This is a genomic window from Pseudomonas sp. ACN8, from assembly GCF_002303925.1.
Lineage (GTDB): Bacteria > Pseudomonadota > Gammaproteobacteria > Pseudomonadales > Pseudomonadaceae > Aquipseudomonas.
The window spans coordinates 1-56,031 of record NZ_MRCS01000044.1; the positions used below are offsets into that span (position 1 = coordinate 1).

The 56,031-nt window shown below is 57.2% G+C and carries 52 protein-coding genes and 1 rRNA gene; 17 read left to right on the forward strand and 36 right to left on the reverse strand.

What is annotated here, in order from left to right:
* Window positions 1-308 precede the first annotated feature (308 nt).
* The 15 genes from BSF44_RS22305 to cysK form a co-directional block, all read right to left on the reverse strand.
* On the reverse strand, window positions 309-1,643 hold the full coding sequence (locus BSF44_RS22305) for a sulfotransferase (protein ID WP_095945338.1): 1,335 nt from the start codon (window positions 1,641-1,643) through the stop codon (window positions 309-311).
* 326 nt (window positions 1,644-1,969) lie between these two features.
* Window positions 1,970-2,374, reverse strand: coding sequence for a hypothetical protein (locus BSF44_RS22310; RefSeq protein WP_095945339.1), 405 nt, complete (start codon window positions 2,372-2,374; stop codon window positions 1,970-1,972).
* A 163-nt stretch (window positions 2,375-2,537) separates the two neighbouring features.
* Window positions 2,538-3,977: a mannose-1-phosphate guanylyltransferase/mannose-6-phosphate isomerase gene (locus BSF44_RS22315; RefSeq protein ID WP_095945340.1), complete on the reverse strand. Its 1,440-nt coding sequence runs from the start codon at window positions 3,975-3,977 to the stop codon at window positions 2,538-2,540.
* A gap of 5 nt (window positions 3,978-3,982) precedes the next feature.
* On the reverse strand, window positions 3,983-4,954 hold the full coding sequence (gene gmd / locus BSF44_RS22320) for a GDP-mannose 4,6-dehydratase (RefSeq protein WP_095945341.1): 972 nt from the start codon (window positions 4,952-4,954) through the stop codon (window positions 3,983-3,985).
* Window positions 4,947-5,864 carry a GDP-mannose 4,6-dehydratase gene (locus BSF44_RS22325; protein WP_095945342.1) on the reverse strand — a complete coding sequence of 306 codons (918 nt, stop codon included), beginning with the start codon at window positions 5,862-5,864 and terminating at the stop codon, window positions 4,947-4,949. The genes gmd and BSF44_RS22325 overlap by 8 nt, the downstream gene beginning before the upstream one ends.
* 313 nt (window positions 5,865-6,177) lie before the next feature.
* Window positions 6,178-10,332, reverse strand: coding sequence for a glycosyltransferase (locus BSF44_RS22330; protein WP_095945343.1), 4,155 nt, complete (start codon window positions 10,330-10,332; stop codon window positions 6,178-6,180).
* Window positions 10,325-11,653: an ABC transporter ATP-binding protein gene (locus BSF44_RS22335; protein WP_172435385.1), complete on the reverse strand. Its 1,329-nt coding sequence runs from the start codon at window positions 11,651-11,653 to the stop codon at window positions 10,325-10,327. Before BSF44_RS22335 ends, BSF44_RS22330 begins: the two co-directional genes overlap by 8 nt.
* A gap of 52 nt (window positions 11,654-11,705) precedes the next feature.
* Window positions 11,706-12,527, reverse strand: coding sequence for an ABC transporter permease (locus BSF44_RS22340; protein ID WP_095945345.1), 822 nt, complete (start codon window positions 12,525-12,527; stop codon window positions 11,706-11,708).
* Window positions 12,527-13,072 carry a dTDP-4-dehydrorhamnose 3,5-epimerase gene (rfbC, locus tag BSF44_RS22345; RefSeq protein ID WP_095945346.1) on the reverse strand — a complete coding sequence of 182 codons (546 nt, stop codon included), beginning with the start codon at window positions 13,070-13,072 and terminating at the stop codon, window positions 12,527-12,529. The genes BSF44_RS22340 and rfbC overlap by 1 nt, the downstream gene beginning before the upstream one ends.
* Window positions 13,069-13,956, reverse strand: a complete 888-nt coding sequence (rfbA, locus tag BSF44_RS22350; RefSeq protein ID WP_095945347.1) for a glucose-1-phosphate thymidylyltransferase RfbA — start codon at window positions 13,954-13,956, stop codon at window positions 13,069-13,071. The genes rfbC and rfbA overlap by 4 nt, the downstream gene beginning before the upstream one ends.
* Window positions 13,957-13,958: 2 nt before the next feature.
* On the reverse strand, window positions 13,959-14,855 hold the full coding sequence (gene rfbD, locus BSF44_RS22355; RefSeq protein WP_095945348.1) for a dTDP-4-dehydrorhamnose reductase: 897 nt from the start codon (window positions 14,853-14,855) through the stop codon (window positions 13,959-13,961).
* The gene (rfbB, locus tag BSF44_RS22360) at window positions 14,852-15,922 is read right to left on the reverse strand and encodes a dTDP-glucose 4,6-dehydratase (protein ID WP_095945349.1); all 1,071 of its coding nucleotides are present in this window, start codon (window positions 15,920-15,922) and stop codon (window positions 14,852-14,854) included. Before rfbB ends, rfbD begins: the two co-directional genes overlap by 4 nt.
* A 4-nt stretch (window positions 15,923-15,926) precedes the next feature.
* The gene (locus tag BSF44_RS22365; RefSeq protein ID WP_172435384.1) at window positions 15,927-16,910 is read right to left on the reverse strand and encodes a glycosyltransferase family 2 protein; all 984 of its coding nucleotides are present in this window, start codon (window positions 16,908-16,910) and stop codon (window positions 15,927-15,929) included.
* A 485-nt stretch (window positions 16,911-17,395) separates the two neighbouring features.
* Window positions 17,396-18,334, reverse strand: coding sequence for an aspartyl/asparaginyl beta-hydroxylase domain-containing protein (locus BSF44_RS22370; RefSeq protein WP_095945350.1), 939 nt, complete (start codon window positions 18,332-18,334; stop codon window positions 17,396-17,398).
* A gap of 264 nt (window positions 18,335-18,598) precedes the next feature.
* Window positions 18,599-19,573, reverse strand: coding sequence for a cysteine synthase A (gene cysK / locus BSF44_RS22375; protein ID WP_095945351.1), 975 nt, complete (start codon window positions 19,571-19,573; stop codon window positions 18,599-18,601).
* A 130-nt stretch (window positions 19,574-19,703) separates the two neighbouring features.
* On the opposite strand from cysK, the gene BSF44_RS22380 reads away from it, so the two are divergent.
* On the forward strand, window positions 19,704-20,780 hold the full coding sequence (locus BSF44_RS22380) for a DUF748 domain-containing protein (RefSeq protein ID WP_095945352.1): 1,077 nt from the start codon (window positions 19,704-19,706) through the stop codon (window positions 20,778-20,780).
* Here BSF44_RS22380 and BSF44_RS22385 read toward each other — a convergent pair.
* Both BSF44_RS22385 and BSF44_RS22390 read right to left on the reverse strand, forming a co-directional pair.
* On the reverse strand, window positions 20,777-21,277 hold the full coding sequence (locus tag BSF44_RS22385) for a DUF2442 domain-containing protein (protein WP_095945353.1): 501 nt from the start codon (window positions 21,275-21,277) through the stop codon (window positions 20,777-20,779). The genes BSF44_RS22380 and BSF44_RS22385 overlap by 4 nt on opposite strands.
* Window positions 21,265-21,495, reverse strand: coding sequence for a DUF4160 domain-containing protein (locus tag BSF44_RS22390; RefSeq protein ID WP_095945383.1), 231 nt, complete (start codon window positions 21,493-21,495; stop codon window positions 21,265-21,267). The genes BSF44_RS22385 and BSF44_RS22390 overlap by 13 nt, the downstream gene beginning before the upstream one ends.
* 205 nt (window positions 21,496-21,700) lie before the next feature.
* Between BSF44_RS22390 and BSF44_RS22395 the strand changes: the two genes are divergently transcribed.
* The gene (locus BSF44_RS22395) at window positions 21,701-22,546 is read left to right on the forward strand and encodes a MoxR family ATPase (RefSeq protein WP_007984829.1); all 846 of its coding nucleotides are present in this window, start codon (window positions 21,701-21,703) and stop codon (window positions 22,544-22,546) included.
* Window positions 22,547-22,558: 12 nt separating this feature from the next.
* Entirely contained in the window at window positions 22,559-23,737 is a 1,179-nt protein-coding gene (locus BSF44_RS22400; RefSeq protein WP_046043874.1) for a VWA domain-containing protein, read from the forward strand.
* Window positions 23,738-23,838: 101 nt separating this feature from the next.
* Here BSF44_RS22400 and BSF44_RS22405 read toward each other — a convergent pair whose 3' ends face one another.
* The 4 genes from BSF44_RS22405 to BSF44_RS22420 all read right to left on the reverse strand — a co-directional run bounded on the left by BSF44_RS22405 (window position 23,839) and on the right by BSF44_RS22420 (window position 27,575).
* Window positions 23,839-24,765 (reverse strand): biotin-dependent carboxyltransferase family protein, encoded by a 927-nt coding sequence (locus BSF44_RS22405; protein WP_095945354.1) that lies wholly within the window; start codon window positions 24,763-24,765, stop codon window positions 23,839-23,841.
* The gene (locus tag BSF44_RS22410; protein ID WP_095945355.1) at window positions 24,762-25,466 is read right to left on the reverse strand and encodes an allophanate hydrolase subunit 1; all 705 of its coding nucleotides are present in this window, start codon (window positions 25,464-25,466) and stop codon (window positions 24,762-24,764) included. Before BSF44_RS22410 ends, BSF44_RS22405 begins: the two co-directional genes overlap by 4 nt.
* Window positions 25,463-26,215 (reverse strand): 5-oxoprolinase subunit PxpA, encoded by a 753-nt coding sequence (locus tag BSF44_RS22415; RefSeq protein WP_095945356.1) that lies wholly within the window; start codon window positions 26,213-26,215, stop codon window positions 25,463-25,465. Before BSF44_RS22415 ends, BSF44_RS22410 begins: the two co-directional genes overlap by 4 nt.
* A gap of 73 nt (window positions 26,216-26,288) precedes the next feature.
* The gene (locus BSF44_RS22420) at window positions 26,289-27,575 is read right to left on the reverse strand and encodes an MFS transporter (RefSeq protein WP_095945357.1); all 1,287 of its coding nucleotides are present in this window, start codon (window positions 27,573-27,575) and stop codon (window positions 26,289-26,291) included.
* A gap of 146 nt (window positions 27,576-27,721) precedes the next feature.
* Here BSF44_RS22420 and BSF44_RS22425 point away from each other — a divergent pair, with 146 nt between their 5' ends.
* The 4 genes from BSF44_RS22425 to BSF44_RS22440 all read left to right on the forward strand — a co-directional run bounded on the left by BSF44_RS22425 (window position 27,722) and on the right by BSF44_RS22440 (window position 34,014).
* Complete coding sequence (locus BSF44_RS22425; protein ID WP_095945358.1) at window positions 27,722-28,651, forward strand: LysR family transcriptional regulator; 930 nt, start codon at window positions 27,722-27,724, stop codon at window positions 28,649-28,651.
* 112 nt (window positions 28,652-28,763) lie between these two features.
* Window positions 28,764-30,686, forward strand: coding sequence for an IucA/IucC family siderophore biosynthesis protein (locus BSF44_RS22430; RefSeq protein WP_095945359.1), 1,923 nt, complete (start codon window positions 28,764-28,766; stop codon window positions 30,684-30,686).
* Window positions 30,676-31,887, forward strand: coding sequence for an MFS transporter (locus tag BSF44_RS22435; protein WP_095945360.1), 1,212 nt, complete (start codon window positions 30,676-30,678; stop codon window positions 31,885-31,887). The genes BSF44_RS22430 and BSF44_RS22435 overlap by 11 nt, the downstream gene beginning before the upstream one ends.
* 15 nt (window positions 31,888-31,902) lie before the next feature.
* Window positions 31,903-34,014: a TonB-dependent receptor gene (locus BSF44_RS22440; protein WP_095945361.1), complete on the forward strand. Its 2,112-nt coding sequence runs from the start codon at window positions 31,903-31,905 to the stop codon at window positions 34,012-34,014.
* A gap of 44 nt (window positions 34,015-34,058) precedes the next feature.
* On the opposite strand, the gene BSF44_RS22445 is transcribed toward BSF44_RS22440, so the two are convergent.
* The 3 genes from BSF44_RS22445 to BSF44_RS22455 are packed head-to-tail and all read right to left on the reverse strand — an operon-like array spanning window position 34,059 to window position 35,921.
* Window positions 34,059-34,601 (reverse strand): DUF2937 family protein, encoded by a 543-nt coding sequence (locus BSF44_RS22445; RefSeq protein WP_095945362.1) that lies wholly within the window; start codon window positions 34,599-34,601, stop codon window positions 34,059-34,061.
* A 13-nt stretch (window positions 34,602-34,614) separates the two neighbouring features.
* Complete coding sequence (locus tag BSF44_RS22450) at window positions 34,615-35,391, reverse strand: class II glutamine amidotransferase (RefSeq protein ID WP_095945363.1); 777 nt, start codon at window positions 35,389-35,391, stop codon at window positions 34,615-34,617.
* 32 nt (window positions 35,392-35,423) lie between these two features.
* On the reverse strand, window positions 35,424-35,921 hold the full coding sequence (locus BSF44_RS22455) for an MFS transporter (RefSeq protein WP_095945364.1): 498 nt from the start codon (window positions 35,919-35,921) through the stop codon (window positions 35,424-35,426).
* A 213-nt stretch (window positions 35,922-36,134) separates the two neighbouring features.
* Here BSF44_RS22455 and BSF44_RS22460 point away from each other — a divergent pair, with 213 nt between their 5' ends.
* The gene (locus tag BSF44_RS22460; protein WP_095945365.1) at window positions 36,135-38,189 is read left to right on the forward strand and encodes a S9 family peptidase; all 2,055 of its coding nucleotides are present in this window, start codon (window positions 36,135-36,137) and stop codon (window positions 38,187-38,189) included.
* Between the two features lie 205 nt (window positions 38,190-38,394).
* Window positions 38,395-38,868 (forward strand): cyclic nucleotide-binding domain-containing protein, encoded by a 474-nt coding sequence (locus BSF44_RS22465; RefSeq protein ID WP_095945366.1) that lies wholly within the window; start codon window positions 38,395-38,397, stop codon window positions 38,866-38,868.
* Here BSF44_RS22465 and BSF44_RS22470 read toward each other — a convergent pair.
* Window positions 38,865-39,155: a hypothetical protein gene (locus BSF44_RS22470; protein WP_008049201.1), complete on the reverse strand. Its 291-nt coding sequence runs from the start codon at window positions 39,153-39,155 to the stop codon at window positions 38,865-38,867. The two genes, BSF44_RS22465 and BSF44_RS22470, sit on opposite strands and share 4 nt — an antisense overlap.
* A 95-nt stretch (window positions 39,156-39,250) precedes the next feature.
* Between BSF44_RS22470 and BSF44_RS22475 the strand changes: the two genes are divergently transcribed.
* The 4 genes from BSF44_RS22475 to BSF44_RS22490 all read left to right on the forward strand — a co-directional run bounded on the left by BSF44_RS22475 (window position 39,251) and on the right by BSF44_RS22490 (window position 41,499).
* Entirely contained in the window at window positions 39,251-39,937 is a 687-nt protein-coding gene (locus tag BSF44_RS22475; protein WP_046043858.1) for a spermidine synthase, read from the forward strand.
* Window positions 39,938-39,987: 50 nt separating this feature from the next.
* Window positions 39,988-40,359 carry a YajD family HNH nuclease gene (locus BSF44_RS22480; protein ID WP_007944009.1) on the forward strand — a complete coding sequence of 124 codons (372 nt, stop codon included), beginning with the start codon at window positions 39,988-39,990 and terminating at the stop codon, window positions 40,357-40,359.
* A 212-nt stretch (window positions 40,360-40,571) separates the two neighbouring features.
* Window positions 40,572-41,042 (forward strand): RNA methyltransferase, encoded by a 471-nt coding sequence (locus tag BSF44_RS22485; RefSeq protein ID WP_046043857.1) that lies wholly within the window; start codon window positions 40,572-40,574, stop codon window positions 41,040-41,042.
* A 79-nt stretch (window positions 41,043-41,121) separates the two neighbouring features.
* Window positions 41,122-41,499 (forward strand): DUF2892 domain-containing protein, encoded by a 378-nt coding sequence (locus BSF44_RS22490; protein ID WP_095945367.1) that lies wholly within the window; start codon window positions 41,122-41,124, stop codon window positions 41,497-41,499.
* A 112-nt stretch (window positions 41,500-41,611) separates the two neighbouring features.
* Here BSF44_RS22490 and BSF44_RS22495 read toward each other — a convergent pair whose 3' ends face one another.
* Both BSF44_RS22495 and BSF44_RS22500 read right to left on the reverse strand, forming a co-directional pair.
* Window positions 41,612-42,841, reverse strand: coding sequence for a hypothetical protein (locus tag BSF44_RS22495; RefSeq protein ID WP_095945368.1), 1,230 nt, complete (start codon window positions 42,839-42,841; stop codon window positions 41,612-41,614).
* 28 nt (window positions 42,842-42,869) lie between these two features.
* Window positions 42,870-43,319: a YcgN family cysteine cluster protein gene (locus tag BSF44_RS22500; RefSeq protein ID WP_095945369.1), complete on the reverse strand. Its 450-nt coding sequence runs from the start codon at window positions 43,317-43,319 to the stop codon at window positions 42,870-42,872.
* Between the two features lie 164 nt (window positions 43,320-43,483).
* Here BSF44_RS22500 and BSF44_RS22505 point away from each other — a divergent pair, with 164 nt between their 5' ends.
* Window positions 43,484-44,077 (forward strand): nitroreductase family protein, encoded by a 594-nt coding sequence (locus BSF44_RS22505; protein WP_095945370.1) that lies wholly within the window; start codon window positions 43,484-43,486, stop codon window positions 44,075-44,077.
* 122 nt (window positions 44,078-44,199) lie between these two features.
* On the opposite strand, the gene BSF44_RS22510 is transcribed toward BSF44_RS22505, so the two are convergent.
* The 6 genes from BSF44_RS22510 to BSF44_RS22535 form a co-directional block, all read right to left on the reverse strand.
* The gene (locus tag BSF44_RS22510) at window positions 44,200-45,132 is read right to left on the reverse strand and encodes a D-2-hydroxyacid dehydrogenase (protein WP_095945371.1); all 933 of its coding nucleotides are present in this window, start codon (window positions 45,130-45,132) and stop codon (window positions 44,200-44,202) included.
* A gap of 120 nt (window positions 45,133-45,252) precedes the next feature.
* The gene (locus tag BSF44_RS22515; protein ID WP_033048390.1) at window positions 45,253-45,546 is read right to left on the reverse strand and encodes a YcgL domain-containing protein; all 294 of its coding nucleotides are present in this window, start codon (window positions 45,544-45,546) and stop codon (window positions 45,253-45,255) included.
* On the reverse strand, window positions 45,543-46,676 hold the full coding sequence (rnd, locus tag BSF44_RS22520; RefSeq protein ID WP_095945372.1) for a ribonuclease D: 1,134 nt from the start codon (window positions 46,674-46,676) through the stop codon (window positions 45,543-45,545). Before rnd ends, BSF44_RS22515 begins: the two co-directional genes overlap by 4 nt.
* A gap of 123 nt (window positions 46,677-46,799) precedes the next feature.
* Window positions 46,800-47,462: a class I SAM-dependent methyltransferase gene (locus BSF44_RS22525; RefSeq protein WP_095945373.1), complete on the reverse strand. Its 663-nt coding sequence runs from the start codon at window positions 47,460-47,462 to the stop codon at window positions 46,800-46,802.
* A 72-nt stretch (window positions 47,463-47,534) separates the two neighbouring features.
* Entirely contained in the window at window positions 47,535-49,184 is a 1,650-nt protein-coding gene (locus tag BSF44_RS22530) for a phosphoethanolamine transferase (protein WP_095945374.1), read from the reverse strand.
* A 190-nt stretch (window positions 49,185-49,374) separates the two neighbouring features.
* Window positions 49,375-50,757 carry a glutamine synthetase family protein gene (locus BSF44_RS22535; RefSeq protein WP_095945375.1) on the reverse strand — a complete coding sequence of 461 codons (1,383 nt, stop codon included), beginning with the start codon at window positions 50,755-50,757 and terminating at the stop codon, window positions 49,375-49,377.
* A 472-nt stretch (window positions 50,758-51,229) separates the two neighbouring features.
* On the opposite strand from BSF44_RS22535, the gene BSF44_RS22545 reads away from it, so the two are divergent.
* The 3 genes from BSF44_RS22545 (at window position 51,230) to BSF44_RS22555 (ending at window position 54,398) form a co-directional block, all read left to right on the forward strand.
* Entirely contained in the window at window positions 51,230-52,414 is a 1,185-nt protein-coding gene (locus tag BSF44_RS22545; protein ID WP_095945377.1) for a cyanate transporter, read from the forward strand.
* A 13-nt stretch (window positions 52,415-52,427) separates the two neighbouring features.
* Window positions 52,428-53,345, forward strand: a complete 918-nt coding sequence (locus BSF44_RS22550; protein ID WP_095945378.1) for a DMT family transporter — start codon at window positions 52,428-52,430, stop codon at window positions 53,343-53,345.
* 114 nt (window positions 53,346-53,459) lie between these two features.
* Window positions 53,460-54,398, forward strand: coding sequence for a LysR family transcriptional regulator (locus BSF44_RS22555; RefSeq protein WP_095945379.1), 939 nt, complete (start codon window positions 53,460-53,462; stop codon window positions 54,396-54,398).
* Between the two features lie 3 nt (window positions 54,399-54,401).
* Here the strand turns inward: BSF44_RS22555 and BSF44_RS22560 are convergent, their stop codons facing one another.
* From BSF44_RS22560 to rrf, 3 genes are all read right to left on the reverse strand, one after another.
* On the reverse strand, window positions 54,402-54,767 hold the full coding sequence (locus tag BSF44_RS22560) for a 5-carboxymethyl-2-hydroxymuconate Delta-isomerase (protein ID WP_095945380.1): 366 nt from the start codon (window positions 54,765-54,767) through the stop codon (window positions 54,402-54,404).
* 57 nt (window positions 54,768-54,824) lie between these two features.
* Window positions 54,825-55,751, reverse strand: coding sequence for a LysR substrate-binding domain-containing protein (locus tag BSF44_RS22565; RefSeq protein ID WP_095945381.1), 927 nt, complete (start codon window positions 55,749-55,751; stop codon window positions 54,825-54,827).
* Between the two features lie 158 nt (window positions 55,752-55,909).
* A 5S ribosomal RNA gene (rrf, locus tag BSF44_RS22570) occupies window positions 55,910-56,025 on the reverse strand.
* Window positions 56,026-56,031 lie beyond the last annotated feature (6 nt).

Here is a 56,031-nt window from a genome sequence, read left to right on the forward strand (position 1 = left end):
TTTGTCGGGGGTGGGGAGTCCTTATGAGGCGCCGCTTGCGGCAGAGGTTGAGGTGGGCTCAGACGGAATGACGATTAGAGAAACGATTGCAAAAGTCGTAGAAACTATAAAATCATAACCGTGCAGCCCATTGCTCAATAGTGATTATCGAGTCAGGGACGGCAGGCAGCCCCCCTGACTCGATCAGTAGTTTCCTTCCATGGCACCTACTCCATCCGGTTTAAAAACGCCTTTGGAAACTTGGCGCAACTGTCGACGAAAAACGCGCAGTAATTTCTATGGGAGGAATCCCATGAAACACCCTTTTGTCACGTCGCCACTTCCAGGCTTTCGAACGCATGGCCCTCATCTTCGGCAACCGGCAAAATTGATAACTCAATACCGCCGACAATGTCGCCACTTGCTTTACTTTTTAATACCAACGGCATACTGCAAGGCGTACAGGTCAAGCTGGGGAGCACTTCGAGAGTGATTACACTGAAGTCCTTGGACAATACCGCAGGCAATACATTTCCACCCAGCTCAACCTGGACATCATCTACAACGCCACGAACCTTAAGCCAAAGGGCTGAAGCCCCATTCGCTTGAGCATTGAAAGGTTGCCCTGCATAGATCTCTTTTGGCCCCCAATCAATAACCTCCAGGCTCGCCCGCATCAAATCAGATTTAAGTTGTACACTTTCAGCTTTCAGCCGCTGATTTTCGGCATATAGGCGGGTTACATTAGCATTGTAATCTGCGATACCCTTTTGACTCCGTGAAAAAATATAATCTGCATCTTGAGACTTGCATAGACGCAGCGCTTCCAGATCCCCTCTGGGCGCGATTTCCTTATCTTGCAGTAACTGCTGATAGAGTAGGAAAGCTTTTCTTACATAAAGCCTGGAGTCGTTAATATTGCCTTCGATGGAAATATCCATTGGCTGCTTATGTTTGGACGAGTTCACCTTCAGCGAAAATGGCCCCAAGCAATCAGCCTGATAGGCTTCACCAACAAATTCGAGACACTCCCTGACGACCTGTTCCGGATTTGCAACAATATCATCATAATAAATTCGCTTTACTACGTCGGTGCCAAAGGCTTTCTCTGCAAGTTGGCATGCAGTCACCAGGCGCGTCCAGGTATTGTAGGCATTTTCCTCTTCATAGTCATTGGCACCAACACCACTGAAGTTCATCAGAGAGCTCGCCACCAACTTCGGATTGCGCAAAATATGTATAAATTTTGCATTGGGAAACATACGTAACAACGAGTACACAAAATGCGCATTTTCTGGTGTCGCATCCAACCAGCGCTTCTTGTCGGGGCTGGTGGAAAACTTGACAAACTCGGAGGCGTCCGCCGCATGTTGCGGCTGTGCAGCATTCTCAACAATATTGCTACGCGACTTGAGGATCAAATCATTGCAGGAGACCCCGGCCGCAATACAATAAGACCTGCGCGAGATGTTAGCCGACAAAAGAAACGAACGAGCCAGGCCTTTTGTCCCGAGATCATGCTGCGCTGCCGCATCAGTACTCATTTTATAAATATAATGAGTTTCTTCCAAAGGAAAGATATTAGAGTGCTGCCCCAACACCCATCCCATCAGACTTGTTGCGGAGCGATAACTACCGATAACAAATATTGGTTGAACACTCATTCACTACTCCCGAGCCCCTGAAAACAGGGAAAATTTTAAACTTACAAACAGCAATCGAGACATCACTCTGTACAACCTGCAAACATCCAGAAGCCACTAAACCTGTTAAAAACCAATGCACCTTACAGCGTCTTATGGAATTTCCCTGGCGACTTCTTTATGGTATCGCAACAGCTAAAATTTAATTTTTCTTATCTATTTTCTTGCACCACCCATCAAAAAATCGCTCACACAAAACATCAAATTCAGTAGCTGCGCCGATTATTTCCTAAAGGCGCAGCCTTTAAACTAAAGCATAAAACATACTAAACGATCAAACCGCAAAACTAGCACTTCTTACCAGCAACAACAAACTCATCCACAATTGAATTATCTTTCTTCAATTTAGCAACAATCTTAAACCCAGGGTTCACCCATTTGCCAGTTTTGGCTTCACCTACCATCCCACCTTCAACCCAGAGTTTCGACTCTCCGGCTATTGGCTCAAGCCAAATCTGTATAAGTCCGTTTTTTTGCTCGGCACCCAGCTTATTGGCATCCCACGCGACATCGACAACAGAGCCAGAACAGCTCAGTTCGACAGAAGAGTCACGAGTCACTTTGATGATACCAAAATTCTGGCCCGCTTTTATTTCGGCCCTGGCGACCTCTGTCTTTTTCGGGACATTATCCCCACCGCATGCAACCAAAGCCAATGTCAGGACTGAGAGTACTAGAACTTTTACGCGCACAAATCACCTCTTTAATTGATTAAAATAACTTCAATAAAACTTACTATTGCGAGCACTTCCAGAATTGCTTACCCGGCTTTGCACTTCCCATGAGAGCGAGAAATCATCCGGGTTGGCGTTGACGGATTCGTTGCCATAGGAACAGTCAAGAATCCATCCACCATTACTGAACCCGTCCGTATTGGTCTTCGAAACGCACAATATCGTCTTCACCCAGATACTCACCGCTTTGCACTTCGATCATCATCAGATCAATAACGCCAGGATTTTCCAGGCGATGTTGGTGCCCCGCAGGAATAAAAGTCGACTCATTGGTATTGATCAATCGAGTTTCGCCGCCATTGACTACCTTGGCCATGCCCTGCACTACGATCCAGTGCTCACTGCGGTGGTGATGCATCTGCAGTGACAGTGCCGCGCCGGGTTTAACCACAATGCGCTTGATCTTGAAGCGTGGACCTTCCTCTAGCACGGTATAAGTGCCCCAGGGACGAGACACTGTACGATGCAGGCGATAAGCCTGATGGTTCTGCAACTTCAGACGCTTGGCAACCTGTCTTACCTCTTGCGCCCGATCGGCATGCGCAACGAGCACGGCGTCGGCAGTCTCCACCACGATCAGATTATCTACACCGACAGTTGCAACCAGACGCCCTTGGCTCTGTACAAAAGTGTTGCGACTATCGATAAAGATTGCATCGCATTGAGCACGGTTTTGCTCTGCGTCAGACTCCACCAGATCGCGAAGTGCGGTCCACGAGCCAATGTCGTTCCAGTCGAATATCCCTGGAACCACCGCCACCTTGGCTGAACGTTCCATCAACGCATAGTCGATGGAAATATCAGGCATGGCCGCAAAACTTTGCGCGTGCAACTCGTGCATTTGCGAATTGGCTCCCGTCGAACGCGGGCTTTGCGCGACACAAGCACGGGCCAGCTCGAGCAGCTCAGGCGCATGCTCTTGCAATTGGCTGATCAGCCCCCCGGTGGTGAAGCAGAACATCCCCGAGTTCCAGAGAAAACAGCCGCTATCAAGGTACTCTTGCGCAGTGACCTGATCAGGCTTCTCGACGAAACGCACTACTCGACAACCACCACTTTCATCCAGTCCCTCTCCAGCCTCGATATAACCAAAGCCGGTTTCTGGCGCGGTAGGGCGAATTCCGTAGGTGACCAGATAGCCTTGTCGAGCCAGCGCTACGGCTTGCTCGGTAGCAACCTTGAACCCGGGCAAATCATGGATCAGGTGATCGGCGGCCATTACCACCATTACCGCATCGTCACCCTGCTCTTCGGCCAGTACCAAAGCAGCCACGGCAAGTGCCGATGCGGTATTGCGACCTTGAGGCTCCAGCAGAAAGCGCGCCTGGTGATGGCCAAGCTTGGTACTGGTGAAATGATCACGGCTCTCGAAGTAGTGTTCACGGTTGGTCACCGTAACAATTTCACCACCCTCGGCAATCAAACTGGCGGCGCGCAGGTAGGTTTTCTCGAGCAGCGTCTGACCACCCGGTAAACGCATAAAGGGTTTCGGATGATCCTCGCGCGACACGGGCCACAAACGGGTGCCGGCGCCACCGGAAAGAATGACGGGGATAATCATGGGACTTACTCCCTACCAACGCGGCGCAGGTCAGCTTCAACCATCATCTGAATCAAAGTGTTCAAACTGGTTTTTGGCGCCCAGCCAAGTTTCTGCTCGGCCTTGCCTGGATTACCCAACAACACTTCAACCTCGGCAGGGCGGAAAAATTGTGGATCAATGACAACATAATCCTGATAGTTCAAACCAACATGCTCGAAGGCCAGTTTGCACATATCACGTACTGTGGTGGTTACACCGGTAGCTACCACGTAATCGTCGGCTTGTTCTTGTTGCAGCATCAACCACATGGCTTCGACGTAATCACCGGCAAAGCCCCAGTCACGCTTAGCGTCGATATTGCCCAAGCGCAGTTCTTTCTGCTTGCCCAGCGAGATCCGCGCGACAGCATCAGTAACCTTTCGGGTGACAAATTCAATGCCGCGCAGTGGCGACTCATGGTTGAACAGGATCCCGCTGGAAGCGTGCAGGCCAAAGCTCTCACGATAGTTAACGGTAATCCAGTGGCCATAAAGCTTGGCCACGCCATAGGGGCTACGCGGATAGAACGGAGTGTTCTCGTCCTGGCGCTCGGCCTGAATCAAACCAAACATCTCGCTGGTCGATGCCTGGTAAAAACGCGTCTCCGGTGAAAACTGGCGGATGGCTTCAAGCAAATGCGTGACGCCCAGACCATCTACAACAGCCGTTGTTACCGGCTGGTCCCAAGAGCTACCGACAAAGCTCTGAGCACCAAGGTTATAGATTTCATCAGGCTTGGATTTGATTACGGCGCGCTGAATCGAACAGGCGTCGGCCAGATCGCCTTCATGATAGCGAATCTGATCCTCAACGCCCAGTTCACGCAGCCGCCAGCGCGTATCGCTACTACGTCTTGCCACGAGACCGTGAACCTCGTAACCCTTTTCGAGCAACATCTTGGCCAGGTAAGCGCCGTCCTGCCCGGTAACACCAGTAATCAATGCAGATTTAGACATTTTTTAGTTCTCTTGCTTCCCATTCAGAGAGCACACTCTGAAGAGTTTTCGTGATTGACACTCCAGGCTTCCACCCAGTTTCTTTTTGTAATTTGTTTGAACAGCCAACGACTCTGCGCTGTTCAGACAAACGCAATCGACTTGCGTCCTGTACCAGTTCAACCTCAACTCCGGTCAAACCAGCCATTTGCATGATCAGATCGCGCACTCGCCACTCCACTCCCGAGCAGACGTTGTAAATTTCACCGTTACGTCCATGTTCCAACAACCCCAGATAGGCCTGTAGCACATCACGAACATCGAGAAAGTCACGGGTTACATCAACATCACCGACCTCCAATTGGGCCGGCTGCAAGCCTTGGCGCACGCGAATCAGTTGGCGCGCCATACTCGGAATAACGAAAGATTCACCCTGCCCCGGACCGATATGATTAAACGGACGGGCAATAACAATTCGCCAAGGTTCGCTATAACTCCACTGCTGGCAAAGCAGTTCGGCAGCAACCTTGCTCACGGCATAGGGATTACGCGGGCGTGGTGCCAGACACTCACTGATCGGCAGGTTCTTTTCCTCGACCTGACCATAAACGTCACCCGAGCTGACATATAGAAAAGTGCCGCAAAAGCCGCGGCGCTTGAGCGCTTGCAGCAAGTTCAACGTACCCAGCAAATTAATCTGCAGTGTCCGCTGCGGATCACGAAATGCCTCAGGAACGAAGGTCTGTCCGGCCAGGTGAACGACAGCATCGGGACACTCTTCCTGCAGCCAGGCATCCAGCGAAGCACTATCCAGCAGATTATAAGGCTTAGGTGCAAGTACCTGCCACGATCCAACTTCAGTTGTCGCTAACAGCGCTTGGAGATGCCCGCCGACAAAGCCGGTCAAACCTGTAACAAAAAGTTTTTTCATGTTGGAGTTTTCAATTTCAGTGACCTCATGCGCTTTGAACGGGGCACAATGCAAGCCCCGCATGATAGAGCACTACGGACAAGACAGCGATTGCTTGCAAGCCATCAATATCTGGCCGATAGGCAACACTTATAGAATTTAAACTACGCATCATTCCCTACCCTGCACCAATAAGCCAAACAACAGTTCGCCCATCCAATAGACCCGCACTTCACTGCAGGCCACGCCTACAGAATTCGCCCTAGGCTTAAATGTTTGAGCTGTCAAGCTCCAACAACTCAAACATCGACCAAGAGGTGTACCAAGATCTGCTTTATGCCAGGTTTTTTTCGGCGAACGAGTACGAACTTAGCGGCAACTGGGAGCGGGTTGTGCTGAAGCCGATATCATCAAGAATATTGCTTAGTGATACCCACGCGGCTTCTACTCCCCATTCCTGCAGTGCGAAGCGTTGCCCCGACTCGCTCAACTCATTCCAAAGCGATTCACTTTCATAAACCCGCACAATCGCTTCGGCGAAAGCTTCAGCATCGTCGGCCACAAGAATATTTTTATCGGCCGTCAGCAACATTCCCTCTGCCGCCAACGATGTAGCTACAACTGGCAAACCGTGAGCCATTGATGTACCGATTTTGCCCTTGATACCGGCACCGTAGCGCAGAGGCGCGACGGACACCCGCATCTTGTCCAGCAGTGGTGGCAAGTCTTCGACAAAACCGGTGATGACTACGTCTTCACTTTCGAGCGCCAAAATTTCTGCCGGCGGCTTACTGCCAACCGCGTAGAAGCGCACACCTGGCAATCGCTCTCGCAAAAACGGCATGACTTCGGCAACAAAATACTGAACGGCATCGACGTTTGGAGTGTGCTGGTAACCGCCAACAAACAGGATGTCTCGTCTAGCCTTGTAGCCTACTTCAGTACCTGTGACGTCCATGATCAAAGGGAACAAATGGATTTTTTCATTCGGCAGTTGAGGGCGCAATAATTCTAGTTCATTTGTGCTGACCACAATTGCAGCATCCGCGCCCTTGATTGCCGAGAACTCCACTTCCTTCATGTCTTTAGCTGCACTGGCCTTTGCCGGATCATCCAGCAACTTGGCCTCGCGCTCCATTCTCAGGAAATGCAGGTCTACCGTATGATACAAGACCTTGGCGCGGGGGCAGTGCTTGCGAACCAGTTCCAGATTTCGCTCAACTACTTTAGGGCGCAACAGGTAAACAAGATCATAACGATCCTTGGCTTCCAGCAAATGCTCTTCAACCGTCTTGACATAAGGCCTGTAAAGCACTTCGATGCCTACTCGTTGCAGAGCTTCAGTGTAGCCCGGCATATACAGAAAATTATCTTCCGGAATAAACGTTACTTGGAAGCCCATTTCACGCAGCAGCAAGAACGTATTGAAAGCCAATACTGAACCAGCATCTTCATTGGGCGTTGGGGTGCAGTGATCCAGAATCAAAACCCGTCGAGTGGCCATACGATCCTTTGCAAGATCAAGGTTTTGCCCGTTCTTTTGATATGTCTGCAGACGTTCCTTCCAGCGAGCGAACATTTTTTGCATGTTCACAACCTGATAGGACTTGGCTCCCTGGGTTTCATCCCGCCCCGAAGTCACACCCTCATAATGCACTACGACTGAAAGCGGTTGATAGATAACACGATAGCCCCGATCCCTGATCTTCAGAGCCAGATCGGCATCCTCACAATAGGCTGGCAAATAATGTTCATCAAAACCGCCCAACTCTTCGAATAGATCTTTCGGGACTAGAATCGAAGCCCCTGAGCAGTAATCAACTTCGCGCGCATAGTTATAGACAGGCAAGTCCGGATTCTGATTTCTACCAAAATTCCACGCACTGCCATCTTGCCAGATTATCCCACCGGCTTCTTGCAGAGTACCATCTGGGTAAATAAGCTTCGAACCTGCCAGTCCGGTACCAGGGAACTCCTGGAAAGTCCTGAGCAGCTCATCGAGCCAGCGAGGCAACACTTTTGTATCGTTGTTCAAGAAACACAAATACTTTCCTTTCGCTGCAAGTGCACCATTATTGCAAGAGCGAATGAAGCCCTGATTGACTTCGTTGCAAACCAGGCGAATTCCGTTTACTGCCTTAAGCAGCTCAACGGAGTTATCCGGCGAGCAATCGTCGACAACGATGACTTCAAAAGGAATTCCAGTGGTGTTTTCAGCCACAGAAGCCAGGCAGCGCAGCGTGTAATCACACTTACCGTAGATAGGTACAATGATAGAGACGAGCGGTTGCAACGAGGTCTCGATGCTTATTTCGCCGAACGTATCCTCTGCACATTCGGCGAATTCTTCATTCAATGTCGAAGGATCGACCGAGGGCTGCTTGTATCCAACCTGAACATCTGCCGCCGCAACTACGGACGGAAATTTATTAATCAATAAATTTCTATGTGACGCCTTGGCTTTTGGGCTAAACGGCAATTTCTGATATACACACTTAGCGTTCCTGAGCAAAAGTTTGATGTAGCGTTTGGTCTGTTTGATCGGTGAAAACACCCAACGGCTAATTTCGCGAAGAGGCATAGTCAAACGCCAAGAACTACTACCTTCCAGTTCTGCAATTCGTTCCCGAGCTTCTTTTAGCTCTTCGGTCAACCTGAGTGCCCACTGTCCGCGACGAACGACCTCTTCCTTTTGAGCTTCGTGGTCGACCACTTTCATATTCAGATCAAGCAGTCTCTTATCGTAATCGGCTACGCTGCGTTCGAGGTACGCAATTTTTTCAGCACTCGCAGAAACCTGGTTATTCAGGTTGGCGACTTGGGCATCATGCACCGAGCGAGCCTCATTTGAAGTAGAAAGATGCTCAGTTTGTTCAGCCAACGCTTGAATAAGGCTCACAGTGTGCTCTTCATGCTCAAGTAATAGTTTTTCGAGCGTCTTGAGCTTCAATTGCTCTTCAATCAGAGCTTCACACGACTCAGACAGATTATTGTCTCTTGCGCTATCCAGACTAGCAATTTGCCGATCTTGCTGGAGCAGTAACTCATCAAGTTCCGCCAGTTTTTCCTGCGCATCGCTCAATGCCTGATTGAGCGCCGTCAGCTTGATATCACGCTCGACCAGATTCTGATCAAGACTCGCAATCTGGTTTTCCTTCTCGAGCAACAGGTGCTCAAGGCCCCTTAGTCGTTCCTGCTCTTCACCTCTGACTGCACTCAGGTCAAATAGACTTTTATCAAGGCTCGCAATTTGCAGATCACGCTTGAGTAGCGCCTCATTGAACTCCGCAATCTTGCTATCGCGTTGCTTCAACATCTCGCCCTGATCCGACAGTTCGGCTTCCCGGCTTTCGACGAGCTGATTCAGTTGAATAACTTTCGCATCGCGCTCCAGTACCAAAGCCTCGATCGTCCGAATCTGCGCCTCTCGCTCATTCAAGAGTTGGTCGCGCTCGCCAACGGAGTGGCCAAGGTGGTGTATTTGATTTTCGGAAGCCAGTACCGATTCTTTCAGTATTTCAATATGTTTTTCGCGCTCAGCGACTATTCTACCTAGTCCCTCGACGTTCCGTTCCTTTTCGCCGAGGATCTGGCTGAGGTCACCAATCTGGTTTGCCTGCTGAGTTATCGTGGCTGAGTACCTTGATGCAGTACTACTCGAAATTTTAGCAACGAGGTTCAATAACTCGGCCTGATCGGAGATCAGTTCAACTGAGTAAATCTCGGCGCTAGGAACCTGTATACGATCCAACTCCTCCCACGAGTGAACATCCAGGCAGAGGAGCGTTGCCGTTTCGACACCGTTCGTACTGATATTTCTCGACTTGCTTAGACCGACATAAATATACTTTTCGCTGACGCATATACCTCGTGCATATCCTCCCAGCGCCCTGGAACGGAGCAATTCACCTGCCGGAGAATATTCGCAAAGCCCTTGCTCTTCAGAGTTAGCGATCAGAAGGTTCTCACCAAACGCAGTGAGACTGTGGGGCTGTGAAAGCCCTGCGATCAAATGCTTCCCTGTATTCAAATCTCGTACGTAGCCCGAGTTCCGGGTATGGCCTTTGTAGCCGCGATGTTCGGCGAATTTTCCGAACGCAGAAAATACAACTGCGCCGCCCCATACAGCGAGACAGTTTATATGCAGCGAGTCATCCTCACCTGGGAAGACCCAACGCTGCTCTTCTTCGCCTTCAAGGTTCAACTTGACAATTTCGTTCCCGGTCGTGGCAACGATATAGATATGATCATCGACAATAAGCGCATCGTGAATATCATGAAACTTTACAGTCGACTCGGTTACCTCAAGTGTCTGCTCGCCGTGAATCAACAAAGTGGCAGGTTGCAGTCCTCTTACAAAGTGCCTGGAAGCACGTCCCAAGCCTGTCGCACTAGTGCCATCCAGCTTATGAACTTTATTTTCATTGACTAAAAACAAACCGCCTTCGTTAGGGCTGGAAACCAGAAGCCCCGAGAAAAAGTTAATCATTTATCAAAACCCTAGGAGAAAAGCCAAAATCAATGATTTCCGTCACTATGTCCTGCTTTATCGGCAGCACGCGAAATGCCACGGCATCGATCAACCGATGCAATACGGTTTCATCCTGCCCGAGCGCACCAAATGTTCCGGCATTAAAAAAGTACACTCCCGAACTCAAGATACAATTAAACTCAAACTCCACGTCAATTACTGTACCGGCGCTGACATAGGGAATGGTTAGATCTTGCGAAGGCACCGACAAAACACCGCCTAGTGGAAAACCTGACTTTGTCTTTATTACCGTACCAAATCTGACCAACGTCGCTGACTGGGAAAAATGCACTTGATAGCTATATTTGTACTTTCGACCACGCACCAGCGTATTGACCGGACGACCGTCCAGCGTCTTTATCCCTGGATTCTGAATGTGGGCACCTTGTGAGTCCGTTTCGATCATGCAATCGGACTTCAATCCAGCATCGAAATAGTCTTCAGCTTCTTTCACTGGTACCGGCAAAGCCGTATCGACACCCATTACAGGAACAACTGCAGCCAGCGCGATATCAGAACGAATTTCAGCCCGCTTTTCCTGTGGCGCATAGAGCAATTGCTGATATTTACCGATAATCTCTTTTGGCTCGCCCACCAACAGCAATTCTCCAGCATCCATCAGAATTGCTCTATCGCAAAGCTCCACGACAATATTGCCAGAGTGCGACACAAACAAAATGGTCGTGCCTTTGGCCTTGATACTTTCAATCCGCGAAAAGCACTTACGCTGAAACAATTCATCGCCTACCGACAGGGCCTCATCAACGACGAGCACTTCAGGATCCGAGTTTATCGCCACGGCAAACGCCAATCGAACCGACATACCGCTGGAGTATGTTTTTACGGGCTGATCGATAAACTGGCCTATATCGGCAAACGCTTCGATTTCTGCGTAACGGGCGTCGATTTCTTTTTTTGTGAGACCGAGTACAGCGGCGTTCATATAAACATTTTCACGCCCGGTAAACTCGGGATTAAAACCGGAACCAAGCTCCAAAAGCGCTGCGATCCGACCGTCGACCTTGATATCCCCACCGCTGGGATTCAATGTGCCGCAAATCATTTGTAACAGCGTTGATTTGCCACTGCCATTACGACCGACGATACCCACGGTCTCGCCCTTTCTGACCTCGAACGAAACGTCCTTCAAAGCCCAGAATTCACGATAATATTTCTTGAAGCCACGGGCTAACATCTGCAACAGTCTGTCGCTGGGCTTTTCATATATTTGAAAGCACTTGCTCAGGTTGCTTACCCGAATGGCTACCTGACTACTCAAAGCGGGAATCAGCGCTATTTCATCAGGACTGACGCCGGCCTGCATTTTCTCTTCAGAGGACATCGGCAAATCCCTTTCGCGTTTTCTGGAACCAGGCAAAGCCAAGCCATGAAAAGGTCAATGCGCCAGCAGAATAGCCCAGCAATACCAGGTAATTCGGCCATTCCCCCCAAATCAACACAGCCCTTGCTTGCTCAATAATTGGAACAAGTGGATTCATCTGCATGATTTGTTGGTATTCGGCAGGCAATGACGAAACGGAATAAAATATTCCTGAGAGAAACATCAGCATTGTAATCACGACACCGATGACTTGCGTAATATCACGCAAATACACTCCCAGCGAAGCCAGAGCCCAAGAGATCCCCATTGAAAACATTAATAAGGGCAACATGACAAAAGGCAGAAACAACGCAGTTGAATGAGGTACGCCGAAGAACACGGAATAAAACACCAGCCACACGACAATACTAATTAAACTATGAAACAGTGCGGCGCCCATCGATACCCAAGGAAGAACCTCTAATGGGAAAACAACTTTTTTCACATAGTTCACGTTCGACAGTATCAAGCTTGGGGCACGCCCGACGCACTCCGAGAACACGTTAAAAACAATTAGACCGGCAAACAACACCAAGGCATATTCTGTTTTAGACCCCTCTTCGTGCCCTCCCCATCTTGCATTGAAGACAACGCTGAATACGAAGGTGTAAACCCCAAGCATTAATATCGGGTTAAACAACGACCAAAACAAACCAAGACTGGAGCCCCGGTAACGACCCAATATTTCTCGCTTGGTGAGCGCGGCAATCAGTGCGCGGTTACGCCAGAAACTGGCAACCATTTCGATCGGAGAAGTCGAAAAATGTTGCATTAACCAAACACCTCAGCCTGCGCCAACAAAGCGCCTTGTGCATCTTTCGCCGACAGTGCCGGAGGCTCATTTATCGGCCAATCGATACCCAGTGCCGGGTCATCCCAGCGTATGCACCGCTCATGGGATGGCGCGTAGAAGTCCGTGGTCTTGTAAAGGAATTCCGCGGTGTCCGAGAGCACGACAAATCCATGGGCGAAACCTTCGGGCACCCATAGCTGATGGTTGTTTTCCGCTGACAAATAAGCGCCGACCCACTGCCCGAATGTCGCGGAGTCACGACGAATATCAACGGCCACATCAAACACTTCGCCCTGGACGACGCGAACGAGTTTCCCCTGGGGCTGTTGTACCTGATAGTGCAGGCCGCGTAATACGCCCCTGGTTGAGCGAGAGTGATTGTCCTGTACGAAATGAACGGAACGCCCCACTACCTCTTCAAAAGCGCGCTGATTGAAACTTTCAAAGAAGAACCCGCGCGGGTCACCAAACACTTTAGGTTCGAACAACACAACATCGGAGATGGCTAACGGTGTGGCTTTCATCTGAAAATCGTCTCCTGCAGGAGACGCTTGAGATATTGGCCATAGCCGTTTTTCGAAAGCGGAGCAGCGAGTTTTTCAAGCTGTTCGGCATCGATCCACTTCTGGCGGAAGGCAATCTCTTCCGGGCAGGCGACTTTGAGACCCTGGCGATGCTCAAGTGTGGCAATGAAGTGACTGGCCTCCAGGAGCGAGTCGTGGGTGCCCGTATCCAGCCAGGCGTAACCGCGGCCCATGATTTCCACGGACAGGTTGCCTTGCTCAAGATAAATGCGGTTAAGGTCAGTAATTTCCAGTTCGCCACGAGGCGACGGCTTGATGCTTTTGGCAATCTCGACAACTTGCTTGTCGTAGAAGTACAGACCGGTCACGGCGTAGTTCGACTTTGGCTGGAGCGGTTTCTCTTCCAGGCTGATCGCCTTGCCTTGAGCATCGAACTCCACCACCCCGTAACGTTCCGGGTCGTTGACGTGGTAGGCAAAAACACTGGCCCCATCGACGCGCTCCATGGCGCTCTGCAACAGTTCGTTGAAATGATGGCCGTGATAGATGTTGTCGCCCAGCACCAAGGCGCACGGATCGTTACCGATGAAATCCTCGCCAATGATGAATGCCTGTGCCAGACCATCCGGCGACGCCTGCACCGCATAGGAAATGTTCAAGCCCCAACGGGCGCCATCCCCTAGCAGTTGCTCGAAGCGCGGGGTGTCTTGCGGCGTGGAAATGATCAGGATATCGCGGATACCGGCCAGCATCAGGGTGCTCAGCGGGTAGTAGATCATCGGCTTGTCGTATACCGGCAGCAACTGCTTGGAGATGGACAATGTTGCAGGGTGCAGTCGAGTTCCCGAGCCGCCGGCCAGGATGATTCCTTTACGATTGAACATATTCACTTCTCTAGAATTTCTGTAAGCATCCGTGCCACACCGACTTGCCAATCAGGCAGGCTCAGCGCGAAGGCGTTTCGCAGTTTATGGGTATCGAGGCGGGAGTTGTACGGACGTTTTGCTGGCGTTGGGTATGCTTCAGTACCAATCGCTCCGACCTGCGTCGGGGAGACTTTCAAGTCCACGCCTGCCAACTCGGCTCGTTCAAGCACAAAGCGCGCATAGCGGCACCAGGTGGTTTCACCTGAGGACGCAAGATGGTAGAGCCCGCTCAGTTCCGGGCTTGCGAGGGTGCTGCGCACAGCATGGGCAGTGACGTCGGCCAACAGCTCCGCCCCGGTCGGTGCACCGAACTGATCGTCGATGACGTTCAAGTTCTCGCGCTCACGGGCCAGGCGCAGCATGGTCTTGGCGAAGTTGTTGCCTCGTGCGGCATACACCCAACTGGTACGGAAAATCAGGTGCGCGCAGCCACTGGCCTGAATCGCCTGCTCGCCCGCGAGTTTGCTGGAGCCATAGACACTCAACGGTGCGACCGGATCACTTTCCTGCCAAGGGGTTTCACCGTCGCCGGCGAATACATAGTCCGTGGAGTAATGCACCAGCAAGGCATTCAGAGCCAACGCTTCCCGGGCCAGCACTGCCGGCGCTTCGGCATTCACCCGATGCGCCTGCTGCGATTCGCTTTCAGCCTTGTCGACAGCGGTATACGCCGCGGCATTGACAATAACGTCGGGCGCAAAGCGCTGTACGGTGGCGGCGAGCCCCGCCAGGTCATTCAGATCGCCACAGTAATCCGGGCTGCGGGAGTCCAGTGCGAGCAACTCACCTAGCGGGGCAAGACTGCGTTGCAACTCCCACCCGACCTGGCCGTTTTTACCGAGCAATAGAATTTTCATGCAGTACGTCCGGCGTAGTTTTTCTCCACCCACTGAAGATAAGCACCGGACTGGATATTGCTGACCCAATCCTGGTTATCCAGGTACCACTGGACGGTTTTACGGATGCCGGTTTCAAAGGTTTCTGCCGGTTTCCAGCCCAGTTCGCGCTCAAGCTTGCGAGCGTCGATGGCATAACGGCGGTCATGCCCGGGACGATCGGTCACGTAGGTGATTTGAGCGTTGTAAGGCTGACCGTCGGCGCGTGGACGCATCTCGTCTAGCAAGGCGCAGACCGTATGCACGATGTCCAGGTTCGGCTTTTCGTTCCAGCCGCCCACGTTATAGACCTCACCCACGATGCCGGCTTCCAGCACGCGACGAATGGCGCTGCAGTGGTCTTTGACATACAGCCAGTCACGAATCTGCTGGCCATCACCGTAGACAGGCAATGCCTTGCCGGCCAGTGCGTTGACGATCATCAGCGGAATGAGTTTTTCCGGGAAGTGATACGGCCCGTAGTTGTTCGAGCAGTTCGTCGTCAGTACCGGCAGGCCATAGGTGTGATGGTAGGCACGTACCAGATGATCACTGGCGGCCTTGCTGGCCGAGTAAGGGCTGTTCGGCTCGTACTGGTGGCTTTCGCTGAACGCGGCTTCATCCTTGGCCAGCGAGCCATAGACTTCGTCGGTAGACACATGCAGGAAGCGAAACGACTGCTGCGCATCGGATGCCAGGCCCTTCCAGTAAGCGCGCACGGCTTCCAGCAAGCGGAACGTACCAACGATGTTGGTCTCAATGAAGTCTTCCGGACCGTGAATGGAGCGATCAACATGCGACTCGGCGGCGAAGTTCAGGATTGCGCGAGGTTGATGCTCTTCCAGCAGGCGGGCCACCAGGGCGCTGTCACCGATATCACCACGCACAAATACGTGCCGCTCGTTACCGGCCAGGCTGCTGAGGTTATCCAGGTTGCCTGCATAGGTCAGCTTGTCCAGATTGACCACAGTCTCATCAGACTGAGCCAGCCAGTCCAATACGAAGTTCGCACCGATGAAACCTGCACCGCCAGTTACTAAGATAGTCATTGATTTAGATCTTTTTCAGTAAAGTTGCGAGGATCAGCCCCAGGTTTCCAGCGACCGTCTGCCGGTACAGACCGGCACGCTTGAAACCCAGAATCCTTGGTAAAAGTGGTTTGCTACGCGCTGCCTTGAATTGATCAAGCTTCACCCGATGCTCTTGGCTCAATCGATGACGCATAGATTCCAAAGCATGAATATTTTGAGTATTCCATTCGTAAAAAAGACCCCTGAACGCCATGCGCAAGCGCTTGAGGCGTGCCAGCCAACTGGAGTTGGTCCCTACCACGTTTTCATTGTGCTGACGGTATAGCACCGTTGGTACAGGGTCATAGTGGACAGCGCCACCCGCACCGGAAATCAACTGATACGCCCACCAGTCATGCGAAGGTACATTCAGATTGTCGCCTGCCTCTTGCAGCAACGCGCGTGCGGCCTGGTTAAAAACCATTGTGTTGCCGCCCCCGATATTTTGCACGAGCGCATTGGAAAAGTGCGGCGCAAGAGCAAATTTGGGAGAGTAGCCAAAAGAAAAACCTGATTCGCAAATCAGTTCGGTACGCCCACAGTAAAGGGCCGGCACACCTTCCGGGGCTGACTTCAGCCAGGCTATTGCCTTCTCGAGTTTTTCTTGCTTCCAGATATCGTCCTGATCAGCCCACGCATAGAAGTCTGCGTGAATGTCTGTCCGACAAGTGAGCGAAAGGAAGTTTGCGACGAAGCCTCGACCAGGCCCCTCGATAACCTGGAGACGCCCCGCCCCCCACTGGTCCGTCGTGGCTTGAAGGATGTCCAGCGTCCGGTCCTGGGAGCCATCGTCCGAGACATAGACAGTCCAGTCACAATGAGACTGCTGCTGAAATGACTCAAGCTGCTGGGCTAAAAACGATTCTCCATTGTAGGAACACATCAGTATTGCGACTTTTTCAGTTCGGCAATCACTCAACGTGGTACCGGCGCAAGAATGAAGAAAGCTGGATCCCAAGATACCCACAAAATCTCCTTCCGTGTACATGACAGGTGTAATGTCAATTAGTACTTCTTTATTAAAATCAACACGATAAGGATTCGAATCGTTTTCAGAGCTTGATTATTCAGACAGCGCAAGCGGAGTCAGAACTGCACATCCGAATTCCCACACAACATCCCAAGCAACACTGCCACCCGGCCATCAGCGGTATCTCCACTGGGCTGGGACTGCGTTCTTGAGCACATCCTTCTTGGCTTTCAGCCTGAATTAGGTGAGGGTTCGAACATCTTGCGTACAAACTCCATGTAAAACGAACTCAAATTTTAAAGCAAAATGGAGGCCAACAACACCAGTGAAGCCTGAGACGACATAAATCCGACACAGGACTACCACTGTGGTCTCAGGGCGTTTACGGGGACGAATCGTACTACAAAGCTGTAACAAAGTTCCCACATTACCGAAAGAAAGATCGCCGTTCGGCGGTCTTTTTTCCTATCCGGCGGGACAGCTCAGACAAACAACCAATAGACAAGCAATCCAGATACCGCTGCGGCCAAAACCGGCCGCAAAGCGCGATATGCCTTGGGGTGAAGACGTTTCCACTGCTTGACCACGCCACTGAATTTATCGCTGGAGTTCTTGCTCCAGGCGTAGACCTGGTTGATGCCGCCCACACGTTCGTCGTCCAGGTTCTGAGGGGCAGTGGCGCGGCCCAGCCAGGCGCTGACACTGCGATTGATGCGGGTCATGAAGCGATTGCTCAGCGGACGTTCGATATCGCAGAACAGGATGACACGGGTCTTTGGCGTTTCATTCTTGACCCAGTGCACGTAGGTCTCGTCGAACATCACGTCTTCACCATCGCGCCAGGCGTAAACCTGACCGTCGACAAAGATGCGGCAATTATCGGAATTGGAGGTGGAGAGGCCCAAGTGATAACGCAGGGAACCGCCAAACGGATCACGATGCGGGTTGAGGTGGCTGCCGCCCGGCAGCAGCGCGAACATGGCGCCTTTGACGCTGGGAATGCCGTTGACCAGTTCCACGGTCTTCGGGCACAAGGCTTCGGCGGAAGGCAGCGGTTTGTCATACCACTTGAGATAGAAACGCTTCCAGCCCTTCTTGAAGAACGAGCCAAAACCGGCGTCGTTGTTCTTTGCCGCCGCGCGGATATACCCCTCGTCGAACAAGTGCATCGCTTCGTCGCGAATCACCTCCCAGTTGTCCTTGAGCACATCCAGTTCCGGGAACTTGCTGCGATCCAGATACGGTTTCGAAGGCACACCGGAAAACAGGTACATCAAAGCGTTATAGGGGGCGAACAGTGCCGAATGGTTAACGAACTGGCGCAAAACCGGCAGACGCGCCTTGCCGCGCAAATGCACATAGAGAGTGCTACCGAGAAACACCAACAACAACGAGGCCTTCGCGGCAACCGATAAGGTCATCAACAACTCCTTTGAAGATAAACGACACCGCACCACGTCCATTGCCCGACGTGGCTGCCAGCACGATAAAGACTACTGCCCCGGTGAAAACCTGCACTTTTCAACATTCTTTGTTAATGAATGTGCAACAAAGCACTCATTAACATAAGGTGCCTGAACGCTGACTGATGAAAATCCATCATCAGCCGGACCAGATCAATGGATCGCAACCAGCGACAACGCCTCAACCGTCACCACCAGCCACGACCCGCCAATGTTCAGCGCTTACTGCTGATTCTCCTGCTCGGTAAACAGATCACTGAACAGCATGCTCGACAGGTAACGTTCACCGGAGTCCGGCAGAATCACGACGATGGTCTTGCCCTGCATTTCCGGGGTCTCGGCCAGTCTTACGGCTACCGCCATGGCGGCGCCACAGGAAATCCCGCACAAGATTCCTTCTTCCTGCATCAAGCGCAAGGCCATGGCCTTGGACTCTTCGTCACTGACCAGTTCCACCCGGTCGACGATCGACAAATCGAGGTTCTTCGGCACAAAACCGGCACCGATACCCTGGATCTTGTGCGGGCTTGGCTTGATTTCCTCACCGGCCAGGGCCTGGGTGATCACCGGCGACACCACCGGTTCCACCGCCACCGAGAGTATCGGTTTGCCCTGGGTATTCTTGATATACCGCGAAACGCCGGTGATGGTTCCACCGGTTCCGACGCCTGCCACCAGTACGTCGACCGCGCCGTCGGTATCGTTCCAGATTTCCGGGCCGGTGGTTTTTTCGTGGATGGCCGGGTTGGCCGGGTTGTCGAATTGCGCCGGCATGAAGTACTTCGACGGGTCGCCGGCAACGATTTCACCGGCTTTCTCGATGGCGCCCTTCATGCCTTTGGCCGGCTCGGTCAACACCAGTTCGGCCCCCAGAGCCTTGAGCACCTTGCGGCGCTCGATACTCATGGACGCCGGCATGGTCAGCATCAGTTTGTAGCCACGGGCGGCGGCCACAAAGGCCAGGCCGATGCCGGTATTGCCGGAGGTGGGTTCGACGATGGTCATGCCCGGTTTGAGTTTGCCACTGCCCTCGGCATCCCAGATCATGTTCGCGCCGATCCGGCACTTGACCGAGTAACCCGGGTTGCGCCCTTCGATCTTGGCCAGGATGGTCACACCACGCGGCGCAATGCGATTGATCTGCACCAGCGGCGTGTTGCCGATGGAGTGGGCGTTGTCAACGAAAATGCGGCTCATGGCTGGGTCCTTAACGACAGCATTGAAATAGGGCATCAAGGTAAGCCCTCTTGCCCGCAGGCGTCCAGTCAGGTCGAACGTCCGCTTATCAGTGCAGTCAATGGCTTTAGATCGCCAGAGATTTGCCGCCATGAAACGTCGATACAGCTGGCCCCTGGGGACCCTCATCGGCCTCGTTATGTTGCTGATAACGCTCCACATCGCCTTGCCCTATCTGGTGCGCGACTACCTCAATGAGCGGCTGGCGAACATGGGTGACTACCGCGGCCAGATCACCGACGTGGACCTGGCCCTTTGGCGCGGCGCCTACAAAATCAACGGACTGAAAATCGTCAAGATCGACGGCAAGGTGCCAGTGCCTTTCGTCAACGCGCCGCTGGTCGACCTCTCGGTCAGTTGGCGTTCGCTCTGGTACGACCATGCGGTGGTGGCCAAGGTGCAGTTCATCAATCCCGAGGTCAATTTCGTCGACGGCGGGGCCAACAAGCAAAATTCCCAGACCGGCGAAGGCACCGACTGGCGTGCTCAATTAGGCAAGTTGCTGCCCATTACCCTGAACGAAGTGCGGATCAGCGACGGCAAGATCAGTTTTCGCAACTTCAATTCCAAACCACCCGTGAACATGAATGCCACAAAAGTGGATGCCAACATCCACAACCTGACCAACATAGTCGACACCAAAGGCAAGCGTGATGCGCGCTTCGAAGGCAAAGCGCTGCTGCTGGGGCACGCGCCACTGGAAACCACGGCCACTTTCGATCCATTGAGCGACTTCGAAGACTTCGAGTTTCGCTTGCGCACCACGGATATCGAGCTCAAGCGCTTGAACGACTTCGCCGCGGCCTACGGCAAGTTCGACTTCAATGCAGGCCATGGCGACGTGGTGATCGAAGCCTCGGCCAGCAAGGGGCGACTGACCGGCTACATCAAGCCACTGCTACGCGATGTTGATGTGTTCAACTGGCAGCAGGATGTGGAAAACAAGGACAAAGGACTGTTCCGCTCGATTTGGGAAGCTCTCGTCGGCGGTACCGAGACCCTCTTGAAAAACCAGGGCAAAAACCAGTTTGCGACACGGGTCGAACTCAAGGGCAATGTACATCAGCAAGATGTCAGCGCATTCCAGGCTTTTTTGCAGATTTTACGCAATGGATTCATCCAGGCGTTCAATGCGCGGTATGAACAGCCCCAGCCGGATGCAGGCTAATTTTTGCGCGTGACGATATACCGGCCAGTGTCTTCTGCCGCACGGGGCGAATTCGATTGCTGTTGCAGGAAATCCCAACCCAGACAGGCCAGGGCTAACGATCGCGGCACCGCTTCGCGACCACTGCTGTATCGGGTGATACTGCGGGTACTGACCCCCAGCGCTTCAGCCGCCTGATTAAGCGGTAACCCGGTGCGAGCACGCCAATCGATAAAGATTCGGGTGTTCTCGTCGGCTGCATTTTGCGCCAAGGCATCCAGGTAGAGAGTGTCTGCACCAATCTGGATATCGAGTTCAGGCCATTCGACACTCCAGCCATCGTCACCCAACGTTGCATACTCAAAAGCGACTCCCTGCAAAGGTTGCAGGCCTGGATAGGCCTGCAGGTCGCGGCTCAAATCGAGTATCAGTTGCTGGCCATCGATAAATGTCAGCGCCAAACGATGATCCGACAACGCTTGCACTGCCGATAGCCGTGGTCGTTTCATGGGTAGCATCGTTTCCAATCCTCCAGCAATTGAGTCTGGTGAGCTCTGACCCACTCCAGAGCTTCCCTGAGAATCAGCGGCGGTGCCTTGCCCATCATCACTTCGACAGTTTCCAGGCTCAACATGACGTCCAGTCCGCCACCCGTCAGATGAACATGTGGCGGTGGATGATTTTTTTCGCGCAACTGAATGCGGTATGTATCTCGAAATCGGTGTTTTGTAGACATGCCCGGCATGCTATCGCCAAAATGGCGATATCTCTATACTGGCCAGCAACCGAGACTGAGTCAAGATGTGACGCCCCATTCAGAGACTGAATAAGCCGTCTGCGTTCACAGTCGACCGGGCACCGCGTTATAGTCGGGGCTGACCATTTTATTGCGCCCCCGCCCTGCCTCCTTCAGGTCGGCGTTACCGTTCGAGGATTAGCAGATGAAGTTCGAAGGCACCCAGGCCTACGTCGCCACCGATGACCTGAAGCTGGCGGTCAACGCCGCCATCACCCTGGAGCGGCCGTTGCTGGTCAAGGGCGAACCGGGCACCGGCAAGACCATGCTCGCCGAGCAACTGGCCGAATCCTTTGGCGCCAAGCTGATCACCTGGCACATCAAATCCACCACCAAGGCCCACCAGGGCCTGTACGAGTACGACGCGGTCAGCCGCCTGCGCGATTCGCAGCTTGGCACGGAAAAGGTCCACGACGTTCGCAACTACCTGAAAAAGGGCAAGCTCTGGGAAGCCTTCGAATCCGAAGAGCGGGTCATCCTGCTGATCGACGAGATCGACAAGGCCGACATCGAATTCCCCAACGACCTGCTGCAAGAACTCGACAAGATGGAGTTCTACGTTTACGAGATCGACGAGACCATCAAGGCCAAGAAGCGCCCGATCATCATTATTACCTCCAACAACGAAAAGGAGCTGCCGGACGCCTTCCTGCGCCGCTGCTTCTTCCACTACATCGCCTTCCCCGACCGCGTGACAATGCAGCGGATCGTCGACGTGCACTACCCGGACATCAAGAAAGATCTGGTCAGCGAAGCGCTGGACGTGTTCTTCGACGTGCGCAAGGTGCCGGGCCTGAAGAAGAAGCCTTCGACCTCCGAGCTGGTGGACTGGCTGAAGCTGCTGATGGCCGACAATATCGGCGAAGCGGTGCTGCGCGAGCGCGATCCGACCAAGGCCATCCCGCCTCTGGCCGGTGCGCTGGTGAAAAACGAACAGGACGTGCAACTGCTGGAGCGACTGGCGTTCATGAGCCGTCGCGGCACCCGCTAAGAGGCTGATGCCATGCTGCTCAACCTGTTCAATGAAATGCGCGCAGCCAAGGTACCGGTCTCGGTGCGTGAACTGCTGGACCTGATCAACGCGCTGAAACAGCGCGTGACGTTCGCCGACATGGACGAGTTCTATTACCTGTCCCGGACGATCCTGGTGAAGGACGAAAAGCATTTCGACAAGTTCGACCGAGCGTTCGGTGCTTACTTCAACGGTCTGGAAAAGCTCGACGATCACCTGCAGGCGCTGATCCCCGAAGACTGGCTGCGCAAGGAGTTCGAGCGCTCGCTGACCGATGAAGAACGGGCGGCGATCCAGTCCCTCGGTGGCCTGGACAAGCTGATCGAAGAGTTCAAGAAACGCCTCGAAGAACAGAAGGAACGCCATGCCGGTGGCAACAAGTGGATCGGCACCGGGGGCACCAGCCCGTTCGGCTCCGGCGGTTTCAACCCGGAAGGCATTCGGGTTGGCGATGCCGGCAAGCGCCAGGGCAAGGCCGCCAAGGTCTGGGACCAGCGCGAGTACAAGAACCTCGACGATTCCGTCGAGCTGGGCACGCGCAACATCAAGGTCGCCCTGCGGCGCTTGCGCAAGTTTGCCCGTCAGGGTGCGGCGGAAGAACTGGACATCGATGGCACCATCGACCACACCGCCAAGGATGCCGGCCTGCTGAACATCCAGATGCGGCCGGAGCGGCGCAACACCGTCAAGCTGTTGTTGCTGTTCGACATCGGCGGCTCGATGGACGCCCACGTGAAGATTTGCGAGGAATTGTTCTCGGCCTGCAAGACCGAGTTCAAGCATCTGGAGTACTTCTACTTCCACAACTTCATTTATGAATCGGTATGGAAGAACAACATGCGCCGCACCTCCGAGCGCACTTCGACCATGGACCTGCTGCACAAGTACGGCGCCGACTACAAAGTGATCTTCATCGGCGACGCCGCCATGGCGCCCTACGAAATCACCCAGGCGGGCGGCAGCGTCGAGCACTGGAACGAAGAAGCCGGTTACGTCTGGATGCAGCGATTCAAGGAGAAGTACAAGAAGCTCATCTGGATCAACCCATATCCGAAGGACACCTGGGGCTATACCTCGTCGACCAACATCGTGCGGGATTTGATCGAGGACCAGATGTATCCGCTGACTCTTCGCGGGTTGGAAGAAGGGATGCGGTTTCTTTCCAAATAACTTTTATTGTCTGGTCTGACGCCATCGCGAGCAGGCTCGCTCCCACATTGGATCTTTGTCGTGCATAAGATCCCTGTGAGCGAGCCTGCTCGCGATGCTTTTTAGCTGTTGTTGAAGCGGCGCAAATACTCGATTTGCTCGCGGTGCGCCACTTCCTGCACCACCGGCCGCAACCGCACCCGCGCCCCCGGCAAACACTGCGCCAGCCGCGCCAGCGCCAATGGCGTCAACGCTCCCAATCGCGGATATCCACCAATGGTCTGCCGATCATTGAGCAGCACAATCGGCTGCCCGTCGGGCGGCACCTGGACCGCCCCCAACGGAATGCCTTCGGAAATCATCGGTTTGCCCTGGTACTGCAGCGCCGTACCCAACAGGCGAATGCCCATCCGGTCGGCACGACTGTCGAGGCTCCACACGCTGTTGAACGCATCGAACAGGCTCTGCCCGCTGAACTCGCCGATCTGCGCACCAAGCACCAGATCCAGCAATGGCTCGCGAGTGAAATCCGGCACCCATCGGCTCGGCAACTCCCGCAGTAATACCAGCGAATTCCCCGAGTAGTTCAAGGTCGCGCCTTTGCCCAGCGCATGGCCCATTCCGTCCAGGCCGCCGAGCTCTTCACGGACTACCGTCGCGCTGCTGCCCAGCACTTTCGGTGCATCAAACCCGCCCGGCGCCGCCAGATAGGCCCGGGCGCCGAGCAACGGGCGGGTGAATTGCAAACGCTGGCCTTTGTGTAACCTGAAACTGCGCCACGGGGCCAGCACTTCGCCGTCCACCTGCGCGCCCAGATCCGCTCCAGCCAGGGCCAGCACGCAGTCTTCCTCGGCAACGACAGTGAACCCGCCGAGGGTGATTTCGACTACCGGCGCATCCAGTCCGTTGCCCAACAGCCAGTTACCCCAGGCCATCGAACGCCAATCGGCCGCTCCACCCTGGGTCACGCCCAGATGCCGCACGCCGAATCGACCGGCATCCTGCAACAGGCACAGCGCCGTACTCACTTCAATCATCAGACGGCTCATGCCAGGGCCTCCAGTGGCGTGTCGTCACCGCCCAGGTTAATGAATTCGGCATGGCCGACCGCTTCGAACCGTACCGTGTCACCGGGTTGCATCAGGCTGTAGCCGTCACGGTTGCGATCGAACAATTTGGCCGGCGTGCGGCCGATCAAATTCCAGCCACCCGGCGACACCACCGGATAGGCCGCCGTCTGCCGTTCGGCGATGCCGACACTGCCGGCGGCGACTTTCTTGCGTGGCGTGCTCAGGCGCGGCGCGGCGAGCACCTCTTCCACCAGCCCCATGAAGGCGAAGCCCGGGGCAAAACCCAGCGCGAACACTTGATATTCATGCGCGCTGTGGCGACGGATCACCTCCTCTACCGGCAGCCCGCTGCGCTGCGACAACAGGCTCAATTCCGGGCCGACGCTCAAGTCGTACCACACCGGCAACACATGGCAGGTGCCACGAGTGCGCGCGTTGGGCGTCAGGTCGATCAAGGCTTCGGCGATCAGTTCCCGGGCCTGGTTCGGACTCAACGCGGTCAGGTCGTAATGCACCATCAACGTTGTGTAGGACGGCACCAGATCGATCAGATGCCCGGCGAACGCCGTGCGCAGACTTTCACTGGCTGCCAGCATCCACGGCATGTTGGTTTCGGCGATTTCATCGAACAGGCGCACCATCAGGCAATCCAGCGCCACCACTTCTACCCGCGGCTTCATGACGCGCTCTGCCGGTTCAAGGCTTCACGGATGCGTTGCACGGCAGCGACCGAGCTGGCGTTGTCGCCGTGCACGCACAAGGTGTTGGCCTGCAAATGCAGGGCGCTGCCGTCGCTGGCGGTGAGCGGATCGCCACGGGCGATGGTCAGCGCCTGCTCGATGATCTTTTCCGGATCGTGATGAACCGCCCCCGGCAGTTGTCGCGACACCAGTCTGCCGACGCTGTCGTAGGCGCGGTCGGCGAAGGCTTCGAACCACAGGGTCACGCCGTATTCATCGCCCAGTTGTTGGGCGACGCTGTTGTCGCGGGTGGCCATCAACATCAACGGCAGGTTGCGGTCATAGGACGCTACCGCTTGCAGCACCGCACGCAGCTGCGCCGGGTTGGCCATCATGTCGTTGTACATCGCGCCATGGGGTTTGACGTAACTGACCCGTCCACCCTGGGCTCGGCAGATGCCGTCGAGGGCGCCGATCTGGTAATGCAGGATGTCTTGAAGCTCCTGGGTGGCATAGACCATGGAACGACGGCCGAACCCCACCAGGTCCTGATAGGCCGGATGCGCGCCAACTTGCACACCGTGGCCGAGGGCCAGGCTGACGGTCTTGCGCATGATGCTCGGGTCGCCGGCGTGGAAACCGCAGGCGATGTTGGCGCAATCGATGAAGGGCATGATTTCCGCGTCCAGACCCATGGTCCAGCTGCCGAAACTCTCGCCGATGTCGCAGTTCAATAGCAGGCGGCTCACGCTGAACACTCCTGTAGGCTTTATTCTTTTCAGCTGCGGGACATATCCATAAGACAGCCCCGCAGGTTATCAGTTACTGGGCATCGAGTTGCTTGCCACGGGTTTCCGGCAAACTCAGGGCCGCGAGGATCACCACGCCGTAGGAAACCGCCGCAAAGGCACCGATGCCCACACTCAGCGGTACTGTCTGGCTGAGCAGGCCGATCAGCAGCGGGAACAACGCCGCCAGTGCCCGGCCGATGTTGTAGCAAAAACCCTGGCCCGAACCGCGAATGCGCGTGGGGAACAACTCGGTCAGGAATGCGCCCATGCCACTGAAAATCCCCGAGGCAAAGAAGCCCAGCGGAAAGCCCAGCCATAGCATCACGCCGTTGCTGACCGGAAGTTGGGTGTACAGCAACACAATGGTGAACGAGCCGACGGCGAACAGAATGAAGTTCTTTTTACGTCCGAGGATGTCGGTCAAATAGGCGCTGATGACATAACCGACGTAGGACCCGATGATCACCATCGCCAGATAACCGCTGGTATTGAGTACGCTCAAACCCCGTTCGTTCTTCAGGAAGGTCGGCAACCAGGACGTGATCGCGTAGTAGCCACCCAGCGCGCCGGTGGTCAGCAACGAAGCGCGAATCGTGGTGAAGAGCATGCCGGGGGCGAAGATCTCGTAGAACTTCGACGGGTTGCTCGGCTCCTGTTTCGCCTTGGCTTCACGATAGATTTCCGGGTCCTTGACCAGACGGCGGACGAAGATCACGAAGATCGCCGGCACGATGCCAAGGATGAACAGCGCGCGCCAGGCGTCTTCCGGTGGCAATACCGAGAACAGCAGCGCATACAGAATCGCCGTCAGCCCCCAACCCAGCGCCCAGCCGGATTGCACCATGCCAACCGCCTTGCCACGGTCCTGGGCACGAATCACTTCGCCGATCAGCACCGCGCCGGCCGTCCACTCGCCGCCGAAACCGAAGCCCATCAGGGTCCGTGCAATCAGCAGTTGCTCGTAGCTCTGGGCAAAGCCGCAGAGGAAGGTGAAGAAGGCAAACCACAGCACGGTCAGTTGCAAGGTGCGCACACGACCGATGCGGTCGGAGAGAATCCCCGCCACCCAGCCACCGATGGCCGAAGCGATCAGCGTGCTGGTGTGAATCAGCCCGGCCTGGCCGGTGGTGATGCCCCACATGGCAATCAGGGTCGGCACCACGAAGCTGAGCATCTGGGTGTCCATGCCGTCCAGGCCATAACCGATCTTGCAGCTCCAGAAGGTGCGGCGTTCCTGCTGATTGATATTGCGATACCAGTCGAAAGGTCCCGGACGGGACGAGGCTTTCGCAATGAAGGGGGTGTCGGGCGCACTCATGGCAAATCTCCGCGCTGATTTTATTGGTATTGTTCTGAGCCCCGACGACGCCTATCGTGGGAACCGGATGCGTCGATTCTTGGATGCGCGCCCCTGCTGCGTCCAACTAATAAAAACCCGCCTTAGACATAAGAAATCTTTATCCCATGAACCTGAAGTTTCTCGAGACCTTTGTCTGGGTCGCCCGACTCAAGAGTTTCCGCCTGACCGCCGACAAGCTCTTCACCACTCAGGCCTCGATCTCCAGCCGCATCGCAGTGCTTGAAGGCGAGCTCGGGGTAAAGCTGTTTCTGCGGGATTCGCGCGGTGTGAGCCTGACGCCGGAAGGCCTGAAAGTGCTCGATTATGCCGAGCAGATGATGGACACCATGCAGGCACTCAAGCAGTCGATCGAGACCCGTTCGAGCAAGGCCGGACGGGTGCGCATCGGCGTGATGGACACGGTGATCCACACCTGGCTCAGCCCGTTGGTGGCGCAGATGACCGATCACTACCCGTTGGTGGAAATCGAGCTGGTGGCCGATACCTCGCTCAACCTCTGCGATCAGCTGCAAAAAGGCTTCCTCGATGTAATCCTGCAAACCGATCTATTGCGCCAGGAGAGCGTGCGCAGCCTGGAGCTGGCCAGCCACCCCATGGGCTGGATCGTCGCCAGTAACTCGATCTACAACCGCAATTACATGAACGTCGCCGAACTGGCGCGTGAGCGGATCATCACTTATTCGAAAAACTCCCATCCGCATCAGGAAGTGCTGGCGCTGATGCAGGCCAATGGTGTCATGACACCGCGACTGAACTGCGTGAATTCGGTGTCGGCCATCACCCGTTTGTTGCGCGACGGTTTCGGCGTCGGCGCTTTGCCGCCGGTACTGGTGGCCGAGGAACTGGAGCGGGGGGAATTGACCTTGCTGGCCATCGACCAACGCCCGCCCAACCTGCAAGTGGTGGTGTCATGGCGGGTCGGTGCAGAGCTGGTCGAAGAGATCGTGACGCTGTGTCAGCACGTGGTGGAGCACTATGCGCAGAGGGTGGGGGAGCACTACATGGTTTTGAGCAAACCCCTGGCCGGCCTCTGAAAAGGAGCTCCAAACGTCACAAGTAGTAATTGCTATCATTTGCATTAATATTTTGAAAATGTATTCTCTGCGCGCATTCAGCTAAATCACTGTCCAGAAGGAGTCGGACTCGATGCGCGCTTACACGCAAAAACAGCAGCAATTGCTCTCAAACTGGAGCGAAGCACTCGGCACTCCGGCCTTCCAGTCCCACCGCATCACCCTCGACCACTTGAGCAATGCCCTGGAGCCCGCCGCGCAGCGCAGCTTCCAACGCCTGATCCAGGCGCTGTTTCGAGAAGGTCTGATCAACCCCGATGCCTGCGATTACGACGATGACGGTCGTTGCTGGCTGCCGCTTGGCGACGGTGCGCAGCTTTGCTTCGATCACCTGTCGGGCGGAAGAATGAACAGCTGGGACGTTCGCGGCAGCATCGTCCTGCACACCCCCGACAGCCTGCCCCACAAGATCCAGTTGCCCAGCGAACTGCTCGCGCACCTCAGCACTCAGCTCAACCCGCCCGCCTCTGCGCAGGTACTGGAACGTCTGGCCCGCGAGCTGGACGATAGCTACAGCAACGACACCCTGTGCCTGGCGTTCCACCATGGATGGACCGAGCGCCTGAGAGAGCAGATCGACACCGAGCACAACGACAATCTGCTTGCCTGGCTCAAAGCCAGTCCCGACCATCAGAACCCGACGTCGTTGCTCGAACAGTGGGGCACGCTCGGCCACCCTTGGCACCCGAACTACAAGACCAAACTGGGCTTGAGCGCTGCGCAGGTCATCGCGTTCTCGCCGGAATTCGAAGCGAGTTTTCCGATTGTGCTGTGCGCCCTGCACCGTCAGTACGCACACGTCGAGTCACTGGCCGGCACCGCCGATTACTGGGACTGGTGGCAGGGCCACTTCCCGCAGGCCGCCGAGCATTTGCAGCGCCATTTGCAGCAACGGGGCCTGGAGGTAACGGACTACCTCCCGCTGCCGTCGCACCCATGGCAAGTCAATGAAGAACTGTCCAGTTCGTTCGCCGGCGAGATCGCCGACAACCTGCTGATCGTCACCGACATCGTTGCCTTCACCGGCCACCCGACCATGTCCTTCCGCACGGTCGTACCAGAGGCCAGCCGCGTTGCGCCGATGGTCAAACTGCCGGTGGCCTTGCGCCTGACCAGCGTGCAGCGCACCGTGTCACCGCGCTCGGCCCGGATGGGACCGCGCATCAGCCAACTGATACTGCAGATTCTCGATCATGAACCGCGGATTCAGCGCCTGCTGAACATCGTGCCGGAGCGCATCGGCGTTCATTACGCGCCACAACCGGCCAATGACGAACGGTCCCGGCATGCCGCCGTGTTGTACCGGGACAACCCTCTGACCCTGCTGCAAGAAGGCGAGCTGGCCGTGCCGGTCGGCAGCCTGTTCGCCGTCAACGAATTCGAACAACCGTTGCTGCGCCACTGGGTGCAACTGGCTCAGGGTCGTGACGACAGCGAAGCCATGCTGGCGTTCTTCGATGATTACCTGTCGATTGCCGTCCCGAGCCTGCTGGGCATCTACCTGAAGTACGGCGTAGCCTTCGAAGCGCACCAGCAAAACAGCTTCATGGTGATGGGCGCTGACGGGCAATTGAATCGGCTGCTGCTGCGTGACTTCGGCGACATTCGCATCGATCGCAAAACCCTGCACGCCAAGGGTCTGGATATCCAGCTGCACGATCCGAAAATGACCCTGTACGACGACGCCGGTTTTGTCCGCGACAAGCTCCTGCACACCACGTTCATGTGCCACCTCGGCGAGTTGACGTTGCTCTGCGCCCGCCACTGGAATGTGCCGGAAAACAGCCTTTGGGATCGCCTGGCCACGCACGTTGAACAGTGCTTCGAGAACGTGCGCGAACACGTCGAACCGGCACGCTGGGAAAGCGAGCGTCACGCCCTGCTGGAACAGGACTGGCCGGCCAAATCGTTCATGCGCATGCGCTTGCACGACAGCCACGCCGACATCGTCGGACGCCTGAGTAATCCGCTGCGAACCAATGCCCATGCTCGCTGATGGTCGTGCGTTGCGACTGCTGATCGTCATCCAGTTTGTCTCCATGGGCGCCATGGAAATGAGCGGCCCGTTCTGGCCCTTGCAGATCCAGCATCTGCTTGGGCCAGCGGGTGCCGGCTACACGGCGCTGCTATCGGCGCTGGTGTATGCCGGTCCGATGCTGGCGGCCATGCTGCTGACGCCCGCATGGGGACGGTTGGGTGATCGCACCGGGCACAAGCCGATGATCGTTCGGGCGTTGCTGGCACTTGCACTATGCCAGGGGCTGGCGGCGATTACCCTCGACCCGTGGCTGCTGGTGGGCATTCGCGTGATGCAAGGCGCATTGGCCGGATTTCTCGCCGCCGCGCAAGCCTATGCCCTGGCCTGCTGCGACAGTTCCCGGCGCGGTCACACCCTGGCCCGCCTGCAATCGGCAACCGCCGTCGGCTCGCTGATCGGCCCGGTACTGGGCGGCTGGCTGATGGACATCTCGGGGTTTGCCCTGCTCTGTTATGGCGCGTCGGCGATTTGCCTGCTGTGTGCACTGGGGAGTTTTTTCCTGCCGGCCGACAAGGCGCGAGCCTCGACGAAGAAACCGGTTGCGCCTGTGGCCCTGCCAAAAAGCTGGCTCAGTGGAATCCTGTTGGTGATCGTGTTGATTCAAGCCGCGAAGATGATGCCGCAACCCTTCTACGCGCTGTACGTCGCCGAAATTCTACGCGCGCCGGGCTGGCTGATCGGCGCTACTTACGCGGCGAGCGCCGCGACCCTGGCCATCTCCGCCCCGCTGTGGGGGCGTCTGTTCGACCGCTGGCAGCCGGCTTACACCTTGCGTGTCATCGAAGGCGTTGCCTGGCTCTGCGCCCTGACGCTCGCGGCCACGGCACTGGCCAGCGAATGGCTGGGTTTTCTCGTCAGCCGGTTGGTCTGGGGCATCTGGCAAGGCGCACTGCTCCCCGTCGCCTATGCGCTGATCGCCAACACCGTGTCTTCAAGCCAGCAGGGGTTTGCCCTCGGCCTGGGCAACAGCGCGGCCAAGGCTGGCGCCCTGCTCGGTGCCGTCCTCGGCGGGATCGGCATGGGGCTGGTCGGCCTGGCCCACAGTTTCTGGCTGGTGGCGCTGACCTACGCACTGGCTGCCATCGGAATCCGTTGGGTGCGCTCATTCACCTCCACGCCTGCCCCCGCAATTTTATCCACCCACACTTATCACGACTAAAAAAAAGACTAACTCATGACCCGAACCAAACTTTCCCTGTTGATTCCATTGCTCGGCTCCGTCGGCGCCCAGGCCTGGGCCGAGGACACCGAGCAGCAACCCGGCACATTGAACATGCAGGCCACCGTCGTTTCCGCGACGCGCAGCGAAGCGACCATTGCCTCGATTCCAGGCTCGGTACAGGTGATCGACGAACAGCAGATCCGCCAACAGAGTGGCGCCGGGCGTCGGGTCTCCGACATCCTGGGGCAACTGGTTCCCGGCCTGGCGCCGTCCAGCGGCGGGATGAGCAACTTCGGTCAGACCCTGCGCGGGCGCAACATGCTGGTGTTGATCGACGGCGTGTCGCAGAACGCCACGCGTGACAACTTCCGCCAGCTCAACAGCATCGCACCGGCCAGTATCGAACGCATCGAGGTGGTTTCCGGCGCCAGCAGCATTTATGGAGCCGGCGCTTCGGGCGGCATCATCAACATCATCACCAAGCGCAACCAGGGTCAGGACCTTGCCTACAGCAGTAAACTGGGCCTGACCACCGGCAACAACCTCAACAGCAAGGGTTTTGCCTACGAGGCCTTTCAGAGTGTGACCGGGCGCAAGGATGCCCTGGACTGGTACCTGTCCGCCGACCTGACCCAGCGCAACGATCAGTACGACGGCAACGGCAATCGCATCCCTCAGGACACATCCCAGGGCAGCAACATGGACACCGACACCTATGACCTGCAAGGTCGTTTCGGTTACGAACTGGATGCCGATAAGAAACTCAGCCTGTCGCTGCAGGACTACAAGGACCAGCAGGACACCGACTACACAAAAGACCCGAAAAACCTGCAAGAGGCCGTGGCGGTCAAAGGACTGAAACTCGACGACCAGCCCTACACCCATAACCAGGCGGCCAACCTCAACTACACCGACAACGACTTCTACGGCCAGGGCCTGCAACTGGAAAGTTACTGGCGCCGGGCCGACGCGCTGTTCTTCCCGGACCTGTCGCGGGGCAAGGCCGGGATCGCCGACAACAACAGCGTGCAGGATGTGTACGGCCTGCGTGCCGCCATCGACACGCCGTTGCCGGCCATCGGCAACGCCACGGGTAACCTGGTCTGGGGCGCCGACTACGATCACGAACGCTCCCGCCAGCGCGGTGACCAATACACCCTCAAAGGGCTGACCTACACCAAGACCGGCACCACATACGAGATGGGCCCGGATATCGAAACCACCACCAAGGCGCTGTTCGGGCAGATGTCCTGGGACATCGGTGACTGGACCTTGCGTGGCGGTGTGCGCCGCGAATGGATCGAAAGCGAGGTCTCCGACAGCATCGCCTATGGTCAGATCGTCCAGACCGGCGTACGTGCCATCCTGCCCGGCGACACCCTCAAATACGACGCCACGCTCTATAACCTGGGCGCGGTCTATCACCTGAGCGAACATCAGGACGTCTTCGCCAATTACAGCCAGGGGTTTTCGCTGCCGGACATCCAGCGCTTCTTGCGTGACGTGAGCAGCACCTTCGACATCCAGAGCCTCAACGCCCAGGCCCTCAAGGTCGACAGCTACGAGTTGGGCTGGCGCGGTGACTGGGACCGGTGGCAAGCCGACGTCACCGTCTATGAAAACACCTCGGACGTGACCCAGTTCTACGATGCCAATAGCCGTGTCTTGCGCCTGATCAATCAGAAGGAACGGGTTCGCGGCATCGAAAACAGCCTGACCTACCGCGCGACCGATCAATGGTCGGTAGGTGGCACCTATGCCTGGGCCAAAGGCGAAACCCAGCAGAACGGGAAATGGATCGATCTGCCGGCGACACGCATTTCACCGGCCAAGACCACGCTGTTCGTCGGCTACACCGAAGACGATTACTCCCTGCGCCTGCAAGGCATGCACCTGGCCAGTTACGACGCCGCCGCCAAGGACAACAACGGGCGCGACATCGAAGGCTATACTCTGGTGGACCTGCTCGGCTCCGTGGACTTGCCGGTCGGTCGCCTGGAAGGCGGGGTGTACAACCTGACCGACCGCACATACGTCAACCTGTTCGCCCAGGCCAACGCCAGAGCGCCATACCCCAACGCCGAAGGGCGTACCTTGAGCATGACCTATTCGATAGATTGGTAATCAAACAAGGAGCCGGCTTGCCGGCTCCTTGACGTTCGACGGTGTTACAAGCCGCGCAAATCCCGCTCTTCGATCGGTCGGCTCTGGCGCAGACGCTTGCCGCCCAACACCACCCAGTCAATCAGCCGGAACAGGCACTCGATCCCGAACGACAGCAGCAACGCGCCGCTCATGCCCCAGACCATTGCTTCGGGCGTCAACAGGATCTGGTAGCTGTAGCCATTCCAGGTTTCCTTGCGGATATCCGGATCGGCGGCCAGCACCACTTGCAGGAAGCGGATGTACCACGGGCCCTGCATCGCCTGGAATTGCTTGTCCAGCGCCACCTGACGGGTCAGCAGGTTGCCCAGGCTGTCGGCATCGCTGCGAAAGATCGGGTCTTCGCTGGCGCGGTAATGCGCGACCAGAGCCTGCATATCCCCCTTGAAGAACTGATTGGCGGTGTTCTGGAAGCCACTCAGACTGGCCTGCGCCTCGATCAGATGCGCCTCGACCCGCTTGGCGTAATCGCTGATGAACCCCGGCACCTGGACACCGATCAACAGGCCCGCCGCAAACAACACCAGCCGTAGATAACTGAGCAACATGGGGGTTGAATCCTTATGAGGTCTGGCCCTGGCTGACGCATTCGCCGCGTCGCCACAGGCTCCATTGACCCGGTTCGTAACGGGTCCAGGTTTCGTTTTCGGTCAAGGGTTCGGTGGCGATGACGGTCACCACATCGTTCGGCGTGGTTTCGGCCTGAAAGTCGACGATTACGTCGACATCTTTCAAGCGCGCCGGGCCAAACGGTGCGCGCCGGGTGATTTGCGCCAGTTTGGTCGAGCAATAGCAGAACAGCCAGTCGCCGTCGCTGAGCAGGCAGTTGAATACGCCTTTGCTGCGGTATTCGGCGCAAGCGGCCACCAGATCCGGCAGCAATGCTTCGACCTCGACCGGCTCGGGGAACGCCGCGCGCACACGGTTGAGCAAATCGCAGAACGCCGCTTCGCTGTCGGTATCGCCGACCGGGCGATAGAAACTGGCCGCTGGCTGAAAGTCCGCCAACTGGCCATTATGGGCGAAACACCAGTTGCGCCCCCACAGCTCACGAACGAATGGATGCGTGTTGGACAGGCAGACCTTGCCGACGTTGGCCTGACGGATGTGCCCGATCACCACTTCGCTCTTGATCGGATAACGCTGCACCAGGTTCGCGACTTCCGACTCGCAGCTCGCCGCCGGGTCCTGGAACAGCCGCAGCCCACGGCCTTCATAGAAGGCAATGCCCCACCCATCGCGGTGCGGGCCGGTGCGCCCGCCGCGCTGCATCAGCCCGGTGAAGCTGAACACGATATCGGTCGGGACATTGGCGCTCATGCCCAATAACTCACACATGCTCGGACTCTCGCTCAATCGCAGGGGCACGGTTACAGACGGGGTTCGACTCGCATCCGCTGAGGGCTGCTCGGCACCGGTGGACGACCATAACGATCATCGCCAGCACCGCCGAACGGTTGATCACCCTCAGACTCGTCGGCGCGAACGGCGGCTTTGGCGGCGGCAGCCTGTTCCTTGCGGGCGTTGGAGGCGCGTTCGATAGGGAAGCGGATAGCCACCAGCACCAGATAGAGGCCGAACGCGATCATGCCGTACATGAACAGATCGGAAATCGCCCGCCAGGCGTTGTTGCCGACCTTGAACAGCAGGTCGAGGGCGGTAATGGCGACAGCCGGTGCGACTTTGTCCTTCACCGGGTCGATGATGGTCGGGCTGAACAGCAACACGGCCATCGCCAGCCGCAGCGGCTCGCGCAGCCAACGCCACATCCAGCGGGTCAAGCGCATCCACACCAACAGGCAGCCCAAAGCGGCGAAGGCGTAGAGGCCCCAAGCGATCAGATAGTCGTTCTCGGTCATGGTGTCCATGGCAAGGCAGGCAAAGAGGCGCTTATGATAACGGCTTTTCGCCCGTCAGGCTGCATCAATGCCTTCGGTCAAAACACATAACCCTGTGGGAGCGAGCTTGCTCGCGATGACGGACTGACAGTCAATATTAATATTGGATGTACTGGCCTCATCGCGAGCAGGCTCGCTCCCACAGGTTCCAAACCTGTTTCGTACACTGTTCGAGAGCCCTTCATGCCCCTATCCGCCAACATTCAAGACGCTCCGATTGCCCACATGGCTGATGGCTCCGATCCGTATGCCTGGCTGCAAGAACGCGACACCAAGGCAGTGCTTGACTACCTGAAGGCTGAAAACAGCTATCAGGAAGCGCAAACCGCCGACCAGGCCGAGCTGCGTGAAACCCTGTTCGAAGAGATCAAGGGGCGGATTCTCGAGACCGATCTGTCCCTGCCCTCGCCGTGGGGACCCTATCTGTATTACACCCGCACCACGGCGGGCGATGAGTACGCTCGGCACTACCGCTGCCCGCGTCCAGCCGATGACAGCCTGACCCTCGACGAAAGCCGCGAACAGTTGCTGCTGGACCCCAACGAACTGGCCGACGGCGGCTTCTTTTCGCTCGGAGCGTTCAGCATCAGCCCGGACCATCAGCGCCTGGCCTACAGCATCGATTCCAGTGGCGATGAGATTTACACGCTGTTCGTGAAGGAATTGTCCGACGGACGTGTCAGCGAACTGGAATTCCAGGACTGCGACGGCAGCATGACCTGGGCCAACGACAGCCTGACGTTGTTCTTTGGCGAACTGGACGACACCCATCGCCCCCACAAGCTATACCGCTATCGCCTGGACGGCACGGCGGCCGAAGAAGTGTTCCATGAGCCGGACGGGCGCTTCTTCATGCATTGCTACCGTTCAAGCTCCGAACAGCAATTGCTGCTGTCCGTGGGCAGCAAGACTACCAGCGAAGCCTGGGTCCTCGATGCCAACCAGCCGCAGCAAGCCTTTATCTGCATCGCGCCACGTGTCGAGGATCATGAGTACGACGTCGATCACGGTGTGCTCGACGGTCAATGGACCTGGTTCATTCGTAGCAACCGTGACGGTATCAATTTCGCCTTGTACACCGCCGTCGATACCGGCGCCGCTCCCACCGAAGCCGACTGGCGGAACCTGATCCCCCACAGCGACACGGTGATGATCGACGGCATCAGCCTGAACACCGGGGCCATGACCCTGAGCCTGCGGGTTGGCGGCTTGCCGGTCATTGAAGTTCACCCGCAAGGCCTGGCGCCTTATCGCGTGCAACTGCCGGATGCGGCCTACAGTCTGCACGTGCAAAACAGCCTGGAGTTCGAAAGCGAGCGGATTCGCCTGCGCTACGAAGCGTTGAACCGTCCGGCGCAAATCCGCCAGCTTGAACTGGCGACCGGCGAGCAGAAAGTCCTTAAGCAAACCCCGGTGCTCGGCCCCTTCGATGCCGACGCCTATGTCAGCCAACGCCTGTGGGCCACCGCGCCGGACGGCACGCAAGTGCCCATCAGCCTGGTAATCAAACGTGCAGACTTGGGCAAACCCGTACCGCTGTACCTCTACGGCTATGGTGCCTATGGCGAAAGCCTCGACCCGTGGTTTTCCCATGCGCGCCTGAGCCTGCTGGATCGCGGTATGGCGTTTGCCATTGCCCACGTGCGTGGCGGTGGCGAACTGGGGGAAGCCTGGTATCGCGCCGGCAAGCAGGAGCACAAGCACAACACTTTCAGCGACTTTATCGCCTGCGCCGAACACCTGATCGCCCAAGGCTTCACCACTGCACCACAGTTGGCGATCAGTGGCGGCAGCGCCGGCGGCTTGCTGATCGGCGCGGTGCTCAACCAACGGCCGCAGCTGTTTGGCGCCGCCATCGCAGAAGTGCCGTTCGTCGACGTGCTCAACACTATGCTCGACCCTGACCTGCCATTGACCGTGACGGAATACGACGAGTGGGGCAACCCTGAAGAACCGGACGTCCATGATCGGATCAAGGCCTACGCCCCGTACGAAAACGTCACCGCGCAAGCTTATCCGGCGACCCTGGTGATCGCCGGCTACAACGACAGCCGCGTGCAGTATTGGGAAGCGGCGAAGTGGGTGGCTAAATTGCGCGCGACCAAGACCGACAGCCATCCCCTGCTGCTCAAGACTGAACTGGGTGCCGGGCATGGCGGGATGAGCGGTCGATATCAGGGATTGCGTGACGTAGCACTCGAATATGCATTTTTGTTCAAGGTTCTGGGTATTGCCTGAGGAACCTGGCGCGGTGTGCCGCTCTTAACTCCACGCACCGGCGGCCGATACAACCCGTATCCCTTGTAGGAGCGAGCCTGCTCGCGATAGCGGTGGCGCATTCAACATCAATATTGAATGTGCCGGCCTCATCGCGAGCAGGCTCGCTCCTACAAAGGCCATTCAATACCCGGAACAACAGACACTACAAAAAGACCGTGACGACATGTCTGAACCAACCTTTCTGAACAACGAAATTCGCGACTGGCTGATGGATTGCGGCCTGTTCAATCAACTGCTGCCGGCAGACTTCGCCACGGCTTCGGGGTACTTCAGTATCAGCACCATTGCCCAGGGCGAGGAGATCTTCCACGAGGGCGATGCGGGCAGCTTCATGTGCATCATCCACACCGGTCAGGTGGCAGTGCAGAAAACCAACGCTGACGGGCAGCGAGTCACCATCGCCACGTTGCGCAGCGGCCGCTCGTTCGGCGAAATGGCCGTGCTTGATGGCGAACGGCGCTCAGCCAGTTGCCTGGCTGCAAGCAACTGCCAGTTGCTCAACCTGGGCAAGGACTCGCTGGAAAAGATGCTCAACGACGCACCGAAGATCGCCGCCAAGATCATCCGCGCCCTCGCCGTGTCCCTTTCCAAACGCCTGCGCATGGCCGACGGCCAACTGCTTTCGCAGCAGGTCTAGCCGCCCGGCGACTTGACTTTCGGCGGATTGGGCTCAATCCCCGGCACGGGCTGGTCCTTGGTCGGCGGGCTCGGCATTTCAATTGGCACCAACGGCGGACCGCTACTGCCGGGGCCGACTTTAGGCAAAGGTGCCGGGCTGATCTGCGGGTACGGGGTGGGCGTCGCAGTGCCGGGTGAACCGGGCATCGGCGCGGGGCTGACGGGAATCGATTGCAGCTGTTGAGCCTGCACTGCAGTTATCGAGAGCGCGGCCAGGGCAATGACCGTTAGAATGGTGCGCTTCATCAATGGCTCCGTTGGCCTTGTCGTCATAAACAGGCTACTCCCAACTGCGTCTGTTTGCCCTCCCGAGTTCTGCCAATTTTCTTCAAGTGAGCCCCATGAAACGTTTCGTTCTGCTGGACACCACCCCCATCCCTGAAAACGGCGGCGCCCTGTGCCTGTTCGAATACGGCGAGGATTTTGTCATCAAGATCCAGGGCGGCGACGGCGGACAATTGATGAACACGCGCATGCACGGCTCCGAAGATGCCCTGGCCGAGATCCCGTGTCGCAAGGTCGCCGGTCGACCGAATTCACGGGTGCTCATCGGCGGCCTGGGCATGGGGTTCACCCTCGCCTCGGCACTCAAGCACCTGGGCAAGACCGCCGAAGTGGTGGTCGCTGAATTGGTGCCTGGTGTTGTGGAATGGAATCGCGGGCCACTCGGCGAGAAAGCCGGAAACCCGCTTCAAGACCCGCGGACCGTGATTCGCATGGAAGACGTGGCCAAAGTCCTGCAGGCCGAGCCCCAGGGTTTCGATGCGATCATGCTCGACGTCGACAACGGTCCCGAAGGCCTGACCCAGAAAGCCAACAGCTGGCTGTACTCCGCCGGCGGCCTGAGCGCCTGCGCCAAGGCCCTGAGACCAAAAGGCGTGCTGGCCGTCTGGTCGGCCAGTGCTGACCGGCAATTTTCCGACAAACTGAAGAAGGCGGGTTTCAAGGCCGAGGAAGTGCAGGTCTTCGCCCACGGCAACAAGGGCACCCGCCACACCATCTGGATTGCCGAGAAGCTCAAGGGCTAGGCTAAACTTCACCCTATAACCGTCATTAGTCTTTCTACAAAGGTGAACCCATGAGTTCGTCCACCCCGACCAACACTTCAAAGCTGGATCGCATCCTCGCCGACAACCAGCGCGACAAGGAAATGGGCTACCGCGACAAGGCCCTGAAGATGTACCCGCACGTCTGTGGCCGCTGCGCCCGTGAGTTCTCCGGCAAGCGTCTGAGCGAACTGACCGTGCACCACCGCGACCACAACCACGACAACAACCCGCAGGACGGCTCGAACTGGGAGCTGTTGTGCCTGTACTGCCACGATAACGAGCACTCGCGTTATACCGACCAGCAGTATTTCGGCGAAGGCTCGCTGAGCACGCCGAAAATCGCCAAGGCCACGCACAACCCGTTTGCGGCGCTCGCCGGGTTGATGAAGAAAGAAGACTGAAGATTTTCAGGGCTTGATCTGACCTCATCGTCGGAACGCCGCCCGGAGCAAGCTCGCTCCCACATTGTTCTGCGCCCGTCAGGACACCTCGGTCAACTGTGGGAGCGAGCTTGCTCGCGATAGCAATAGCCCTGCCACCGCCAATCTCCAAACTGACCGCTGCCGCCCAATCCCCGTATAATCGCGCTTTTTTCCCGAAAGGCACCCCGCTCGTGGCAGACAAACGGTACAGCTGCATTGGTTTGTATAACCCCAAGTCACCGGAGAACGTCGGTTCGGTGATGCGCGCCGCCGGCTGTTACGGCGTGGCGTCGGTGTTCTACACCGGCAAGCGCTATGAGCGCGCCGCCGACTTCGTCACCGATACCAAGCGCGTGCACTACGACATTCCGCTGATCGGCATCGACGACCTGAAGAAAATCCTGCCCCTCAATTGTGTGCCCGTCGCCGTGGAACTGGTCGAGGGCGCCCGCCCGTTGCCGGAATATACCCACCCCGATCGCGCGCTCTACATCTTCGGCCCGGAAGACGGATCGCTGGATAAAGAGATTCGCGACTGGTGCGAAGACGTGGTCTACATTCCGACCACCGGCTGCATGAACCTGGCCGCCACGGTCAACGTCGTGCTCTATGACCGCCTGTCCAAGGGGCTCAATACCCGTTCCGGGCCAAAATTCCGCTAATCGCCGCACATCCGATTGAACAAGCTGCCCGCCCTGGCAGTCAGCTTGACTATCGATCCCTGAAGCCTGGAGACAGACCATGAGCGAACTCAAACGCGTCGAGCGTATCGAATCCACCCCATTCCAGAGCCCTTCCGAGCAGAACGTGCAGGGCTGGGAGCGCGTCGGCTCCCTGGCCGGCGGCGTGGTGATGGTGGGCAAGGGCCTGCGTCGTGGCGGGATCTTTGGCCTGATCCAGGTGGCCATCGGCGGCGTGGCCCTGGCCCGTGGTATTACCGGCCACAGCTCGGCGAAAAGCCTGCTGGAGAAAGGCCGTCAGGACATGAACAACGTGCGGGCGAAAATCCAGCGGGCGGGTGAAGAACTGAGCCAGTTGAAGGCCAATGCCGAGGCGGCGACCAAAACCGCGACCGTTACCGGGAATGATTCCTTGAAGTCGCCGAAGGCCGGGGCTTGATCCTGGATTTGCGCTGAAGCAACTGGCCTCATCGCGAGCAAGCTCGCTCCCACAGGGGATTTGTGTACGACGCAGACCAAATGTGGGAGCGAGCCTGCTCGCGATGGCGGTGCTACTGAATCAACTCGGTATTCAGCACTTTTGAAGAACCACCGATCACGCTCTCGCTGAGCTGAACAACCGCTTTGGTGTCGATATCCCCCAGCCGTATCGCCCCGCGCAGCACGTCGTCCAGCGAACGCTTGTTGTGGGTTTTCAGGCGAATCTCGCGATCCAGTTCCTGCAGCAACACCACCGCCCTGGCCACCTGCGCCGGGCTGACCTGCTCACCGCGCAGCGTGGTGACTTTCTGGCTGCTCCTGACCAGTTTGCCGTGCAGGTTCTCGTAGCGTTCATCGCTCATGCCGCCGGCCCGGCGCACCAGTTCGATGGCGTAATACTCGGTAAAGCCTTCGCGGATCCAGTCACTGCGTTGGGTGCCGTTGATCCGCCCGAACATCTGGGCCAACTCACGGACCAGGGCACTGGTACCGCTTTCGCTGACCAACGGCAGGCGACTGTTGAGGTAGATCGACTCGTGCGCCGACTGGCTGCCGCGCCACATGGGGTCATTGGCCCCGACGATCAGCAGTTTGCCCGGGTGTCGCGGATACAGCGCCTGCACTTGCGGCCAGACGAAGGTCAGCAGCGTCAGCACATCCATACGTCGCATGCCCTGCCCCAGCGGCGAAGCAACGGTGACTTCGGTCTCGCCCAGACGAGTACGGCGACTGCCGAGCTGGCCAGCGAGCATCCAGCCCGTGGGCCGGTCGAACAGTCGGGAAGGGTTATCGATACGGAATTTGTTCGGGCCGATTCGTGGCCACGCGGTTTCAACGCTTTTCCAGCCACCGGGCAGCTCGAATTCGAGGCGTGCAACCAGTTCGATGCCGTCCTGTTGATCGAGCCTGGCAGCCGGCACCAGATCGTCGCCGCGCATCAACGCCCAGTTTGGCGTCATGCGCGTGTCGAAGCCGCCGTTCTTGCGGCCGTGGTTGATGTTCACGCGGTAGGTCAGGCTGGCTTTGTCGGCGGTCGGATGCCAGACACCGCGCACCGCTTTGCCCGGGGTCAGTTGCCATTGGCCGTCAGCCTTGAAATCACTGTAGTGGCTACCGTCGCCAAGGTCGAAATCCAGGCTGCGCACCGCCGAACCCCGGGCGAGCGTCAGGCGCACCTCGGCCTGATCGCTCTGGGGCAACAGCCGCACGTGATAATCCAGATTGACCTTGTTCGCAGCCCATGCGGGCGAACTCACGACCAGTAATCCCACGACACATGCCTGCCGCCACCCCACAGCCATACACACTCCTTCGCGAAACGTCAGGCAATCAGCCCGCGCGAAAAATCAGGTGATCTTCCCAGTCATCTTCCGGCACGCTGCCTTCGGCGAGCATGCGCCCGGACTGGGAAATCCGCTCGTGATGAACGGCATCGCGATCACCGCACACCAGGTGATGCCACAACGGCAGGTCCTTGCCTTCGCTGACCAGGCGATAGCCACAGGTCGGCGGCAGCCATTTGAATTCGTCGGCCTTGCCCGGCGTGAGCTGGATACAGTCCGGAACGGAGTCTCGACGGTTGGGATAGTCCTTGCACTGGCAGGTTTTCAGGTCCAGCAGTTTGCAGGCGATGCGCGTGTAATAGACGCTGTTGTCGTCTTCGTCTTCAAGCTTTTGCAGGCAGCACAATCCACAGCCGTCGCACAGCGACTCCCATTCCTCCTGATCGAGTTGATCGAGGGTCTTGCGTATCCAGAACGGTTCTACTTTGGCGGCCATGGTTCGGGTATCGACATCAGGTGGTGAAAAGGCCGCCAGTCTAGTGCCCGTAGCCCCGCGGGCCAAGCATTGGCGACTGTCGGTAGAACGGGCTTGTCAGTTTTTGCGCTGCCAAGTAGGGTTTTGCGTTGCTCCCACTTTCAAACGTAGCCAGGAATCTCTTGATGAGTGCCAACCCACGCGTTGCCGATTACGCCATTCACCCTCAGTTCACCGATCGCTGGTCGCCCCGCGCCTTCACCGGCGAAACGATTCCAGAGGAAACCCTGCTGAGCTTCTTCGAAGCCGCCCGCTGGGCACCCTCGGCCTACAACTCGCAACCCTGGCGCTTCCTTTACGCACGTCGCGATACGCCGAACTGGGAGCGTTACCTGGGTCTGCTGAACGAATTCAACCGCAGCTGGGCGCAACATGCATCGGCCCTGGTGATCGTGATTTCGAAAACCACCTTCACCGCACCCGGCGCCAGCGAAGAAACCCCGGCCCTGTGGCACACCTTCGACACCGGCTCCGCCTGGGGCCACCTGGCCTTGCAAGCGAGCCTGAGCGGCTGGCACACCCACGGCATGGCCGGTTTCGACCAGGAGCTGACCCGCAAGGAGCTGAACATTCCCGAAGGCTACGCACTGCACGCGGCCGTCGCGGTGGGCAAGCTGGGGGACAAGGCCAGCCTGGCGGATTACCTGCAAGCCCGTGAAGAACCCAGCCCGCGTCGTCCGTTGAGCGAGTTGGCGGCCGAAGGTGACTTCACCCTCTAAGCCACTACACATAGCAATGTGGGAGTGAGCCTGCTCGCGATGAGGCCGTGTCAGTCAACGTTAATGCGAATGACACACCGCTATCGCGAGCAGGCTCGCTCCCACATTGGGTAGTGGTGATTTCAGTAACCGCGTTCGAAATCCACTTCCCCGCGCAATGCCTCTCCCGCCTCATAAGCCCGCAGGTTCTCGACAAACAGCTTCACCATCATCGAAGGCGAAGTCGGTGCCGAGCTGTGCCCCGTCAGCAGCAGGCCCCAGGCCGTCCAGAACGGATGTCGCTGGGGCAAGGGTTCCTGACGGCACACGTCGATCACGGCGCCCGCCAGATGCCCTTCCTTCAAGGCATCCACCAGATCCGCATCGACCACTGCCACACCGCGCCCGGCGTTGATGAACAACCCGGTCGGCTTGAATTGCTTGAACAGCGCCGCATCGTAGACATCGTGGGTTTGCGCAGTGTTTGGCAGCAGATTGACCACGTAATCGACTTCACCGACCAACCGCGGCAAATCCGCCATCGAACCAACTTCGATAAACGGCGCCTGTTCCCGCGCGCTACTGGCCACGCCATACAACTCGACGCCGAATGGCACGAGGAACTGCGCCACACTTTGACCGATATCACCGGTGCCGACGATCAACACCTTGCGCCCCGCCAGGCTCTGGCCATGGCGACTGTCCCACTTGCGCTCGACCTGGCTGACCAACCGCGCCAGCACTTCACGTTCGTGACCGAGCATGTACGTGAGCACGTACTCGGCCATGACCTGGCCGAAGATTCCGACTGCACGGGTCAGCCGATAGTGCCGCGGCAAGCCATCGGCCAGCAGCGGCGTGATGCCGGCCCAGGTCGATTGCAGCCATTGCGGCTGATGGCCCTGGCGTAACAGGGTCGCCAGCAAATCAGGCTGGCCGAGCCACACCGGGCAATCGCCGGCCTGGCTGGCCAGTTCGGCGGAATCACCGCTGGTCAGCACCTCCAGGTCCGGTGCCGCCTCGCGCAACAGTTGGGCGTACACGGGGTAGTCGTGTTCAGCAATCAGGACGCGCATGCTTCAAACCTTTCAAAAACGGTGCAGACGGCCGCCGACAGTGCTGTGCATCCGTCGATGCGGCCATCGCTAAAATCAATCAGTGTTTCATAACCACTCTGAACAGAGCCTGTCTGCCGCTCACACCGGATCGTTGCGACGCAACAACTCTTCCGGCAAATGCTCGATGTACTCGTCTTCGGCAGGTGGCATTTGCAGGTGATAGCCCTGTTTTTCGAGGTTTTCCAGCACGACCGCGATGTCCTCGCGCGACAGCTTGCGCTCGGGGCTCAGCACCAGGTCGAACGCGTGGATGGCCTTGCCGAAGGCTGCCATCAGGGGGTCCGGCACGCGCTCCAGAGCATCGCTCTTGAGCACATACAGGTACATTTCGTTTCTCTTCGAGCTGCGGTAGATGGAACAAATACGTTTCAAGGCTGTTCTCCGGCGGTGGCCAGGCTGTCGAGCAGCGCCTGGCCCATCAACTCGCGGCGCCAGCCACGCAGCGAATCAGGCAATTGGTAGGGACCATTGGGGAAGCCGCTTTTGAGCAGCGCTTCCAGGGTTTTCTTGCGCAGCATCAGTTCCGGCGCGATGTTCAGGCGCTCGGCTTCGGCCTGGCCTATGGCCTTCATTTGTTTGAGCAGTGCAGCGGCATCCACCGGCAACGGCTCCGGCACGGCTGGCGGCCACTGATCAGGCGACACACTGCCAGAGCGCTTGATCAGATCAAGCAGAAACTCGCCGTCCTGACGCACGGTACGCGGGTGCATGTCTTCGATTTTCGCCAGGGCGCCGAGGTTATCCGGTTGCGTACGCGCCAGCGGCCACAACGAATGTTCGCGGATAATCCGGTTGCGCGGCAGGTCACGGGCCCGGGCTTCCTTTTCGCGCCAGGCGCAGAGCTCACGTAAAACGGCAAGTTGGGCGCGGGACAGCTTCCAGGCCAGCTTGGCATCCCGATAGACCTCGTACGGATCGATCTCGCGGCGCAGGTTGGCCACCAGTTCGGCGCCGTCTTCCAGGACCCAGGCGCATTTGTCGTCAGACAGCTTTGGACGCAGCTTTACGAAGACTTCAGCCAAATGCACGGCGTCTTCGGCCGCATAGCTGATCTGGGTTTCGGAAAGCGGACGTTGCAGCCAGTCGGAACGGGTTTCACCCTTGGGCAGGTCGATGCCGAGCACTTCCTGCACCAATCGCGAATAGCCCATGGAAAAACCAAGGTTCAGGTAAGCGGCAGCGAGTTGCGTATCGAACAGCGGCACCGGCAGGCTTCCGGTCAGACGTAGCAGAACTTCGAGGTCTTCGCTGCACGCGTGGACAACCTTGAGCACCGCCGGGTTTTCCAGCAACGCGGCCAATGGCTGCCAGTTGTCGATGGTCAGCGGGTCGATCAGATAGGCGCGAACACCGTCTCCGATCTGCAGCAGGCCGGCGATTGGGTAGAAGGTGTCGACCCGCATGAATTCGGTGTCGAGGGCAACGAATGGCAACTGTTGCCACTCGGCGCACAACCGTCCGAGGCTATCGTTGTCGCGAATCCAGTGAATATCGATGGCCACACGGCTCTCCCTTGAAGAATGGCGCGCAGTATATATCGCCCCCGGCGATTTCCGCGCATCCACTGAACAAGAGCGTTAGCGAAATTTACTACGTGACATACAGAATAGTCCGACAACGTCGAGCTAGCTGGTCTTACCCAGCACGTAGATCCGCATCCGCGCGCAACCGGGGAAAAAGTCCTGATGGCTGAGCAAACGAAACCCCGCCTGCCTGAACTCGCGTTCCAATCCGGTCTTGCTCGGCAACGGCCGGGCCGGAACGCCCTCCACGCCTGAATGCGCGCCCTTGAAAAGGCCATCGAGGCGTAGCGCGACTATCACCGTATCGCGACTGACCCGGTAAAACTCACCCAGCATCGCCAGACGATGTTCCGGGTTATGGAGGTGCTGGAACAATTGCATGCAGAAAATGCAGTCAACCGCATTCTCCGACAAGCCAATCGAGAACGCGGAGCTTTGAAAGGTCTTGACCCGCTTCAACAGGCTCTGCGAATGATGTGTCCGGGCATGATCGAGGATGTCCTGGGACGGATCCGTTGCGAGGATCACCCGATTCGCGTGCTCGGCCAGCACTGGCCAAAAACGTCCCACACCACAAGCCACATCAAGGATCAGACCAGGCTCGCCAGCGACCTTGAGTGCATTGCGCACCAGACGCTCCTCACGCCAGAGCGCCAGGCGCCCGGCCAGACTCGGCGCTTGCGGCTGAAGGCAAACGCGCGCGTGCTCCTGGTCGTAGTGCCGGGCGATCTCAAGCTCGATGGCGGATGGAGGCTGAGCGGACATGTGCAATGGCTCTTGGTGATAGTTCTACCGGCCGCAGATCTGCGGCCGCCGCGTGAAACAGAATCGGAGTACTCAATCCTTGGCCAACACGCCGTCAGTCACTGGACCACGACATCCGGTAAACATGTCCAGATCCTGGTTGTAGACCTTGCTGTTGACCTCCAGAAGCCCAAGCATCGAATGGAACAGGTTGTCCTGGCTCAGGGGCTTTTCACGGCCCTGTTGCAGACAGTGGGTATCTACCGCAAAGGACTTTTTATAGCTGTCGGAGAACCAGGCAAACATGGCTACATGCTTTTGCTGCTCCGGTGCCAGCATGTAAGGCGTGCCGTGGAGGAACAAGTTGTATTCACCCAGGGACTCGCCGTGGTCAGACAGATACAGCATCGCGGTATCCACTTTGTCCTGGTTGCTGCGAAGCAGATCGATCAGGGTCGACAGCACATGGTCGGTATAGACCAGGGTGTTGTCGTAGCCATTGACGATACTTTCGCGACTGCAATTGTTCAGGGCATTACTCTCGCAAACCGGAGTGAAGCGCTCGAACTCTTTCGGATAACGCTTGAAGTATTCCGGACCGTGGCTGCCCATCTGGTGCAATACCAGTACCGTGTCCTTGTCCAGGGTATCGATGAAGTGTTGCAGGCCTTGCAGCAGGATTTCGTCACGGCATTCGCTGTTGGCGCACAGCGCCGGGTCCTTCAGATTGCTGACGTCTTCAACGGTGACGCGATCGCAGGTACCTTTGCAGCCTGACTGGTTGTCACGCCAGATCACGTCAATACCCGCATGCTTGAGCACGTCCAGCAGGCCTTCTTCGTTTTTTGCCATGCTGGCGTTGTAGTCCTTGCGCCCCATGTTGGAGAACATGCAAGGCACCGATACGGCGGTTTCAGTTCCGCAGGAATGCACATCGGTGAAAGCGATCAGACCATCTTCCTTACTCAGTTTCGGAGTAGTGTCGCGGCTATAGCCAAGGATGCCGAAGTTCTCAGCCCTGGCACTTTCACCCACGACAAGTACTGTCAGGGATTTGCGTCCGTGAGTTTGCCAGACCGGATTAAGCCGGGCATCTTCACCGATCTTGACAAAGGGTTGCCGCGCAGTCGCTACTTTCTCGCGCAAGAAACCGGACGTGGCACCAATGTAGTTGCTTGGCACCACCATCAGGCGCAACTCGTGGTGATTGCGAAACAGCGAAGACAGGCCTTGATAGTTAACCAGTGCAACACCGCCAATGACCGCTGCCGAGGCAAAAATCACCAGAACTTTACTGAGTAGTTCACGGTGCCAGCGACGATAATTAATCGGCGCCTTCCACAATAGCCAGGACGGTAAAATGCCGAGCAGCACAATATAAACAAACAACTTTGGCGACAGTAAGTCGCGCACTTCCGTAGCATTGGTTTCAGCGAAGTTACGCAACATGCCGGTGTCGATAAGAACACCATACTGGCTCATGAAATACGCCACGCCCGCGCTGGTCATGAACAGCAGGATCAGGACCGGCTTGAGCACCGACCGGAATGCCAGCAGGGTCAGCACAATGTTGAACGCTGCGAAGATCATCACCCCAAAGGCCACACGCATGACGATGCCTTTGCCATCGGATGCAGTGATTTCGAACAGGTGCTGCCAGAGTACAAAATTGAAGCCAACTAACAAAAAAGCACTGGCAATCAGTGTCACCCATTCGGGGCGCACGGCTTTAATCTTAAGCATGAGATTCGGCGGGTCCTGAAAAAAGGTGTCTTCGGCAAATGTGAAAATTTCATTTACCGAGACAGCTCTAATTTTAGGTAGCCAACCATCAATTTTTTGTGAAAAAGAAGCCAACAATTAGTTGGCTTACTTATCCCGCCTTACACTTACAGACTATTTGAGAATGTTTCAGCTCTGGCTTAGCGTCGACTCAAGCCTGGTGCAAATACCAGCGCCAGTCCTGCTCACCGACCTCCCCCATGAATTGACGATATTCGGCGCGTTTCACCGCCAGGTAGACGCCGAGGAATTCACCGCCGAAGGCTTCCCTGGCCCAACTTGAACCCTCCAGCGATCGCAAGGTGGTCAGCCAGTCTGTCGGCAACAGTTTCGTGGCCTGGGCGTAGCCGTTGCCTTCCACCGGCGCACCAGGGTCGAGTTGTTCGCGGATACCGCGATGAATACCGGCCAGAATCGCCGCAGCTGCCAGATAGGGGTTGGCATCTGCGCCACAGATTCGATGTTCGATGTGCCGGGAATACGCCGGCCCGCCAGGTACGCGCAGGCTCACAGTGCGATTGTCCACGCCCCAGGTGGCCGCCAGGGGGGCATAGCTATTGGCCTGGAATCGACGGTAAGAGTTGGCGTTGGGGCAGAACAGCAACAGCGAATCGAGTAAGGTACTGAGCATGCCGGCGACGGCCTGCTTGAGCAGCGGCGTTCCATCCGGGGCTTCGCTGGCGAAGAGGTTGTTGCCGTCCTTGTCCGCCAGGCTCACGTGCATGTGCATCCCGGTGCCGGCCAGGTCATCGAAAGGCTTGGCCATGAAGCAGGCTGTCATGCCGTGCTTGTGCGCCACACCCTTGACCAGACGCTTGTAGCGCACCGCTTCATCCATCGCCTGTAGTGCGTCGCAGCGGTGCTCGAGGGTGATTTCCACTTGCCCCGGCGCGTATTCGGAAATGGCCGTGCGCGCCGGAATCCCCTGGAGCTTGCAGGCGCTATAGAGGTCGGCCAGGAACGGCTCGATCTGTTCAAGTTCACGCAACCCATAGACCTGAGTGCCGCGCGGACGCCCGCCATCGACATCCCGTGCCGGTTGCGGCCGGCCATTGCTGTCGCGTTGCTGATCCAACAGGTAGAACTCCAGTTCCGCCGCCATGACCGGGTAATAACCGTCAGCCTGCAAACCTTCGATGACTTTAGCCAGCAAGTGGCGGGGATCGGCAATGGTGGCGGGCATTCCCTCAGTCGGGTGCATGCTGACCTGCACGGCCGCGGTCGGCATCAGGCGCCACGGCATACGCGTGAGGCTGCCGCTGATCGGGTAGGCGCGGCAGTCGATATCACCGACGTCCCAGACCAGCCCGGAGTTCTCCACGTCATCGCCGTTGATGGTCAGGCCGAGGATTGTGCTCGGCAATGGCCGCCCGCTTTCATACACCGTCAGCAACTCATCACGATGCAGCAGCTTGCCCCGCGGCACACCGTTGTTGTCGAGGATGAACAGCTCGAACATTTCAATATCCGGGTTCTGCTCCAGAAAGGTCAGCGCTTCTTGCTTGGTGGCAAACGAGGTCGTGGCACAACTCATGGGAACTCTCTTTTTCCGTGTCAGACAGGTACGCAAAAGCACCCGCACTTTAATCCCGCCATCGAGCGGAATATGTAGGAACAATCAGCGGAAAAAGCAGGAATCCGGCGGGCGCGCATGGCGGCAATGCCACAGCGCCCAAAAAGCCAGTTCAGAAGGAAGTGCAGAGAGGTTTGGCGCGGTGGCTGGCGTGAATCGACGACCAAGGCTCGACGCCCGAGCGTCGATGGATGCCTTGAAGTGGATTGCGACTGGCCAACCGTCCATAGAGAGAACCGCAGAAAACAGATGACCCGCAGACTCACACGATGGCTTAAGTCGTTAAATCAGGATTTGAAGAACCTTGGATATCGTCTGACTAAACATTTGGCTGCGACGTGTATTTAATTTTTAAATACTTCGCCGGAGTTTCTGATTTGCCGCCTCCAGGCCTCGCGCGCCTAATCGGAACCCTTCTGTTCAAGGTCCGATCATGGAAAACACCCGAGCCACTTCCCGCCCTGCCCTCTGGTTCATGTTCAGCATTGTCCTGGTTGCCCTGAACCTGCGCCCTTCCATGGCGGCTGTCGGGCCTCTGCTCTCGGCGATTCGCGACGACATTACGCTGAGCTTCAGTCAGGCTTCACTGCTGACCATGTTGCCGGTGACGGCCATGGGACTGGCGATGTTTGTCGGCCTGCGCATCAGCCAGCGACTCGGCGAGCAGCGCACGGTGGTGTTCTCGTTGCTGATCATCGGCGTGGCCACGGTTTCGCGGTTGTTCCTTGATTCAGCCGCGGAGCTGCTATTGAGCGCCGTGCTGGCAGGTATCGGGATCGCCCTGATCCAGGCCCTGATACCGGCGCTGATCAAATCCCGCTTCAGCGACCACGTTGCCCTGTGCATGGGGCTCTACGTCACGTCGATCATGGGCGGTGCCGCCTTGGGTGCCTCCTTTGCGCCGCTGGTGATGGAGCGTACCGGCAGCTGGCGTATAGGCCTGGCGATCTGGGCCGTTCTCGCCGTGCTGGCATTGCTCTTCTGGCGCAGCCAAAGCGTGGGGATGCCAACACTGGATTCGAGGGCATCCAGCAAAGGTTCGTACTTCGCCAATTCTCGCGCGTGGTTACTCGCGATTTTCTTTGGCCTGGGCACTGCGTCCTACACCTGTGTTCTGGCCTGGCTGGCGCCGTACTACATGGAAAAGGGCTGGGGCGAACAGCACGCCGGATTGCTGCTCGGGTTTCTGACCGCCATGGAAGTGCTGTCGGGCCTGCTGACGCCCGTCATCGCCAATCGCAGCCGCGACGGCCGCGTCGTGCTGATGGTATTGCTGACACTGATCATCGCCGGATTCTGCGGACTGATTCTGAGCCCTGGGCATTTGAGTCTGATGTGGCCATGCCTGCTGGGGCTGGGCATTGGCGGCCTGTTCCCGATGAGCCTGATCGTATCGCTGGATCACCTGGACAATCCATTGCGTGCCGGTGGCCTGACCGCATTCGTTCAAGGCATCGGCTACTTGATCGCCGGCCTGTCGCCGCTGCTGGCGGGGATCATCCGCGACCGGCTCGGCAGCTTTGAATGGGCCTGGTGGTCGCTGACGGCGGTCATGGCGCTGATGATGTTGATGGTTCTGCGTTTCAACCCAAGGCACTACACCCGCCACATCCATTGACCCGGAGCCTGCCATGAAATCCACCGGTTTCGCCGTCGCTCACGCCAGCATGCTGCTTTGGGCCTTGTTGATCGCCGCATCGTTTTCCGCGGCGGCGCAAGTGAGCCAGGCCATCGACCCGATTCTGCTGACCGGTTTGCGCCTGCTGTTTTGCGCCTTGGTGTTTCTGCCATTGTTGCTGCTAAAAGGCGATGCCGTCATGACCGCCCGCGCGCTGTTCGGCCATGCTGTGCTCGGCCTGCTGCTGGCGCTGTACTTCGGTTCGCTGTTCGAAGCATTGCGCTACACCTCAGCCGTCAACACCGGGACGATGTTCACGCTGGTGCCGCTGATGACCCTGTGTTTCGAAGCCGTGCTGACACCTGACAACCGTCTGAAACAACGGATTGTGCCGATGCTGCTCGCCGCTGCCGGGGCGGTTTTGTTGATCATGAAAGGCACCGGCCCCGGCGAGTTGCCATCGCCCTATGCATTGATGGTGTACGGCATCGGTTGCCTGGCGATGGCGCTCTACGCGCCCCTCAGCCATCGCCTGAAAGCCGATAGCCTCAAGGGACGCGGCCCCGTGCCCATGACGTTCTGGAACATGCTGTTCGGTGCACTGTTCCTGCTGGTGTTCTGTGGATTGAGTGGCGGTTGGCGCTCGGCATCATTACTGACGCTCAACGATTTCTATTGGCTGATGTACCTGGCGGTGTTCGCCACACTGGCGACGTTCTGGTTGCTGCACCGGGCCATCGGCGTGATCGCACCGTCCTCGGTGATTTCCTATATCTACCTGAGCACGCTGTTCCTCACCTTGTTTCACTGGCTATGGGGGCGCCAGATGCCGCTGCCGCTGGAAGTGGCCGGCGCGGTGCTGGTAGGCCTCGGCATGTTCGCGTTATTGATGTCCAGCCGCCGCGCCGTGTCGGCGATCGTCCAGGGCTGACAGGGTCTTGGGCGAAACGTCCTGCAAGGCATTTTCCCTGCTCGCTCATTCCGCTAGGATAATTCACCCACCCTTGCGCATGGTCAGTACAGGGGACGTAGCGAGATGGAATGGATGCTCAACAGTAATTCGCTTAGAAAACTCGACATGCAGGACCTCATGGTGTTCGTCGCCGTGTATGAGCAGAACAGCGTCACCGTCGTATCCGAGACGCTCTGCGTCAGTCAGTCCACGGTGAGTTACTGCTTGAAAAAGCTGCGCACCAGTTTCGAGGACGAACTGTTCATCAATACCCGTACCGGCGGCATGCAGCCCACCGGCAAGGCCGGCGCGATGTACCCTCACGTGCTGAAAATCCTGGATAGCATCAACCTGTGTCACGCCGGCTTACCCACGTTTGACCCCGGCCTGCAGCCGGTGACCTTCAACATCTGCGCACCGGAATACTTCGAGCAACTGATCCTGCCGCGCCTGCTGAAAACCTTCGACCTCGCCGATCTTCCAGTGATGGTCAATGTGTTCAAGCTCCAGACCGATATCCCTGCCGAAGCGTTGCGCGAAGGCAGCCTGGACCTGGTGATGTGCTTCGGCCCGAACTTTCATCGCAGTCACGTCGATTTCAAATCACAAACGCTGCTCGAAGATGACCTGGTGTGTGTGTTCGACAAACGCGCCACGCCGGCGGAACCACGTCTGAGCCTGCAAACCTATGTCGAACGTCGACACGTGTTCCCGACACCCTGGACGTCCGCCACCAACATGGTCGATGGCTGGCTCGCGCAGCAGGCACAACAGCGCCAGATCGTTGCACGCGCCAACAGCTACAGTGCAGCGCTGAAGCTGATTACCGGCACCGACTATGTCCTGACCCTGCCCCGGCGCATCCAGCGAATGCTGGCCAGTGCAGACACCTTCAAGCACTGTGAAGCGCCCGAAGGCTTGCCAGGTTTCACCCTCGACATGCAGTGGAGCCAGGGTGTCGATCAGGACAGCGCCAGCACCTGGTTGCGAACGCAAGTGATCCAGGCCTGCGTCGAGCAGGAATCAGCCTGATGTTCAGTTGTTAATGGCGGTCTTGCTGTAGGAGTCGCGATCAATGTCGAGAATTTCCACGCACAACTGGACCTCAATGCTGCTCGGCCACTCACACAGGTCCCGCACCACAGCCAGCAGGCTTTCAGACAGCTGTTTTTTGATCTCAGCGGAACGACCACTCAACAGCGCCAGTTTCACATGCACGAACGCCCGCTCAGCCAGTGCTGTGCCGACCTTGAATGTATTGACCTTGACCGCGCGACTCTTGATGTCGAATTCGGCAGCAAACTGACCGGAACCCACCAACGTATTGTTCAACCGCATCAATGCCACATCGGCATTCAGATCAGTCAGGTTGGCGGTGTATTCCATGTGCAGGTGAGGCATGAGTCAGTTCCTGTAAGTGGGTGGAGAGGTCGTACATATAACACAGCACCGCCCCGTTCATTCGGGCAGTGGCAAAACGGCACGCTCACTCATGAAGGCTTCCAGGCGCGAGCGCAACCAGCGCTCGGCAGGGTCGCTATCGACATGACTGAGCCAGACCATGGACAGGTCCAGGGTAGGTGTCTGGATGGGAAAGGGTTCCTTGAACAGCACTCCCGATGCCGCCATCGCCTCGGCGGTGTAGTCCGGCAGGCTGGCAATCAGGTCCGTCCCGGCAAGCAGGGCTGGCAAAGAACTGTATTGCGGTACCGAGAGCACCACCTGGCGCGTACGGCCGATGTCCGCCAGCCACTCGTCGGCGTAGCCACTGACGTTGGCGGTATGGGACACCAGCACGTGCGGTCGCGCGCAATATTCATCGAGGGTCAGCGGTGTGTCGGAGGCATCGGCGCGTAAAATGCTGGGCTGGATGTGCCGCAGCAACTTGCGCTTGGCATTGGCCGGCAAGCCACGGGTCTGGCTGATACCCACCGTGATATCGCCGGACGCGAGCAAATCGGGAATCCGCCAGTAATCGACATGCTGCACAACGAACACGACGTTGGGCGCTTCCTGGCGCAACGCTCGCAGCAATGGCGGCAACAGCCCGAACTCGACATCGTCGGACAACCCTATGCGGAATGACATCGTGCTGCTGGCCGGGTCAAAATCATGGGTCAGGCTCAAGGCCACGGACAAGGAGTCCAGCGCCGGCGACAAGTGCCTGATGATCTCCTCGGCCCTTGCCGTCGGCTCCATGCGATGGCCAACGCGTATGAACAGCGGATCATTGAACATCGCACGCAAGCGGTTGAGCGCCGAACTGATGGTCGGCTGACCGAGAAACAGCTTCTCCGCCACCCGAGTGACATTGCGCTCGAGCATCAGCGTTTCGAATACCACCATCAGGTTGATATCCGCCTTGCGAAGTTCGTTGCGATTCATCCACTGCCCCCCGATCCCCAAATCTGCTGACAGTTTAGGTAGCGGATGGGACTGCCGTCTATCCGACTCAGGTTCAATAGTCTGATACGGTGTACGAACTTTTCCGCGGACAAAAACAAAACCCCAACTGCTTTCGCAATTGGGGTTTCGGAATTTAATCTTGACGATGACCTACTCTCACATGGGGAAACCCCACACTACCATCGGCGATGCATCGTTTCACTGCTGAGTTCGGGATGGGATCAGGTGGTTCCAACGCTCTATGGTCGTCAAGAAATTC

Coding starts and splice junctions, on each gene's coding strand:
- BSF44_RS22305 (WP_095945338.1), bottom strand. CDS start 1,643: ATGAGTGTTCAACCAATATTTGTTATCGGTAGTTATCGCTCCGCAACA.
- BSF44_RS22315 (WP_095945340.1), bottom strand. CDS start 3,977: ATGATTATCCCCGTCATTCTTTCCGGTGGCGCCGGCACCCGTTTGTGG.
- gmd (WP_095945341.1), bottom strand. CDS start 4,954: ATGTCTAAATCTGCATTGATTACTGGTGTTACCGGGCAGGACGGCGCT.
- BSF44_RS22325 (WP_095945342.1), bottom strand. CDS start 5,864: ATGAAAAAACTTTTTGTTACAGGTTTGACCGGCTTTGTCGGCGGGCAT.
- BSF44_RS22330 (WP_095945343.1), bottom strand. CDS start 10,332: ATGATTAACTTTTTCTCGGGGCTTCTGGTTTCCAGCCCTAACGAAGGC.
- BSF44_RS22340 (WP_095945345.1), bottom strand. CDS start 12,527: ATGCAACATTTTTCGACTTCTCCGATCGAAATGGTTGCCAGTTTCTGG.
- rfbC (WP_095945346.1), bottom strand. CDS start 13,072: ATGAAAGCCACACCGTTAGCCATCTCCGATGTTGTGTTGTTCGAACCT.
- rfbA (WP_095945347.1), bottom strand. CDS start 13,956: ATGTTCAATCGTAAAGGAATCATCCTGGCCGGCGGCTCGGGAACTCGA.
- rfbD (WP_095945348.1), bottom strand. CDS start 14,855: ATGAAAATTCTATTGCTCGGTAAAAACGGCCAGGTCGGGTGGGAGTTG.
- rfbB (WP_095945349.1), bottom strand. CDS start 15,922: ATGACTATCTTAGTAACTGGCGGTGCAGGTTTCATCGGTGCGAACTTC.
- BSF44_RS22370 (WP_095945350.1), bottom strand. CDS start 18,334: ATGACCTTATCGGTTGCCGCGAAGGCCTCGTTGTTGTTGGTGTTTCTC.
- cysK (WP_095945351.1), bottom strand. CDS start 19,573: ATGAGCCGCATTTTCGTTGACAACGCCCACTCCATCGGCAACACGCCG.
- BSF44_RS22380 (WP_095945352.1), top strand. CDS start 19,704: ATGAAACGTCGATACAGCTGGCCCCTGGGGACCCTCATCGGCCTCGTT.
- BSF44_RS22385 (WP_095945353.1), bottom strand. CDS start 21,277: ATGCTACCCATGAAACGACCACGGCTATCGGCAGTGCAAGCGTTGTCG.
- BSF44_RS22390 (WP_095945383.1), bottom strand. CDS start 21,495: ATGTCTACAAAACACCGATTTCGAGATACATACCGCATTCAGTTGCGC.
- BSF44_RS22395 (WP_007984829.1), top strand. CDS start 21,701: ATGAAGTTCGAAGGCACCCAGGCCTACGTCGCCACCGATGACCTGAAG.
- BSF44_RS22400 (WP_046043874.1), top strand. CDS start 22,559: ATGCTGCTCAACCTGTTCAATGAAATGCGCGCAGCCAAGGTACCGGTC.
- BSF44_RS22405 (WP_095945354.1), bottom strand. CDS start 24,765: ATGAGCCGTCTGATGATTGAAGTGAGTACGGCGCTGTGCCTGTTGCAG.
- BSF44_RS22410 (WP_095945355.1), bottom strand. CDS start 25,466: ATGAAGCCGCGGGTAGAAGTGGTGGCGCTGGATTGCCTGATGGTGCGC.
- BSF44_RS22420 (WP_095945357.1), bottom strand. CDS start 27,575: ATGAGTGCGCCCGACACCCCCTTCATTGCGAAAGCCTCGTCCCGTCCG.
- BSF44_RS22425 (WP_095945358.1), top strand. CDS start 27,722: ATGAACCTGAAGTTTCTCGAGACCTTTGTCTGGGTCGCCCGACTCAAG.
- BSF44_RS22430 (WP_095945359.1), top strand. CDS start 28,764: ATGCGCGCTTACACGCAAAAACAGCAGCAATTGCTCTCAAACTGGAGC.
- BSF44_RS22435 (WP_095945360.1), top strand. CDS start 30,676: ATGCTCGCTGATGGTCGTGCGTTGCGACTGCTGATCGTCATCCAGTTT.
- BSF44_RS22440 (WP_095945361.1), top strand. CDS start 31,903: ATGACCCGAACCAAACTTTCCCTGTTGATTCCATTGCTCGGCTCCGTC.
- BSF44_RS22445 (WP_095945362.1), bottom strand. CDS start 34,601: ATGTTGCTCAGTTATCTACGGCTGGTGTTGTTTGCGGCGGGCCTGTTG.
- BSF44_RS22450 (WP_095945363.1), bottom strand. CDS start 35,391: ATGTGTGAGTTATTGGGCATGAGCGCCAATGTCCCGACCGATATCGTG.
- BSF44_RS22455 (WP_095945364.1), bottom strand. CDS start 35,921: ATGGACACCATGACCGAGAACGACTATCTGATCGCTTGGGGCCTCTAC.
- BSF44_RS22460 (WP_095945365.1), top strand. CDS start 36,135: ATGCCCCTATCCGCCAACATTCAAGACGCTCCGATTGCCCACATGGCT.
- BSF44_RS22465 (WP_095945366.1), top strand. CDS start 38,395: ATGTCTGAACCAACCTTTCTGAACAACGAAATTCGCGACTGGCTGATG.
- BSF44_RS22470 (WP_008049201.1), bottom strand. CDS start 39,155: ATGAAGCGCACCATTCTAACGGTCATTGCCCTGGCCGCGCTCTCGATA.
- BSF44_RS22475 (WP_046043858.1), top strand. CDS start 39,251: ATGAAACGTTTCGTTCTGCTGGACACCACCCCCATCCCTGAAAACGGC.
- BSF44_RS22480 (WP_007944009.1), top strand. CDS start 39,988: ATGAGTTCGTCCACCCCGACCAACACTTCAAAGCTGGATCGCATCCTC.
- BSF44_RS22490 (WP_095945367.1), top strand. CDS start 41,122: ATGAGCGAACTCAAACGCGTCGAGCGTATCGAATCCACCCCATTCCAG.
- BSF44_RS22495 (WP_095945368.1), bottom strand. CDS start 42,841: ATGGCTGTGGGGTGGCGGCAGGCATGTGTCGTGGGATTACTGGTCGTG.
- BSF44_RS22500 (WP_095945369.1), bottom strand. CDS start 43,319: ATGGCCGCCAAAGTAGAACCGTTCTGGATACGCAAGACCCTCGATCAA.
- BSF44_RS22505 (WP_095945370.1), top strand. CDS start 43,484: ATGAGTGCCAACCCACGCGTTGCCGATTACGCCATTCACCCTCAGTTC.
- BSF44_RS22510 (WP_095945371.1), bottom strand. CDS start 45,132: ATGCGCGTCCTGATTGCTGAACACGACTACCCCGTGTACGCCCAACTG.
- BSF44_RS22525 (WP_095945373.1), bottom strand. CDS start 47,462: ATGTCCGCTCAGCCTCCATCCGCCATCGAGCTTGAGATCGCCCGGCAC.
- BSF44_RS22530 (WP_095945374.1), bottom strand. CDS start 49,184: ATGCTTAAGATTAAAGCCGTGCGCCCCGAATGGGTGACACTGATTGCC.
- BSF44_RS22535 (WP_095945375.1), bottom strand. CDS start 50,757: ATGAGTTGTGCCACGACCTCGTTTGCCACCAAGCAAGAAGCGCTGACC.
- BSF44_RS22545 (WP_095945377.1), top strand. CDS start 51,230: ATGGAAAACACCCGAGCCACTTCCCGCCCTGCCCTCTGGTTCATGTTC.
- BSF44_RS22550 (WP_095945378.1), top strand. CDS start 52,428: ATGAAATCCACCGGTTTCGCCGTCGCTCACGCCAGCATGCTGCTTTGG.
- BSF44_RS22555 (WP_095945379.1), top strand. CDS start 53,460: ATGCTCAACAGTAATTCGCTTAGAAAACTCGACATGCAGGACCTCATG.
- BSF44_RS22560 (WP_095945380.1), bottom strand. CDS start 54,767: ATGCCTCACCTGCACATGGAATACACCGCCAACCTGACTGATCTGAAT.
- BSF44_RS22565 (WP_095945381.1), bottom strand. CDS start 55,751: ATGAATCGCAACGAACTTCGCAAGGCGGATATCAACCTGATGGTGGTA.